The 44,876-nt window shown below is 29.1% G+C and carries 45 protein-coding genes; 17 read left to right on the top strand and 28 right to left on the bottom strand.

The features are described 5' to 3' along the window. Nucleotides 1–85 precede the first annotated feature (85 nt). From CAMP18497_RS06300 to CAMP18497_RS06275, 6 genes are all read right to left on the bottom strand, one after another. A complete protein-coding gene (locus CAMP18497_RS06300; protein WP_337213232.1) occupies nucleotides 86–2,194 on the bottom strand; it encodes a polyribonucleotide nucleotidyltransferase in 2,109 nt (702 codons plus the stop codon). Nucleotides 2,195–2,327: 133 nt separating this feature from the next. Next, nucleotides 2,328–2,984, bottom strand: a complete 657-nt coding sequence (locus CAMP18497_RS06295; protein ID WP_263675368.1) for a phosphoribosyltransferase family protein — start codon at nucleotides 2,982–2,984, stop codon at nucleotides 2,328–2,330. After that, entirely contained in the window at nucleotides 2,984–5,020 is a 2,037-nt protein-coding gene (locus CAMP18497_RS06290) for an LPS-assembly protein LptD (RefSeq protein WP_337213236.1), read from the bottom strand. Before CAMP18497_RS06290 ends, CAMP18497_RS06295 begins: the two co-directional genes overlap by 1 nt. Next, entirely contained in the window at nucleotides 5,010–5,468 is a 459-nt protein-coding gene (locus CAMP18497_RS06285; RefSeq protein WP_039617840.1) for an RDD family protein, read from the bottom strand. Before CAMP18497_RS06285 ends, CAMP18497_RS06290 begins: the two co-directional genes overlap by 11 nt. Next, complete coding sequence (purD, locus tag CAMP18497_RS06280; protein WP_337213228.1) at nucleotides 5,465–6,715, bottom strand: phosphoribosylamine--glycine ligase; 1,251 nt, start codon at nucleotides 6,713–6,715, stop codon at nucleotides 5,465–5,467. The genes CAMP18497_RS06285 and purD overlap by 4 nt, the downstream gene beginning before the upstream one ends. A gap of 263 nt (nucleotides 6,716–6,978) precedes the next feature. Then, a complete protein-coding gene (locus CAMP18497_RS06275) occupies nucleotides 6,979–8,418 on the bottom strand; it encodes a hypothetical protein (RefSeq protein ID WP_337213226.1) in 1,440 nt (479 codons plus the stop codon). Between the two features lie 112 nt (nucleotides 8,419–8,530). Here CAMP18497_RS06275 and CAMP18497_RS06270 point away from each other — a divergent pair, with 112 nt between their 5' ends. Further along, complete coding sequence (locus tag CAMP18497_RS06270) at nucleotides 8,531–9,082, top strand: class I SAM-dependent methyltransferase (RefSeq protein WP_039617837.1); 552 nt, start codon at nucleotides 8,531–8,533, stop codon at nucleotides 9,080–9,082. Here the strand turns inward: CAMP18497_RS06270 and guaA are convergent, their stop codons facing one another. Then, complete coding sequence (guaA, locus tag CAMP18497_RS06265) at nucleotides 9,083–10,618, bottom strand: glutamine-hydrolyzing GMP synthase (RefSeq protein WP_337213223.1); 1,536 nt, start codon at nucleotides 10,616–10,618, stop codon at nucleotides 9,083–9,085. It abuts the gene before it with no gap. A gap of 9 nt (nucleotides 10,619–10,627) precedes the next feature. Beyond that, nucleotides 10,628–11,986: a sodium:proton antiporter NhaD gene (nhaD, locus tag CAMP18497_RS06260; RefSeq protein ID WP_337213221.1), complete on the bottom strand. Its 1,359-nt coding sequence runs from the start codon at nucleotides 11,984–11,986 to the stop codon at nucleotides 10,628–10,630. 134 nt (nucleotides 11,987–12,120) lie between these two features. On the opposite strand from nhaD, the gene CAMP18497_RS06255 reads away from it, so the two are divergent. From CAMP18497_RS06255 to CAMP18497_RS06245, 3 genes are read left to right on the top strand one after another with little or no spacing between them, the layout of a single operon-like run. After that, nucleotides 12,121–12,594: a hypothetical protein gene (locus tag CAMP18497_RS06255; RefSeq protein ID WP_337213218.1), complete on the top strand. Its 474-nt coding sequence runs from the start codon at nucleotides 12,121–12,123 to the stop codon at nucleotides 12,592–12,594. Beyond that, on the top strand, nucleotides 12,587–14,380 hold the full coding sequence (gene uvrC / locus CAMP18497_RS06250) for an excinuclease ABC subunit UvrC (RefSeq protein WP_337213216.1): 1,794 nt from the start codon (nucleotides 12,587–12,589) through the stop codon (nucleotides 14,378–14,380). Before CAMP18497_RS06255 ends, uvrC begins: the two co-directional genes overlap by 8 nt. Next, complete coding sequence (locus CAMP18497_RS06245; protein WP_337213214.1) at nucleotides 14,377–15,399, top strand: hypothetical protein; 1,023 nt, start codon at nucleotides 14,377–14,379, stop codon at nucleotides 15,397–15,399. The genes uvrC and CAMP18497_RS06245 overlap by 4 nt, the downstream gene beginning before the upstream one ends. On the opposite strand, the gene recR is transcribed toward CAMP18497_RS06245, so the two are convergent. From recR to CAMP18497_RS06230, 3 genes are read right to left on the bottom strand one after another with little or no spacing between them, the layout of a single operon-like run. Then, nucleotides 15,386–15,961 carry a recombination mediator RecR gene (gene recR / locus CAMP18497_RS06240; protein ID WP_337213234.1) on the bottom strand — a complete coding sequence of 192 codons (576 nt, stop codon included), beginning with the start codon at nucleotides 15,959–15,961 and terminating at the stop codon, nucleotides 15,386–15,388. The genes CAMP18497_RS06245 and recR overlap by 14 nt on opposite strands. Further along, nucleotides 15,961–17,193 carry an ArsS family sensor histidine kinase gene (locus CAMP18497_RS06235; protein ID WP_337213212.1) on the bottom strand — a complete coding sequence of 411 codons (1,233 nt, stop codon included), beginning with the start codon at nucleotides 17,191–17,193 and terminating at the stop codon, nucleotides 15,961–15,963. Before CAMP18497_RS06235 ends, recR begins: the two co-directional genes overlap by 1 nt. Continuing rightward, nucleotides 17,190–17,861: a response regulator transcription factor gene (locus tag CAMP18497_RS06230; protein WP_039617824.1), complete on the bottom strand. Its 672-nt coding sequence runs from the start codon at nucleotides 17,859–17,861 to the stop codon at nucleotides 17,190–17,192. Before CAMP18497_RS06230 ends, CAMP18497_RS06235 begins: the two co-directional genes overlap by 4 nt. Nucleotides 17,862–17,974: 113 nt before the next feature. On the opposite strand from CAMP18497_RS06230, the gene dnaJ reads away from it, so the two are divergent. Then, entirely contained in the window at nucleotides 17,975–19,096 is a 1,122-nt protein-coding gene (gene dnaJ / locus CAMP18497_RS06225) for a molecular chaperone DnaJ (RefSeq protein WP_263677898.1), read from the top strand. Here dnaJ and CAMP18497_RS06220 read toward each other — a convergent pair. Genes CAMP18497_RS06220 through gatC form a run of 8 tightly spaced genes read right to left on the bottom strand, consistent with a single transcriptional unit; the run spans nucleotide 19,093 to nucleotide 25,320 of the window. Continuing rightward, nucleotides 19,093–19,875 carry a shikimate dehydrogenase gene (locus CAMP18497_RS06220; RefSeq protein ID WP_263677897.1) on the bottom strand — a complete coding sequence of 261 codons (783 nt, stop codon included), beginning with the start codon at nucleotides 19,873–19,875 and terminating at the stop codon, nucleotides 19,093–19,095. The two genes, dnaJ and CAMP18497_RS06220, sit on opposite strands and share 4 nt — an antisense overlap. Beyond that, nucleotides 19,872–20,678: an SPOR domain-containing protein gene (locus tag CAMP18497_RS06215; protein ID WP_263677896.1), complete on the bottom strand. Its 807-nt coding sequence runs from the start codon at nucleotides 20,676–20,678 to the stop codon at nucleotides 19,872–19,874. The genes CAMP18497_RS06220 and CAMP18497_RS06215 overlap by 4 nt, the downstream gene beginning before the upstream one ends. 20 nt (nucleotides 20,679–20,698) lie before the next feature. Then, entirely contained in the window at nucleotides 20,699–21,244 is a 546-nt protein-coding gene (locus CAMP18497_RS06210; RefSeq protein WP_263675352.1) for a DUF1882 domain-containing protein, read from the bottom strand. After that, on the bottom strand, nucleotides 21,241–22,482 hold the full coding sequence (locus tag CAMP18497_RS06205; RefSeq protein WP_257397119.1) for a serine hydroxymethyltransferase: 1,242 nt from the start codon (nucleotides 22,480–22,482) through the stop codon (nucleotides 21,241–21,243). Before CAMP18497_RS06205 ends, CAMP18497_RS06210 begins: the two co-directional genes overlap by 4 nt. Further along, complete coding sequence (gene lysS, locus CAMP18497_RS06200) at nucleotides 22,483–23,985, bottom strand: lysine--tRNA ligase (protein WP_337213208.1); 1,503 nt, start codon at nucleotides 23,983–23,985, stop codon at nucleotides 22,483–22,485. Nucleotides 23,986–23,996: 11 nt separating this feature from the next. Beyond that, entirely contained in the window at nucleotides 23,997–24,452 is a 456-nt protein-coding gene (locus CAMP18497_RS06195) for a Fur family transcriptional regulator (RefSeq protein WP_043019516.1), read from the bottom strand. After that, the gene (locus tag CAMP18497_RS06190; protein WP_263724476.1) at nucleotides 24,442–25,011 is read right to left on the bottom strand and encodes a CvpA family protein; all 570 of its coding nucleotides are present in this window, start codon (nucleotides 25,009–25,011) and stop codon (nucleotides 24,442–24,444) included. The genes CAMP18497_RS06195 and CAMP18497_RS06190 overlap by 11 nt, the downstream gene beginning before the upstream one ends. A gap of 21 nt (nucleotides 25,012–25,032) precedes the next feature. Next, nucleotides 25,033–25,320 (bottom strand): Asp-tRNA(Asn)/Glu-tRNA(Gln) amidotransferase subunit GatC, encoded by a 288-nt coding sequence (gene gatC / locus CAMP18497_RS06185; protein ID WP_039625566.1) that lies wholly within the window; start codon nucleotides 25,318–25,320, stop codon nucleotides 25,033–25,035. Between the two features lie 151 nt (nucleotides 25,321–25,471). On the opposite strand from gatC, the gene CAMP18497_RS06180 reads away from it, so the two are divergent. The 6 genes from CAMP18497_RS06180 to pyk all read left to right on the top strand — a co-directional run bounded on the left by CAMP18497_RS06180 (nucleotide 25,472) and on the right by pyk (nucleotide 30,873). Next, nucleotides 25,472–26,017, top strand: coding sequence for a hypothetical protein (locus CAMP18497_RS06180; RefSeq protein WP_263727318.1), 546 nt, complete (start codon nucleotides 25,472–25,474; stop codon nucleotides 26,015–26,017). Next, nucleotides 26,014–27,009 (top strand): hypothetical protein, encoded by a 996-nt coding sequence (locus tag CAMP18497_RS06175; protein WP_337213203.1) that lies wholly within the window; start codon nucleotides 26,014–26,016, stop codon nucleotides 27,007–27,009. The genes CAMP18497_RS06180 and CAMP18497_RS06175 overlap by 4 nt, the downstream gene beginning before the upstream one ends. 1 nt (nucleotide 27,010) lies before the next feature. Beyond that, a complete protein-coding gene (locus CAMP18497_RS06170; RefSeq protein ID WP_087700103.1) occupies nucleotides 27,011–27,343 on the top strand; it encodes a hypothetical protein in 333 nt (110 codons plus the stop codon). Further along, on the top strand, nucleotides 27,330–27,953 hold the full coding sequence (locus CAMP18497_RS06165; protein ID WP_087700105.1) for a type III pantothenate kinase: 624 nt from the start codon (nucleotides 27,330–27,332) through the stop codon (nucleotides 27,951–27,953). The genes CAMP18497_RS06170 and CAMP18497_RS06165 overlap by 14 nt, the downstream gene beginning before the upstream one ends. A 109-nt stretch (nucleotides 27,954–28,062) precedes the next feature. Further along, the gene (locus tag CAMP18497_RS06160; protein WP_337213200.1) at nucleotides 28,063–29,409 is read left to right on the top strand and encodes an FAD-dependent oxidoreductase; all 1,347 of its coding nucleotides are present in this window, start codon (nucleotides 28,063–28,065) and stop codon (nucleotides 29,407–29,409) included. Nucleotides 29,410–29,421: 12 nt separating this feature from the next. After that, nucleotides 29,422–30,873: a pyruvate kinase gene (gene pyk / locus CAMP18497_RS06155; RefSeq protein WP_337213198.1), complete on the top strand. Its 1,452-nt coding sequence runs from the start codon at nucleotides 29,422–29,424 to the stop codon at nucleotides 30,871–30,873. Nucleotides 30,874–30,880: 7 nt separating this feature from the next. On the opposite strand, the gene gmhA is transcribed toward pyk, so the two are convergent. Genes gmhA through CAMP18497_RS06135 form a run of 4 tightly spaced genes read right to left on the bottom strand, consistent with a single transcriptional unit; the run spans nucleotide 30,881 to nucleotide 34,262 of the window. Further along, a complete protein-coding gene (gene gmhA, locus CAMP18497_RS06150) occupies nucleotides 30,881–31,441 on the bottom strand; it encodes a D-sedoheptulose 7-phosphate isomerase (RefSeq protein WP_337213196.1) in 561 nt (186 codons plus the stop codon). Continuing rightward, on the bottom strand, nucleotides 31,431–32,804 hold the full coding sequence (gene rfaE1, locus CAMP18497_RS06145; RefSeq protein ID WP_337213194.1) for a D-glycero-beta-D-manno-heptose-7-phosphate kinase: 1,374 nt from the start codon (nucleotides 32,802–32,804) through the stop codon (nucleotides 31,431–31,433). Before rfaE1 ends, gmhA begins: the two co-directional genes overlap by 11 nt. Continuing rightward, the gene (gene rfaD, locus CAMP18497_RS06140) at nucleotides 32,797–33,750 is read right to left on the bottom strand and encodes an ADP-glyceromanno-heptose 6-epimerase (RefSeq protein WP_337213192.1); all 954 of its coding nucleotides are present in this window, start codon (nucleotides 33,748–33,750) and stop codon (nucleotides 32,797–32,799) included. Before rfaD ends, rfaE1 begins: the two co-directional genes overlap by 8 nt. Continuing rightward, nucleotides 33,747–34,262 carry a D-glycero-alpha-D-manno-heptose-1,7-bisphosphate 7-phosphatase gene (locus tag CAMP18497_RS06135; protein ID WP_337213190.1) on the bottom strand — a complete coding sequence of 172 codons (516 nt, stop codon included), beginning with the start codon at nucleotides 34,260–34,262 and terminating at the stop codon, nucleotides 33,747–33,749. Before CAMP18497_RS06135 ends, rfaD begins: the two co-directional genes overlap by 4 nt. A 129-nt stretch (nucleotides 34,263–34,391) precedes the next feature. Here CAMP18497_RS06135 and CAMP18497_RS06130 point away from each other — a divergent pair, with 129 nt between their 5' ends. Further along, nucleotides 34,392–34,697, top strand: a complete 306-nt coding sequence (locus CAMP18497_RS06130) for a c-type cytochrome (RefSeq protein ID WP_087700117.1) — start codon at nucleotides 34,392–34,394, stop codon at nucleotides 34,695–34,697. Between the two features lie 11 nt (nucleotides 34,698–34,708). Here the strand turns inward: CAMP18497_RS06130 and ccoS are convergent, their stop codons facing one another. Together ccoS and CAMP18497_RS06120 are read right to left on the bottom strand one after the other, a co-directional pair. Beyond that, nucleotides 34,709–34,918 carry a cbb3-type cytochrome oxidase assembly protein CcoS gene (ccoS, locus tag CAMP18497_RS06125; protein WP_214099529.1) on the bottom strand — a complete coding sequence of 70 codons (210 nt, stop codon included), beginning with the start codon at nucleotides 34,916–34,918 and terminating at the stop codon, nucleotides 34,709–34,711. After that, on the bottom strand, nucleotides 34,915–37,260 hold the full coding sequence (locus CAMP18497_RS06120) for a heavy metal translocating P-type ATPase (protein ID WP_337213188.1): 2,346 nt from the start codon (nucleotides 37,258–37,260) through the stop codon (nucleotides 34,915–34,917). Before CAMP18497_RS06120 ends, ccoS begins: the two co-directional genes overlap by 4 nt. Before the next feature lie 175 nt (nucleotides 37,261–37,435). On the opposite strand from CAMP18497_RS06120, the gene rho reads away from it, so the two are divergent. Both rho and CAMP18497_RS06110 read left to right on the top strand, forming a co-directional pair. Further along, nucleotides 37,436–38,740, top strand: a complete 1,305-nt coding sequence (gene rho / locus CAMP18497_RS06115; protein ID WP_039617780.1) for a transcription termination factor Rho — start codon at nucleotides 37,436–37,438, stop codon at nucleotides 38,738–38,740. 2 nt (nucleotides 38,741–38,742) lie between these two features. Further along, on the top strand, nucleotides 38,743–40,275 hold the full coding sequence (locus CAMP18497_RS06110; RefSeq protein WP_337213185.1) for a DNA polymerase III subunit gamma/tau: 1,533 nt from the start codon (nucleotides 38,743–38,745) through the stop codon (nucleotides 40,273–40,275). Here the strand turns inward: CAMP18497_RS06110 and cfrA are convergent. Next, a complete protein-coding gene (cfrA, locus tag CAMP18497_RS06105; protein ID WP_337213183.1) occupies nucleotides 40,272–42,365 on the bottom strand; it encodes a TonB-dependent ferric enterobactin receptor CfrA in 2,094 nt (697 codons plus the stop codon). The genes CAMP18497_RS06110 and cfrA overlap by 4 nt on opposite strands. A 160-nt stretch (nucleotides 42,366–42,525) precedes the next feature. Here cfrA and exbB point away from each other — a divergent pair, with 160 nt between their 5' ends. Genes exbB through CAMP18497_RS06090 form a run of 3 tightly spaced genes read left to right on the top strand, consistent with a single transcriptional unit; the run spans nucleotide 42,526 to nucleotide 43,989 of the window. Then, the gene (exbB, locus tag CAMP18497_RS06100) at nucleotides 42,526–42,957 is read left to right on the top strand and encodes a TonB-system energizer ExbB (protein ID WP_149062773.1); all 432 of its coding nucleotides are present in this window, start codon (nucleotides 42,526–42,528) and stop codon (nucleotides 42,955–42,957) included. After that, nucleotides 42,950–43,339, top strand: coding sequence for a TonB system transport protein ExbD (gene exbD, locus CAMP18497_RS06095; protein ID WP_337213181.1), 390 nt, complete (start codon nucleotides 42,950–42,952; stop codon nucleotides 43,337–43,339). The genes exbB and exbD overlap by 8 nt, the downstream gene beginning before the upstream one ends. Further along, nucleotides 43,336–43,989, top strand: coding sequence for an energy transducer TonB family protein (locus CAMP18497_RS06090; protein ID WP_337213179.1), 654 nt, complete (start codon nucleotides 43,336–43,338; stop codon nucleotides 43,987–43,989). Before exbD ends, CAMP18497_RS06090 begins: the two co-directional genes overlap by 4 nt. A gap of 10 nt (nucleotides 43,990–43,999) precedes the next feature. Here CAMP18497_RS06090 and CAMP18497_RS06085 read toward each other — a convergent pair whose 3' ends face one another. Together CAMP18497_RS06085 and CAMP18497_RS06080 are read right to left on the bottom strand one after the other, a co-directional pair. After that, nucleotides 44,000–44,452 carry a DUF411 domain-containing protein gene (locus CAMP18497_RS06085; RefSeq protein ID WP_337213177.1) on the bottom strand — a complete coding sequence of 151 codons (453 nt, stop codon included), beginning with the start codon at nucleotides 44,450–44,452 and terminating at the stop codon, nucleotides 44,000–44,002. 212 nt (nucleotides 44,453–44,664) lie between these two features. Continuing rightward, the coding region (locus CAMP18497_RS06080) for a hypothetical protein (protein WP_337213175.1) at nucleotides 44,665–44,876 on the bottom strand (212 nt) is incomplete at its 5' end.

Genomic DNA, 44,876 nt, shown 5'->3' with positions numbered 1-44,876 from the left:
CAAAAAATGAAATTATGCCAAAAGAATATTCTTTTGTCAAGATATAATATAAAATTTTGAGCATATTTTTTAATATGCTCAAAATTTAGGCTAAATCTAAAGAAACTTTTCCATTTTTAATTTCTGCAACTTTAACTTTAATTTCATTGCCTACTTCTAACTTTTCTTTAATCTTAGAATTATGCAATAAACCATCCACGCCTTCTTTAAGTTCTACAAAAACTCCAAATTCTACAACTTTTTGAACTTTTCCTATAAATTCTTCTCCGATATCAAATTTAGGCATTTCTTTTCTATCGCGTTTTTTATTAGAACCCTTAGAATGGAGTAAATTTAATATATATTCTTTGCTTTGAGAAATTAAATCATGATTAATTCCTGCTATCTTAACTTCGCCTTTATCTCTATCTAAGTCGATATTAACTTCAAATTTTTCGATGATTTCTTTTATAGTTTTACCGCCTTGACCTATAATATCAGGGATTTTGTTTGGATCTACATTAAAGATCTCAATCTTTGGTAAAATAGCCTCATTAACAATGATATTTCTATCAGCTTCTTCCATTAGTTTTAAAATATACTCTCTAGCTTCTTTTGCTTGATACAAAGCTTCTTTTAAAACCTGTTGCTCTATACCACCAAGTTTTATATCCATCTGCAAAGCAGTGATTCCATCATAACTTCCTGCTACTTTAAAATCCATATCTCCATCGTGATCTTCAAGCCCCATGATATCGGTTAAAATAGCATATTTTTCATCTTCAAAAACAAGCCCCATTGCCACACCTGCTACTAGTTTTTCACTTTTTACTCCTGCAGCTCTTAAAGCCAAAGCACCACCACAAACAGTAGCCATAGAACTAGAACCATTACTTTCTAAAATTTCAGATACCAAACGAATAGTATGAGCATAATCTACATCTACGCTAGGATGTAAAGCTCGTTTTGCTAAATTTCCATGCCCTAGCTCTCTTCTACCAGGAGCTTTTATAGGGCTAGCCTCACCTACAGAAAACCCCGGAAAATTATAATTAACCATAAATTTTTCACAAATTGGATTTTTTTCTGTTAGCAAATCTGACATTTGCGCATCATTATCATTTCCTAAAGTTGCAACAACTAAGGCTTGGGTTTGTCCTCTAGTAAAAAGACAAGATCCATGAGCACTTGGTAAAATATTTGTTTCTATATCTATTTTCCTAACATCTTTCAAACCTCTACCATCTGCTCGTTTATTTTCATTAATAATTTGACTTCTAATAAGTTCTCTTTTACATACATGCAAAGCTTTTTCAATATCTTCAAATTTCCATTCATTTTCAATAGCTATTGCTTCGCTTTCAATTTCTTTTGCAATTTGTAAAATTTCGCTTGCCCTTTCACTTTTCGCCATTTGATTAATAGCAATTTTAAGTTTTGTCATATAAGTATTTTTTATATAGTCAATAATTTGAGCATTATCTAGTTCTATTTTAAACTCAAGTTTGGAATTTTTTCTATAAGCAGCAAATGTTTTTTCATATTCATTAGAGCCACGTAAAATTGCATTACCTGCAAAATCTAAAGCTTTTAAAGTATCATCTTCACTTAACTCATTCATACAATGTTTATTGTTTTGCTTATTTGCCAAAGCTCTCATTTCTATCATTAAAAGCTCATCTTTAACACCTGCTACATAAAGATCTAGGGTACTATTTTTTAGCTCACTGTTACTTGGATTTAAAACAAATTCATTATTTATACGACCTATTCTTACACCACAAACTGGCGCTTTAATAGGAATATCACTTAAATATAAAGCAACACTTGCAGCATTTAAGCTCATTACTTGTAAATCTACTTCAGGATCGGCAGAAAGAACCATAACTACAATTTGGGTTGGATAAGCATAGCCTTTTGGAAAAAGAGGTCTTAAACTTCTATCTATAATCCTTGCACTTAAAGTTTCATTATCACCTGGTTTAGTTTCTCTTTTTACATAGCCACCTGGAATTTTACCTGCTGCATAAGCTTTTTCTATATATTGCACCGTAAGAGGTAAAAAATCCTCTTCTACCATTTTTTCTTCTCTTGCTACAGTTGCTAAGACTACTGCATTTTTTTCTTGCATTAAAACTGCACCTGCTGCTTGTTTTGCCACTTTATCGGTATCAAATATTTCAAGATGATTATTGATATTTATTTCATGTCGCATGATTTTTCCTTTAAATTTTTATCATAGACAAAACCAAATAAGCTTTTTAAATTTTAAAAATTAAAACTTAAAAAGCCTGTTTTTATTTTGCCTATAAATTTATATCTAAACAACAAATTGTTTAGATATAAATTTACTTTTTTAAAGGAAGATAATACTTACTTTCTTCTAAAATATCTAAAATTTCATAGGCTTGCAAAATCGTTTTATTTTTAAAATAGAACTCAATATTCACAAAATGATCAATCTTTTGCACACAATAAACCTCATCTACAAAAACACTAATATAATCATACACATCACTTGGCATTAAGGCAGTGGCATAAATAATACTATTTACTTCTTCCTTTAGCAAACTTTTAATACATGAAGAAGCAGTAATTCCACTTTCACAGCCCTCATGTAACATTAAAATATTTTTTCCTTTTAAGTCTTTTAAAAGATTTCCTTTTCTGTAACGATATACATTTTTTAAAATTTTTTCTTCATAAGTCCTGTTTGCCTCACCATAAATATAATCTAAGCTTATATCAAAAGCTTTAACTAAAGCCTCATTATAAACAAGCTCCTTTGTCTCACTAATCATAGCTATTTGACACTCATCATTATTAGGAGCTTTAATTTGTTCTGTAAATAAAAAATCATACGGAATTTCTAATTTTTGTGCTAGCGCATCAACAAAAATTATAGATTTTAAAGAAGGTGTAATAATAATATAATCTTTTAATTTATTTAGTGGTAATATATCATACAATCTAGCAAGCGCATCTTTTTCATCTTCAAAAAGCATTATATAGACCTTTCATTTTCTTCCAAAGAAAAATCATAAGAAACTCCGCCCAACGGATAAAAATTAAACATAAAATATACACCGCTTTGATCTTTAGCGCTAATCCCTCCACTAGTAAGCTTAGGTAAAATATCCTTACGATACATCAAAGAATAATTCCAACATTTTCTTTGATAGGTATAACCTACTTCCCATTTTTCAGGATCTTTATTTAAATCAAACCACAAACCACCAAATATTTGATAGTTAGTATTTATATCATACTGAGCTTTAGTTCCTAAAAAATTATATTTTTCATTTTCATAAATTCTATAAGCATGGTTTAGACTAACTTTCCACTCACCATAATCAAACAAAGCCTCACTAAATACTTTATCAAAGCGATTATCCACCCCTGAATACTCTGCTTCATTTCTCAAGCTTATATAATCATTATAAAAATATTCTATAACATTATCAAAACCGCCAAAACTACCTTCCTTGGTGAAATATTTAGCCTTTAAACTATGGTATAGCTTTTTTTTACCTAAAGTATTGTAAAAATACTGATACATTGAAAAATTAAACTGCTCAGGATCATTTTTTAATTCTATAAAATCTTCAGTAATTTTACCTGATTTGGCTCCAGGTATAAAATAATTAGCACCTAAATATAAAGTGTGATAAAAATTTTCATATGGCTTAGAAAGATCTGTATATAAAGAAAAATTATGTGAATTTTGAAACAAATGTTCTTGATTTTTAGCATCTGTATTAGAATAATTAACAAAATTTGCATATACTCTTTCAGTAAAAGTAAAATTTAAAAAATCATCCATAAAACTCGTATGATAGATTAAAGGCAGATCAAAATCTAATGTTTTAGCATAAATACCTGTATGTCTATAATACCTATGAAAAGAAGCGTCTAAACTATATTGTATATAATTATCAAAAAAACCATTTAAATATCTATGATATTGAAAAGATGGATATTCTTGCATGGTATCTTTATTGCTAATTTTAGAAGTATCTATATAATACTTTGCATAAGCACCATAATAATTATCATCATCAGATAAAAAATAATTTATTTTTGAGGTAACTAAAGAAGCTTCAGTTTTTGCACTAGAACTTAAATTCATATAATCCACATCATTTAAATAAGTAGCATCAACCCACAAGCCTTCTTGAAACTCATCGCTCAAAAGACTTTTAAACAAAGCTTCACTTGAATATTTGATTTCTAAACCATAATGTTCTTTGTTTTTTAAATTTTCCTCTCTTTTGTAGCTTGATTTTTCTCCAAAAATACCACCGCTAATTTCACCTTGAGAATAAGGACTGCCAATAAATCTTAAGGTTGAGTATAATCCATAACCTCTTTTTGTTCTAATTTGAGGCTCAAATTGAATATCTGCATTATCATCAATAACATAATAAATTGGTTGGTTGTAATACAGCCCCTCACTTTGCTTTAAAACCACCTGAGGGATTAACAAACCACTTTTTCTTTTAGTATCTACACTAAAACCAAAATAAGGTAAATACATCACAGGGGTATTTTTAACATACAATCTTGCATTATAAAGATGTAAAAAATTACTTTCTTTATTTAATTTTCCTTCATCAAAACGAATTTCCCAATCAGGATTTTCTACATTACAACTAGAAACAACTGACTTTTTAGTTATAACAAATTTATCATTTAAATCAGCTTGATGACATTGCAACCAAACCTCTAAATCGTTATTTGAAAAAAATAAATTTTTAAAAGCTGTTGTGTTATCTTTAAGATTAATTTTAGTATAAGTAGAATTAGTTCTTTCTTTTTGCCCTCGTAAGATATTTACATCACCAAATAATTCTAAATCTTTAGTTGTTTCATTAAATTTAGCCTCACTTGCGGTGATTAAATACAAATCAGAAACTACAACTACATTATTTTTTGCTTCTATAATATCATTTTTTTTTACAACATCTAAAGCATAAATATCTACCTTAGAAGCATATAAACTTCCTATACAAGCTAAAGAAAGTAATATTTTACGCAAGATCTATCACCACTGTTTTTGCTGCATAGTCATGCCAAGTTTTTAAAACAATATTACTCAAAGCCCAAGCAAAACCTAAACCATACAACATATCGCTAATTTGTCTTACACCTGCCCTTAAAGCACTTTGGGTAAAATTTGGCTTATCTAGTAATTCTTGGTCAATCACCATAATTTTCAAAAGCATTTTCCCTAAAGTTGCACCGTATAAATAAGTAAATAAACTATGATACGCAAACTGTAAAATCAAAATTCCACCAGCAAAGCGCATTAAAAGATTATGAATTTCATCATAAGTTTGCATAGAATTAATTTTATCAAGCAAAATAATACTTACAATAGCTAAAATTACAAAACTATCAATAATATAAGCTAAAAATCTTTTTTTAAAACTTGCTATTTTTAGCTCTTCTTTTTCTAGTTTATCAAATAATTCTTGATTTGCACTCATTTAAGAACCTGAAAAGCAATATCTTTTCTATATTGTTTTCCTTTAAAATGAACATTTTCACAAAGCATATAAGCATTTTTTTGAGCTTCCTCAATGCTTTTTCCAGTTCCCACACAAACTAATACACGACCACCACTAGCATACAATTTATCATCTTCCAAACTTACACCAGCATAAGAAATATGAGAATTTTGCGGGACATTATCTATCTCAATCAAGGCTTTTGGTGAGTCCTTGTAAGGATAATTTTTACTTGCGCAAACCACACCCACAGCAAATTCATTTTTAATTTTTATATGAGTATTAGCAAGATTTTTGTTCACACATGCTAAAAATAAATCCAAAGGATTTTCTATCAAAGGCATCAAAACCTCACACTCAGGATCGCCAAAACGCACATTATACTCTAAAACATAAGGTTTATTATTTACAACCATTAAACCTATAAACAACACTCCAACAAATTCAACACCTTCTTCTTTCATACCTTTAAGAGTTGGTGCCACTATATCTTTTTTCACCTGCTCTAACAAATTCTCACTTGCTAAAGCACTTGGGGCATAAGCTCCCATGCCACCTGTATTAGGTCCTTTATCATTATCTAATAATCTTTTATGATCTTGTGCAGCAGGCAATAATATAAAATCATTTCCATCACAAACTGCAAATACACTTAACTCAAAGCCATCAAGATATTCTTCAATCACAACAATCTTTCCAGCCTCCCCAAAGCTTTCTCCACTTAGCATATTTTTAGTAGCTTCTAAAGCTTCCTCATGACTTTGCGCGATAATCACCCCTTTACCCGCACATAAGCCATCTGCTTTTACCACTATAGGAGGTGTTAAGGATGTAATAAATTTCTTAGCTTTTTCATAATCTGTTGTATTTAAAAATTTAGCTGTTTTAATTTTATATTTTTTTAAAAAACTCTTCATATAAGATTTTGAAGCCTCTAGCATAGCAGCAGCTTTAGTAGGCCCAAAAATAGCAATATTGTTTTCTTTAAAAAGATCTACTATACCCTCTGCTAAAAAATTTTCGCTCCCAACTATACAAAGATCAATTTCAGATGCTTTTGCATAAGCTGTAATCACCTTAGGATCTTTCATATTAAGATTAGTTCCTATTTTAGCAGTAGCACCATTTCCTGGAGCAAAATAAAATTCTAAATTATCATTTGTTTTTTGAAGAGCCAAAGCGATAGAATACTCTCTTGCACCGCTTCCTAATATTAAAATTTTCATTATTTTCCTTAAAAGTGTTGCAAAAACCCAAATGGCCGGAGTATAAGTGTCTGACCCTCAAAAAGTCAAAGTATGCCATTAGGTGATTTTTAAAGGCTGCAGCTTCTCGCTTTTCTCAAAACTCAAACGAAGTCACAGAACACGGTAAATCACACATCACAGCTTATAATTAATGTGTTGGATCCTCTTTAATACCATATCGAACCATTTAGGCAATATAATTATAACTAAGAAAACTTAAAAATAGGGTTTAAAAAGGATTTTTATAAAATTTTAAATTTAGTTTTAGAATCTTTTTTTAAGAAATATTTCCCTTCTAAGATAACATCAGCAACAGGCGCCCATATAGTCTTTTCATCTACATAAACTATATCAAATTCAGTATTTTTCATTAATCCTTGATAATTTACTTTTTTAGGTGCATGCTTAACTACATAATAAGGATTCATTGCAAAAATTTGAATCTTCATGCTAACATACAAATCAGGATTAGAAGTAACTACTAAAAAACTCTTTTCACATTCTTTTCGAACCTTTTTAACATAGGAAAGTAATAATTGATCATTTGGGTTTAATGCATGTTTATTTAGTCTATTTAAATAAAGCTCAGCAAAAGAAAGCGTGCAAAAAGAAATTTCACTTGCTGTTTTAAAATAAGAGTTTTTAATACTTGTTGATTTTAAAGATTTTTTCCAAATTTCTATATCTAGTTTTGTAGCACAAATATTCAAGCCTTGCTTAATTTTTTCAAAAAGTTTTTCTCTTGCCATATTAAAACTATTACTAAAAATAGTAAGATTTTTTTCATAAAAAGACTTTTTCATTGCTTCTAGTTTTTCTATGCTTTTTGTAAAATAATCTACTTCATTTTTTATTTCAACAAGCTTTTGTTTTTTACTTTGTATCATTTCTTCAAATTCTTGTCGTTTTTTGCCATTTTCAGATTCTAATCTTGCTTGTTTTGATTTTATATCCGTAATTAAAGTACTCATCTGGCGATCTAGTGCTAATTTTCTATTTTTCCTATTATCAATCGAAGCTAAAAGTGCTTGATAATGACATTGATGAGATAAAAACACCTCATCATACAAACGCTCCATATTGATATGTTTTTGTTTATCTTTCATATCTTTATACGCCATTTCAAGGTGTACTATGATATTTTTCATTGCAGAAAAATCAGCTTGATTGATAGTATTATCCGAAAATAATAAAGTATCTAAAGCCTTATACAAAAAACGCTTCATAGCAAAAAAATCAATAATATATGGCACCTCATCTGTGTTAATGTCTTTTACTGCATTAATTGACAAGGTTTCATTATAAAAATATCTTTGAATAGCTTGTGGGATAGTTAAATTTAATGTGATTTTATCAAGATTATCATAATCAGTTTCTCTATAAAGCTCTTGAACATAGGCATCACGTCTTGTTAGTCTTAAATCTTCTAACTCATCATCACTATCTGTTTTCCAAAAATCTCTTTCTTTAATAAAATCATTATCTGTAAATTCTTGAAATTTAGAAGGACGTAAATCAGTAATATGCTTTCCATCGGATCTAAATTCAACAAACATACCAACTGTTGGCATACTTCTTTTATCATGCCATGCATGTTTATTAAATTCAAAAAATGTTTTTGCTAGATTGATTACTGTTCCTCTTCCAGTAGCATCCACATAAACCATTATTTTTCCGTGCATATCCAAATCCTTGATCTAAAGAAAAATTCAATTCTTATTTTAACTTTGTTTTCATAAATTTACAATTATATTTTAAAATTTCACAAAATAAACATCTTTAGGTATTTTATTTATGTTTTTATATCAATATTTTAAAAACCCAAAACAAACAGGTGCATTTTGTGCAAGCTCTAAAAAATTAAGCAAACTTATAACTTCTCATGTCCAACATGCAAAAAATATCGTTGAAATAGGGCCTGGTACAGGGAGTTTTACAAAGTATATTCTCAAACAAAAAAGTCATAATGCAAGATTTTTTGCCGTTGAAATCAACCCTCACATGGCAAAAAAATTAAAGCAAAATATAAAAAATATAGATATAGAAGTTAATTCAGCAGAATTTTTACCAAATATGCTAGAAAAAAGAGCGATCAATAGTGTTGATTTGATCATCTCAGGAATTCCTTGGGCTTTATTAAATTCCAAAGAGCAAGATTTATTATTAAAATCTATTCATGATGCTTTAGAGGAAAACGGTTGTTTTGCAACATTTGCTTATATACTCCCAACACCAAAAGGAAGGGCTTTTAAGAAAAAACTTTTTGCTACTTTTAGCAAGGTAGAAATTTCACCTATCATTTGGCAAAATCTCCCCCCTGCTTTTGTATATTTTTGTACTAAATAATCATTCCCATTCAATCGTTGCTGGTGGCTTACTAGAAATATCATACACCACGCGATTGATTCCTTCTACTTCATTAATAATACGGCGTGAAATATTTTCTAATAATTCATAAGGTAAATGAGAAAAAGTTGCAGTCATACCATCGCTTGCATTAACAACACGCACGCAAACTGCGTTATCATAGGTTCTATTATCTCCCATTACACCAACACTTTGCACGTTTAAAAGCACACAAAAAGCTTGCCATGTCTTATCATACCAGCCACTGCTTTTTAATTCTTCAATCAAAATAACATCTGCTTTTCTTAAAAGCTCCAAACTAGGCTCATTCACCTCGCCCATTATACGTATAGCAAGACCTGGTCCTGGGAAAGGATGACGATAAACTACATCTTTACTTAAACCAAGCTCCATTCCTAAAGCTCTTACCTCATCTTTAAAAATTTCCTTTAAAGGCTCGATAAGTTTTAAATTCATCTTTTCAGGCAAGCCGCCCACATTATGATGAGATTTTATAGTCTTACTAGCTCCTACAACCGAACTTTCGATAATATCTGTATACAAAGTCCCTTGTGCTAGATATTTTACATCTTTATGTTTTTTAGCTTCTTCTTCAAAAACCTCTATGAAAGTATTTCCTATGATTTTTCTCTTTTGTTCAGGATCTCTTACCTCCGCTAAACGACTTAAGAAAATCTCTCTAGCATCAATACTGATTAAATCAATGCCCAAGGTGTGTCTAAACATATACTCAACTTGTTCTTTTTCACCACTTCTTAAAAGACCATTATCAACAAAAACAACCACCACTTGATCTTTTATCGCACTTGCTAGCAATGCAGCCACCACGCTACTATCAACCCCACCGCTTACTGCACAAAGTACTTTATCATTTCCTACTTCTTCTTTAATTTTTTGTGCTTGAGTTTTTGCAAAAGATCCCATATTCCATACACTATCACAATTACATGCGTATTTTGCGAAATTTTTCAAGATGCTTTTTCCAAATTCACTATGTTGAACTTCAGGGTGAAATTGTAAAGCAAAAAATTTACGCTTCTCATCTCCAAATACACAAAAAGGACTATTTTCGCTAGTTGCTAAAACCTCAAAACCTTGTGGTAAATTCTCAACCTTATCAGAATGGCTCATCCATACTGTTTGCTTTTTAGGTAGATTTTTAAACAAGTCACTATCATTTTGAATATCTATAGTTGCTTTACCATATTCTTTATGACCTGCTGGGGCAACATTTGCTCCAAAATGATGTGCCATAAGTTGCATACCATAGCATATTCCTAAAACTGGTATATTTAAATCAAAAACACCCTTATCACAAAAATAAGCATCATTTGCATATACACTAGCTGGCCCACCACTTAAAATAATACCTTTAGGCTCTTTAGCTTTAATCTCATCCAAGCTCACATTAAAAGGTAAAATTTCTGCATACACACCTTGCTCTCTTAATCTTCTAGCAATGAGTTGCGTATATTGTGAACCAAAGTCCAAAACTAAAATATCTGCTTTTTTCATCTAACTCCTTTATAAATTTAACAATTGAAATTGTACATACCAAACTATAATAGATATTATATAACCAACCAAAATCGTCCATGCATATTTTAAATGAGCGTTAAAAGTATAAATTCCTTTCATTTTACCCATTACTCCCACTCCAGCAGCTGAACCAAAACTAATCAAAGATCCCCCTATTCCCGCTGTAAGAGTTACCAAAAGCCATTGAGTATCATCCATACTTGGGTTTGCTTTTAATACCGCACTCATAACCGGAACATTATCTACAATAGCAGATAAAAATCCTACTCCTATATTAATACTAGTAGCTCCAAATTTTGCATAAAGATCAGAAGCATATGCAAGCCAACCAACAAAATGCAAGGCGCCCACAGCAGATAAAATACCAAAGAAAAATAATAAAGTATCCATTTCAATACGCGTCATATAATGAAAAATATTTAAATCTTTTTTACCTTGTTTTCTATTGAAAAAATACATATATAAACTAAGCAATGAAAGACCAAAAATCATACCCCACATTGCAGGTAAATCGCAAATACTATGAATAAATACTGCTAAAGCTATAGTTAAAAAACCAAGTACAATAAAAACTTTACCACCTGGTTTAATTCCTACTTTTTCTAAATTATCTTTGTGAAAATTTGGCTTAATATCAGGCACATAACGCGATAATAAATAAGCAGTAAGTAACCAACCAATAAAAGAAGCAGGAAAAAGAGCAAAAAATTCAAAAAACGTGGCTTTTTTTGCTGTCCAAACCATCAAAGTAGTAATATCACCAAAAGGCGACCAAGCTCCACCAGCATTAGCTGCAACGACAATATTTATAGCACCTGGGATTAAAAATTCTTTATTATGTTTATCTATGGTTAAAAGCACAGTAGATAAAATCAAAGCGGTTGTAAGATTGTCTGCAATTGGAGAAATAAAAAAAGCTAAAATACCTGTGAGCCAAAATAACTTTCTATAGGTATAACCCTTGCTTACAAGTTTGTATTTTAAAGTTTCAAAAACTGATCTTTCTATCAATGCTTCTATAAAAGTCATAGCAGCTATTAAGAAAAAAACAATTTGTGCAATTTCTAAAATAAGATGATTAACACTTTCTTCAAGTATTTGCGTATCTAAATCATTCATTACCATATATATACCTATGATAACAAAAGATAAAGTACCTATAAACAAAGCAGGCTTTGTTTTGTTAATATGATATTTTTCTTCTGCTGCGATGAAATAATAACCTAATATAAAAATTATTAAAACACCTATACCCAAAGCACTAAAAGCCAAATTTAACTCATGAGTTTGACCTGCCAATAAAAAGCTAATACTAAAACAAAGCAAAAAAAGTATTCTACTCATATTTCACTCTCCAAAGATTGGAATTTTTTTATTTCCTTTACGCTGCCATTATTATCTTTCATTTCATAAAATGGAGCGGCTTTATAACCACATGCACTTAAAAATATTAATAAAAAAAATGTTACAATAATTAAATGGAAGTTAAAAATGATATTAAAACAAGTCGTGATATTATTAATATATTTGTTAATTCTGAAAAATATAAACATTATAGACCTTTAAAAGCGCTTTTGCAATATAAAGAGTTTTTAAATTTGTTTAATCATAATCATCAACAAATGATTACTAAACTCTTTATAAAAAATAATACTTTGATTATTTTAGTTAAACACCACATTGCGTATATGGAGCTTAATCACGATAATACCAAAAAAATGATTAAAAGTCTCATAAAAAACTATACTTTAGCTAAACCAATGAGTAATTTTGCAAAGGTAGAAAATATAAAAATACTTAGCGATAAAAACTTTATATCTAAAAATAGTATTTTTGCTGATCGTAAAAAAACTCATCTAGAGCTTTCTAATGGAAATTTTAAAAACCATTTTGAAAATCCTATTTTATATAATAAATTTGAAGAACTACGAAAGCTTATAAAAAATGCTTGAAAATGAACTTAAAACCTTACCTAATTTACCAGGTGTGTATCAGTATTTTGATATTCAAGGTAAGCTTTTATATGTAGGTAAGGCCAAGAATTTAAAAAACCGCGTTAGAAGTTATTTTAACTTCACTCCAAAACTTAGCCCTAATCCTAACAATAGCTTAAGAATTCAAAAAATGATTAGCCAAACACATCATTTAGAATTTATCACCACAAAAAGTGAGGCCGATGCTTTAATACTAGAAAATTCTTTTATAAAGCAACTTCATCCAAAATATAATATATTATTAAGAGATGATAAAACCTACCCTTATATTTATATAGATTTAAATGAAGATTTTCCTAGATTTGAAATTACAAGAAAAATTATCAAAAAAAATAAAATAAAATATTTTGGTCCATTTTTTAAAGGAGCAAAAGAGCTTTTAAATGCTTTGTATTTATCGTTTGAACTAAGACAAAAAAAATCTTGTAAAGAACTTTGTCTTTTTTATCAAATCAAGCGTTGTAAAGGTCCATGTGAGCAAAAAATTTCCAAACAAGATTATGAAAAAATTGTCCAAAAGGCTACCCAAGCCCTTTTAAACCCCTTATCTTTAACAAAAAATTTAGAAAATAAAATGCTTGAATATGCAAAAAATGAAAACTACGAAGAAGCAGCTATTATAAGGGATCAAATCAAAACAATAGAAGATTTAAGCGTAAAAATACAAATAGACCTTGCAAAATTAGAAGATTTTGATGTTTTTGCCATATACCATGAAGTAAATATACTCTCTATGGTGCGTTTTGTTATAAATAATGGTAGAATAATTAGCTCAAACCATAAAGTGCTAACCCTAAATCATCAAGATGAATTTGACCTAAATGCAGTATATAAACAATACATATTAGAAAATTACACCCAAGATAGCCCAATAAATTCAACCCGAATTTATACGCATGAAGAATTTGAAGATATGAACCTTTTGCAAAATTTACTTAGTGAGAGATTTTCTAGAAAATTTCACCTTAAGACTCCAAAACTTGGTGAAAAAAAAGCTTTGTGCGAACTTGCATTAGAAAATGCAAAAATAAACATACAAAAACACTTAAAAAGTGATGATTATTTATTTTTGAAAGAATTAAAAGAATTTTTTAACCTACAAAATTATCCTAATTGTATAGAAATTTTTGACAATTCCCATATGCAAGGTGAAGCGAATGTCGGTGCTTTGGTAGCCTATAAAGATGGAAAATTTGATAAAAGTTCTTATAGACACTACCATTTATCCTATAAAAATGATTATGATCAAATGCTTCAAACTCTTAGTAAAAGAGCTATGTCATTTGATAAAAATCCTCCGCCTGATTTATGGTTAATTGATGGGGGAGATGCTTTATTAAAGCTAGCAAATGATATCATCAAAAGTTCTGGGGCAAATGTAGATATTTTAGCTATTTCTAAAGAAAAAATAGACGCAAAAGCTTATAGAGCAAAAGGAAGCGCAAAAGATAAAATTTATACCCAAGAAGGTAAAATTCAACTTTCAACTGATGATAAAAAATTACAATTTTTGCAAAAATTACGTGATGAAGCACATCGCTTTGCAATTAGTTTTCATCAAAAAACAAAAAGAAAACAAGATTTGCAAAGTTCTAGGTTAATACAACTTGGAATTTCCCAAGGATATATTAAAAAATTTTTAGATTATTATGGTAGTTTTGATGAGATTAGCAAAGCTAGTTTTGATGAATTAAAATCACTTTCCAATGCAAAGATAGCTAAATTAATCAAGGAAAATTTATGATATTATTTATTAGTCTTTTGACTTTAATTTTATATTTTTTAAATTATTATTTTTTATACCCTATCGATCAAAAACTATTCTTCATTTATACTTTTATAAGTATTTTGATTTTTATCATTGCATGTGTTTATATAATCTTAAAAAATCAAAAAATCAAAAAAAATAAAATTTTAACTCAAGAAATTGAAAAATATTTTTCCTTACCAAAATCAAACTCTTTAGAAGAATTAAAAGAAAATTTAAAACTATCGTTTGATTTAATCAACAAGCAACTACAAGATCAAAAACTACAAAATCAACTTACACAAAAAGATTTTCAATGTCTTATTCAAGGTTTAAATTACCTACAAACAGATAGTTTATGCACACTAAAACCAATTTTACAACAATATCACCACAATAAAATTCCCATAAATGATTGTTTTGAAAATATACATGTAGGTATCATAAACGACAATGTTATTGAAAATTTTCTTTTACAATGTATATTATCAAATATAGGAATTAGCAGTGAAATTGCAAAGGATTATAAAGAAAAGAAATTTAGCCTTATTATCTCGAAAGAAAAAGTTGATGATATTTTAAATTTTACTTTTACTAAAATTTGCGCTGAAGATATTATTAATTTTTTAAATGCCAATTTCACACAAGAAACTTACAAAAAAAGAAATTCCTATAATGTTTTGATTTTTAAATCTACTAGTTTTGAAAACGATCTTATTTTAAATATAACCAATCAATTTTGCCAAAACAACCAAGCTGTAAATAATTTAAGTGATTTTAAAAAAACTTTACAATTAAATTTCAAATTGATTTTAATAGATTATGAAGTTATAAAATTTGATCTTGCATGTATTAGTCAAATTTTGCAAGAATATAAAATAAAAAATCCACAAAATACCATTTTACTTTTTTCCAAAGATAGGGTTAAAAACTGTGATTTTACCAATATAATCTTAAATGATATTAACAAAAATGAATGGTTGGCATTATTAAAAAAATATATTAATCAAGCTTAGTTCTATGATTTATAGCTTTATGTAAAGATATAAAATCAACATTTTCCAAACTCACACCACTTGGGATACCTTGAGCTATTTGCGAAAAACTTAAATTTAAATCTTTTAATTTTTCCTCAATAAAAAAAACAATAGCATCAGAATTTAAGCCTTGCGTGAAAGCAAAAAATATTTCTGTAGTTTTATTATACTCAATCATACTTCTTAATTTTGCAATATTTTCCTCGCTTGTGTCATCAAGTACAAAATAAAGCCCATCATAACTTCTGCTATCTTCTAAAACCAAGACATCTTTAGAATCTTGAACTATACAGATAATATTACGATTTCTTTCTATATTAGAACAAACTTCACATAATTCATTTTCACTTAAAGCGCCACATTGTGTGCATTTTTTTATCATTCTTATGGATTCTTCAATATGATAAGCAAGTTTAGAACCTAACAAAGGATCTTTTATACAAACATGATATGCAAGTCTTAAAGCAGATTTCTTTCCTATGGTAGGCAATGCAGAAAAAGCAGCTACTAACTCATTAAATTTTTCTAAGCCCTTCAAAATTATTTCAACCTTGAAAAAACAATTTTAAAAGTATGATAACCATCTTCATAACTATAGGTTAGATTATAACCATGAAGATTGCAAATATTATTAATAATATAAAGTCCTAACCCCATTCCTTCTACTTGGGTATTATGCTCTCTTACAAAAGGTTTTAAGTAATAATCAAAAGTTTTTTTAAGTTGAATTCCCTTGTTTCTAACAATAATATAATCTCCAGAACATATAATCTCGCAAGCTTTATCAACTGAGTATTTAATAGCATTATCAATTAAATTTTTAAGCATTAAAGAAAAGAGTTCTAGATCAGCAACTATCATAGTATCCTCTTTATAAGTAATCTTTACTTTTTGATAAAAATCATCTCTCATTAAATAATCTTCAGCCTGCTCTAAAATCAAACTCAAATGATAAGTTTGCAAATTAAGCTGACAATTTCTTGATAAAACTTTTTCAATTTTTCCAAATTCATCTATTAACAATTCAAGTCTTTCAAAAATCGCTACCAAACGATCTTTTTGCTTTTGATTATCTAGCATTTCACAAACTATTCTACCTTTTCCAATAGGTGTTTTAAGCTCGTGCATAATCATTCTTAAGAAAAACTGTCTTGATTTTACAAGTTCTTGAATTTTATTAATAGCATGGTCAAATTCAAAAGAAATTTCAGAAATTTCATCATTGATCTGAGAGTATTCAGATAAAGGTTCAATTTTACCTGCGCTAATATTTTTAATTTTCTTTTTTAAAATTTTTAAAGGCATTAAAGATCTTAATACTGAAAAATATAAAAATATAATCAAAATCAAGCTAAAAAAGAAACTCAATAAAAATAAATACTCAAGACGCGCAGAAGCGTTTAACTCATAAAGATGTTTTGTATTAAGTTGCTCTACATAGAAAAAAATTTGGTTATGATAAATAATAGAAGAAAAGTTTCCATACAAGGAATTAACCCTAAGTACTTTTTCACCTTTAGCAACAATATGTTTTATATTACGCTCATTTTCAACTAATTTAAAAGATTTAGAAAGAAGATACTCATGTATTGAAAAACCTTCTTTTCTTTCTAAATTATATATTATTTTTTCTACAATTTCTTTTTGTCTGCTTTGCTCATTAGTTAAATAAGAATCTATCTGAACCTTACCTAAAAGCACAAATAAGGCACAAACAAATAAAAAAGCTGTTGCAAAAAGGACTGTAATCTTAAGATTAATAGTTACTTTCATCCTATTAATTTATATCCTATTCCTCTGACTGAGAAAATGTGTTTTGGTGCTTTTGAACTATCGCCAATCTTAGTTCTAAGTCTACCAATAATTACATCTAAACTCTTAGAATCTTTATCTTTTAAACTCTTACAGTGATATACAAGTTGCTCTCTACTAACTGAAAATCCATGTTGTCTTATCATATAACTTAAAATTTCATACTCAGCAGGTGTTAAAACTAAAACTTCATCATTGTAACTAATCTCATGTCTTTTTTCATCAATTTTAAATGCTGAATTGATAATTTTCTCAGGAGTTTCATTTACGCGTTTTGAACGACGAATCAAACTCATAATTCTTGCATGCATTTCTTTTGGATCGTAAGGTTTTGGTAGATAATCATCCGCACCTATTTGAAGTCCTACAATTTTATCACTCAAATCACTTCTAGCTGAAGAAATAATAATAGGAATACTATATTTTTCCCTTATTTCACGACAAACTTCAAGACCATCAAGTCCAGGTAAAGTTAAATCAAGAATTAAACAATCATAGTTTTTTATACCAGCACTCATTCCTAAATACGGATCTTCATAATTAGTAACTTTTATATTAAACTGGGCCAAATATTCTGCCAAAAACTCTGCAAAATCTGGATCATCTTCGATCATTAAAACATTAATCATCTCTACCCCTTTAGTGAAAATATGTTACAAACTTAATATTATAACACATAATTTAACTATTCATTTATTTTTTTGCTAAAATTACAATATTAATTTTTCAAGAGAGGAAAAAAGTGGAACTTAACTATTATGAAATACTAGAAATTTCTCAAACATCAGACAAAGAAACCATAAAAAAAGCTTATAGAAAAATGGCATTAAAATATCATCCTGATAGAAACCAAGGAGATAAAGAAGCTGAAGAAAAATTTAAACTTGTCAACGAAGCTTATGAAGTTCTTAGCAATGATGAAAAAAGAAGCATATATGATAGATATGGAAAAGAAGGGCTTAAAGGACAAACAGGCGGATTTAATGGCTTTGGTGATGTTGATTTAGGAGATATATTTTCAAGCTTTTTTGGAGATAATTTTGGTTTTGGCAGCTCAGCACGCAAAAAGGAAAAAGGAAATAAATATCCTCATGATTTAAAAATAGCGACGAAAATTAGCTTTAAAGAAGCTGTTTTTGGTTGCAAAAAAACAATCGATTTTACCTATAAAAGCTTTTGTAAGTCCTGCAAAGGAAGTGGCTCAGAAAATGGAAAATTAGATACTTGTCCTCATTGTGGAGGAAAAGGACAAGTTGGTGTTAGACAAGGTTTTATGACCTTTGTGCAAACTTGTGATCATTGTAAAGGTAGCGGTCAGATTATCAAAGATAAATGTAAAACATGCCATGGTAATGGTTATGAAGAAATTAAAGATCGTATAGAGCTTGATATACCAGAGGGTATAGATAGCGGCATGAGCCTTAGAGTGCAAAACAAAGCCAATGAGCTTCCAAATTCTTCTCAAAGAGGTGATTTGTATATCAAAATCATCGTAGAAGATGATGATAAATTTATCAGACATGATGATGATATCTATACCATAGTACCTGTATTTTTTACCCAAGCTGCTCTAGGAAAGACTATTAAAGTTTCTACCATAAGAGGAGAGGCTGATCTTAAGCTTCCAGTAGGTGCAAAAGATAAACAAAAATTTGAATTAGCTAACGAAGGTGTTAAAAATATTCATAATGGAAAATTAGGCTCGCATATTGTACAAATTGAAATAAAGTTTCCAAAAACACTTACTGACGAACAAAAAAATCTACTATTACAACTTGAAAAAAGCTTTGGTTTAGCAGATGAAGAAGCTTTTATAGAACAAGAAAGCTTGTTTGATAAAATTAAATCTTGGTTTAGTCACTAAGGAAGTTTTAAAGCCATCTCCATGGCTTTATAAATTTCTTCTGTTTTTTGACACTCTAAAAATAACTCAAAAGCAAAAACACCTTGCCATAAAAGCATTTGTACGCCATCTTTTATTGTCAAGCCATTTTCTCTTGCTAATTTTAAAAAAGGTGTATTTTTGCCATAAATCACATCAAAAGCATATTTGGCTTGTTGAAAAAAACCTTTTAAAATCTCTTCTTGACAAGGTAATTTTTCATCATTTAAACCTACGCTAGTTGTATTAATAATCAAATCAAATTTCTTACTTAAATCAAGTTGGGCATATAAAAAACATGGATAATCGGTTAAATTTACAAATCTAGCACTAGAGCGATTTGTTATTGTAACTTCAATATTTCTAGATCTTAAAGCATAAGCTAAAGCTTTAGCCGTACCCCCAGCACCCAAAATCAAAGCATTTTTGATAAGAGTAAAATCTTCAATCGCTTTTAAAAATCCTAGATAATCTGTATTATAAGCATAAATTTTGTTATTTTTATTTAACAAAGTATTAGCAGAACCTATATGCATAACACTTTCATCTTTAAAATCAGCTATTTCACAAGCTACTTCTTTAAAAGGTATGGTGATATTAGCACCATCTAATTTTTGAACAATTTCTTTTAATTTTGTTTTATCTTTTAGATGATATCTTGTATAAGCTGCATCTTTTTTGAGAGCTTGCAAGGCATTATTATGCATTCTTGGAGATTTAGAATGCATAATAGGATCGCCTATAACTGCAAAAGTTTTCATTTTACTCTAAATGTAAAAGCACCTTTTGCTATTTTAGAACGTACTTTTTCTAATTCAGCCTTTAATTCACTTTCTTTATAAGGCCCAACTAAAACTTTTGTTAATTCTTTGCCATTTACTGTTGTTTTGTAAATTTTATAATCATATCCATTTTCTTTAAGTATATTTAATTCTTTTGATTTAGGGTCTAAACTATTTAAAGAAAAAACCTGAATATAAGCACCTGCAGGAAGTTGCGTTTGAACACTTGGAGTTTTTATACTCTCAAACAATTCATTTGTATTGCTTTGCTCTGGAACTTTTGGTTTTTCAACTACATTATTTTTTGGTTTTTCAGAAGGTTTTTGAATTGGTTTTTCTATGGATTTTTCTACAGGCTTAATCTCTTCTTGTTTTTCTTCCACCTTAGCAGGCTCTTCTTTTGATTCTACTGTAGCAATTTGATCTAACACACTATTACTTGGAACTTCTTGCTTTTCCTCTATAGTAGTATTTGTATCATTCAAAGAGCTTTCTTCTTTTAATTTTCTAGCTAAAGCTTCAAATTCATCTTCTTCTTTAGTACTATCTGTAATAGGTAAAGAATTAAAGTTATTTTCATAAGTAGCTTGCTCTTGCGGCTCTGATGGCATTTGTAATGTTTTTTCTTCACCTGGATCATTGATTAATTTCATTGCTATCATAACAACTAAAAATACAATGATTAAAATAATTGATCTAAGCAAAATTTTTTTAAGCTTTTCGCTTTTATTGTTTTTTTGCAAAATAATATCATCAAATTCATTTTTGTTATTTTCTTCCATTTTTTCATCCTTTCAAGAAATTACATGTGTTTAGACCAAGAGGCACCACGTTCTTTTTGATAAACTTCATAAGGCAGGGTTAATATATTAAATTCTCTAGGTATATCCATACTAGGAAAAACCTTCCACTCTACTGGCATCTTTTGAGAAAAAAGTAAAGATAATTTTGAGCCCAAAGAGCAAGCCTCGTTAAAGGTTGTATGTCCTTTATGAATATACAAATGCAAGTGATTATTAGTTCTTGTTCTATAAGCGGTAAAATTAATAAAACCCTCTTCTCTTAAAACAAGTTGCGCTCTATGCCAAAAACGCTCCGCATTGAAACCATTATAATCAAATACAATATTTTCAACCTTATCAAAACTATTAATCAAAGAATGCGCCACGATTATCTTTTTTTCCATATGCTCTTGTATAACACTAGCAGTTAATGGAGCATTGATTTTCTCAAATTTATCAAAGAAAATCCTACCCTTGTATTCATATTTATTCACTATAGTATCACGCTTTATATAATAATGGCTTGTAACCATTTTAATTAAAGCTAAATCCATTGTTGTAATCAAAATAAAGCCCTTTCATAAATAATAAAATTACTTGCTAAATCCTTTAGTTTAACCTTGATTTCCTCTTGTAGTTTAGTATTTTGTATATCATCTAAAATATCAGCTATATAATTTGCAACAATAGTAATTTGCTCTTCTTTAAAACCTCTAGCTGTTAAAGCTGCTGTTCCAAGTCTTAAACCACTCGTTACAAAGGGGCTTCTAGTTTCACCTGGAACAGTATTTTTATTAGCTGTAATACCTGCTCTCTCTAGCGCTAAATCTGCATCTTTACCACTAAATTCTTTATTTAAAAAGCTTAATAAAATCAAATGATTATCAGTACCACCACTGACTAAATCATATTTTCTATCTATTAAAACTTGTGCCAAAGTAGCGGTATTTTTAATGATTTGCTTAGCATAAATTTTCCACTCATCACTCAAATTATATTTAAATCCAACTGCCTTAGCAGCAATTACATGCATTAATGGACCACCTTGAATACCTGGGAAAATTGCGGAATTGATTTTTTTGGCAATTTCTTCATCATTACACATAATAATCCCGCCTCTTGGACCTCTTAAAGTTTTATGTGTAGTAGAACTTACAACATGAGCATAAGGGAATGGACTAGGATGTTCACCTGCTACAACCAAACCTGCAATATGCGCAATATCAGCAAATAAGTATGCGCCAACCTCATCTGCTATTTCTCTAAATTTAGCAAAATCAATCACTCTAGGATAAGCACTAGCACCACAAACAATAAGTTTTGGCTTAACTTCTTTTGCTATCTCTCTAACTTTATCATAATTAATTCTTCCATCAAGCTCAACTCCATAAAAAAAGCTTTCATAAACTTTTCCAGAAGAACTTACTTTAGAACCATGAGTTAAGTGTCCTCCATGGCTTAAATCCATACCCAAAATTCTATCACCAGGATTTAATAATGCCATATACACACCTTGATTTGCTTGTGAACCTGAACTAGGTTGTACATTGGCAAAATTACAATTAAAAAGTTTTTTACATCTTTCTATAGCAATCGTCTCAATCTCATCTACAAATTCACATCCACCATAATATCTTTTACCAGGATAGCCTTCTGCATATTTATTTGTTAAAATGCTACCCATTACCTCCATAACTTCTGGTATGGTAAAATTTTCACTTGCTATCATTTCAAGACCATCACATTGTCTTGCTAACTCTTTTTGGGTTAAATCAAAAATTTCTTTATCAAAATTTTCCAACATTTACTCTCCTTTTATCTCATTTTTAAGTGGTCTCATGGCTGGGAAAAGCACTACATCGCGAATTGATTTTTTATTAATTAAAAGCATAACTAATCTATCTATTCCTATACCTTGACCTGCGGTTGGCGCCATAGCATAACCTAGCGCATTAACAAAATCTTCATCCATTTCACATGCTTCTTCATCGCCTGCATTTTTTGCTTCAATTTGCTTTAAAAATCTCTCATATTGATCTAGTGGATCATTAAGCTCATTAAATCCATTAGCAATTTCTCTACCTGCGATAAACAACTCAAATCTTTCAGCAATATCTTTATCTTTATCACTTCTTCTAGATAAAGGACTTATAGAAATAGGAAAATCTATCACAAAAGTAGGATCAATCAATTTATCTTCAACATAATTATCAAAAAGTTCAGCTTGTAAATGACCTAATTCTAATTTTTCATTAGCTTCAAAGCCGTCTTTTTTTAGCTTTTCTAAGATTAATTCTTTATTATTAATAAGTTCATCATCTAAACCACCATATTTTTTTAACGCATCTTTATAAGTAATTCTTTCAAATGGCTTAGAAAAATCAATTATTTTTTCATCAAATTCAAGTTTTTTGTCTAATTTTAATTTATCCAAAAGCATAGCAAAAAGCTCTTCTGTTAAATCCATCAAATCATGATAATTATGATAAGCCCAATAAAACTCAATTGTAGTAAATTCAGGATTGTGCGTTAAATCCATCCCTTCATTTCTAAAACATCTATTAATCTCATAAACTGCCTCAAAACCACCTACAATCAAACGTTTTAGATATAATTCTGGAGCTATTCTTAAAAATCTTTCCACACCCAAAGCATTGTGATAAGTCACAAAAGGCTTTGCATTTGCTCCTCCTGCAATAGGATGCATCATTGGTGTTTCAACTTCCAAAAATCCTTTATTGTCAAAAAAAGATCTAATATAAGAAACAATTTTAGAACGTAAAATAAAATCTTTTCTCACTTCACTATTCATAATCATATCAAGGTATCTTTTTCTATATCTTTGCTCGATGTCAGTAAGCCCATGATATTTTTCCGGTAAAGGCACTATGGCTTTTGTAGCTATTTGAATTTGCTCCACATGAAGACTAAATTCTCCTGTTTTAGTCATAAAAGGAAAACCTTTAGCCAAAACAATATCTCCTACTTCAAGATATTTTTTTAAAATAGCAAAGTATTCTTCCCCTAAAATATTTTGATTAAAATAAATTTGTAAATTATCTTGCTCATCTTCTATATTAGCAAATACTGATTTACCAGCTATCCTAAGAAGCTTTAATCTTCCTGCTAACACCCCATGAGCATTTTCATCGCGCTGATTTTCCATATCTTTAATGTAAGCAAATTTACTTTTATATTCATTTATGCTCATTTCTTTTTTTAAAAAATGTGGATAAGGGTTGATTCCTAGTTCTTTTAATTCTTGTGCTTTTTGAATTTTTTGTTGTTCTAAAATATTATCAAACATTAAATATACCTTTATTTTTTACTACATTGTGGACATAAGCCATAAAGCTGCATTAAATGTCCTGTTAATTTAAAATTATATTCTTTTGCTATTAACATTTGTTGTTGTTCAATAATAGAATTTTCAAATTCCACAATCTCTCCACAACTTTTACAAATCAGATGATCATGATGAGGCTTATTTGCAAGTTCAAATTTCTTTCCTGAAGCACCAAAAGATATAGAAGTAGCCATACCTGATTCTTCTAATAAATTTAAAGTTCTATAAACTGTCGCAATACCTACATTTAGCTCAGGATTTTTTTGCTTAATTTCCACATATAAACTTTCTGGAGTATAATGCATATCACTATTATATAAGGTTTTTAAAAGCACTTCTCTTTGTTTAGTATATTTTAGACCATTATCTTTAAGTGTTTTTTTAAAACGCTCAAGTAAAACATCATATTCTATATTTTCAATTTGCATTATTTACCTCCGAATTTAGACTTAAATTAGAATCTATAATTTGTTCTTGTATTTTATCTAAACCATTTTGAGTAAAATCCGTATTCATTATAAAATCACCTGTTTGTCTAAGTAATTCTAATGTATAGCTATTTTTAGCATATTTTTCCAAGCTTGAATTTAAAAATTCTATATTATTAACACAAGCTACCAAAATAGCAAAAATCAAAAATATTTTAGCACTACCAAACAAAAATCCACCAATACGATCTATAAAACCAAGACCACTCATACTAAACATTTTTGATAGTATATTTCCCAAAGCCATACAAGCTATCCATATCACGATCAATAAAACTAAAAATCCCGCAAAAATTGCAAGATTTTCATTTTCAATTGCATAAAAATTATTATTAATAATTTCTGCTACTTCTTTAGCATATCTTGAAGCAAGTAAAACTCCACCAACTATACCTAACAAGCCAAAAATTTCTTTAAATAAACCACTTACTAAACCTTTCAAGCCTAAAATCACAGTTAAGCCCAAAACAAATACATCAAACCACGAAAAATTTTCCATCTACACTAAACTCCAAATATTTTATTCAATTATTTTAGGAACTATAAAAAATCCATCTTGAGAATTTGGAGCATGCTTGCTAATTACATCAAATACTTCAGATTTTATACTTTCATCTAGTCTAAATGGCGTTCCACCTTTTGTAGTGCTTGTCATAGCTTCCACATCATCAAGTTTTAATTCATCTAATTTTTCTACAAAATTAACAATTTGACTTAATTGCTCTTCTAATTCTTGTCTTTTCTCATCAGCAATTTTTAAAGCACTTAGCTTTTCAAGTTTAGTCAATAATTTATCATCAATTTGCATGATTTACCTTAATTTTAATTTATATCCAAGAAAACTCTTTTTTTTAGATTAAAAATTATAACATAAAATCATTTATTTTTTCATTTTTATATGTTACAATTATAGACTTAAAACAATAAATAATGTTTATTCTTGCTAAAAAAGGGAAAATATGGCTTTAAAAGAAAACTTAAAAGCAGTCCAAGAAGAATTAAGCTCTCAAGAGCAAATGATGGAAAATTTTATTAAATCTGAGCGCTTTATAAAAAAATACAAATACTATTTCATTACAATTATCGTGCTTTTGGTTGCATATTTTGGTGGAAGTTATTTTTATAATCTAAAACAAGAAAGTAATATTCAAGAAAGTAATATAATTTTTAATAATTTGTTAAAAAATCCTTCAGATCAAAAATTACTTGAAGAATTAAAACAAAAAAATGCAAATTTATACACCATATTCATCATGGGGCAAAACAATCAAGATCTTAATCAAACTTTAAGTCTTAATATAGATCCTTTGTTGAAACAAATAGTACTTGCTCAAAATAATCAAAAGTCAGAATTTTTAAAAGATTATAATACCCTACTAGCAGGTTTTGAATTTCTAAAACAAAATGATTTTAAAAATGCAGATATAGAATTTAATAAAATACCTATAAATTCTCCTTTATGGCAGATTATTACAAGCTTAAAACATTATCAAGGAATAAAATGAAACACTTTTATTTATTTATTATAACTTTAATATTTTTTAGCGCTTGTGGCACAAAAAGGGAGTATTATCAACCAACACAAACAGAACAACTTCCTTATAGCTCACATAATATTAATGGTAAGATTATAAATTTCAATAACAATATAGCACAATTAAATAGTAATTCCTTTATAGATTCCACGGGGAATATTATTAATTTTAAACTAGATAAAAATTATCATATTTTAAATATGCAACAAGAAGAAGTTCTTATTGGCGATGATAATGGAAATTTTAAGATTTTAAATTTACAAGGAGATGAATTATTTTCTCATAAATTTAATGAAAGCGTAGTAAGTGCAAGTATAGATGGAGATGATATAGCCTTGGTTTTAGCTAGCAATACCTTAGTATATGCAAATAAAAATCTTGGTATTAAAATGCTTCAAAATCTTGGTACAGCTTATGCTCAAGATAGTCGTTATGCTAATCCTTATTTTTTAAATACTATTATCATATATCCTATGCTTAATGGAAAATTAGCCATACTCAATAAAAGTACATTAAAAGTTAGTAAAGAAATTTTGGTAAGTAGTGAAGAATTTTTTAACAATATCATCTACCTTCATGTAAAAAATGATACAATGGTTGCTGCAACTGCACAAAAAATCATCGTTGTTACTCCAAATAGAACCTTATATTTAAACGAAAACATCAAAGAAGTAAATACCAATGATAATGAAATTTTCATACTTACAAAAGATGGAAGAATTCTTAAAAATGACTATAATCTTAGAAAAATCGATGAAGTAAAATTTCAATTTGCTCTATTTTCCAAAAGCACCTTATACAACAACTCTTTATATATTTTTGAAAAAACAGGTTATTTAATCAAATTAAACACCAATTTAAAAGATTATACAGTATATAAACTAAGTGAAGCTGTTGATAAAAAAAGTTTTATGGCAAATGGTAAATTTTTCTTTCAAAACAAATTTTTACAATTAAACTAAAATGAATCAAGAACTTAGTGATATTCTTATAAAACATGGAATTATTTTAAAAAACACTAAGTCTTTAGATATTCATGTTTTTAGCAAAAAGAAAAAAACAATTTGCATTTATGGAGAAAATACAAGTAAGCAATACTGCTTAATTTTATTTTCTTTTGCGAAAAGTAAAATTTTAACAAAAGAATGTCTAGAATTTGAAAGTATTTTTCAAAATATAAACCAAACTTTAAATTTAAATTTCAAAAATTATTTTATTTTTCATCAAGCTTTAATTTGTTCAAAAGCAAAAGAATATTTAGCTACCAAAGGAATTAAAAGTTATGCTTTTATGTGATATTGGCAATACAACCGCAAGTTTTTTAAACGAGCAAAAATTTCATTCTATGAGTATAGAACAGTTTTTACAATATGAACCAACACAGAAAGTATTTTATATCAATGTTAATCCAAATTTAGAGCAAAGATTGAAACAAAATCCCTTATTTATCAATCTTGCTCCATATTTTAACTTTGATACTATTTATGATAATTTAGGGGTCGATAGAATAGCAGCTTGCTATACTATAGAAGATGGTGTCGTAGTTGATGCAGGCTCTGCAATCACTGTAGATATTATCTCTAATTCTATTCATCTTGGTGGATTTATTCTTCCTGGTATTGAAAGCTATAAAAAATCTTTTTCTAATATTTCATCACGTTTAAAATATGAACTTAACACTCAAATAAATTTTGATGCTTTTCCCCAAAGAACTGTTGATGCTTTAAGTTATGGTGTGTTTAAAAGCATATATTTACTCATAAAAGATAGTGCATATGGTAAAAAATTATATTTTACCGGCGGCGATGGACAATTTCTTGCAAATTTTTTCGACTATGCAATTTATGATAAATTTTTAATTTTTAGAGGCATGAAAAAAGCTGTTTGTGAAAATTTTATACTTTAAAATTTATTTCTACGCCCCTACTCTTAAAATTATAAGCTTTATTTAAACTCAAAACAACTATATTTTGATATCATTAGCAAAAGTAAATATACAAAAGGAATTGATAACAATGGATCAAAAACATTTTGATACCGTAGTAATTGGCGGTGGGATTTCTGGTGCTGCGGCATTTTATGAGCTTGCTAGATATACAAATATTCAAAATATTGCTTTATTAGAAAAATATAATAATGCCGCAACTTTAAATAGTCATAGCACAAGCAATTCACAAACTATCCACTGTGGCGATATAGAAACAAACTATACCTTAGAAAAAGCAAAAAAAGTCAAAAAAACTGCAGATATGATTGTTAAATATGGTCTTTTGCAAAACGCACAAAATAAATTTATGCACTCACATCAAAAACTTGCACTTGCGGTTGGAGACAAAGAATGCGAGTATATGAAAAATAGATATGAAGAATTTAAAGAATTATATCCTTATATTAAATTTTATACCAAAAATGATATTAAACAAATAGAACCTAATGTTGTCTTAGGTGAAGATGGTATCAATGATAGAGCAGATAATATAGTAGCTATGGGCGTAGAAGAAGGTGAAATTTATACCACAGTAGATTTTGGATTAATGAGTCAAAATCTTATAGAACAAGCTTGCAAACAAGGTAAAAATACCCATGTAGCTTATAATCAAGAAGTTGTTTTTATAGAAAAAAAAGATGATATTTTTTATATAAAAACAAGAGATTTTAAAGAATATAGTGCAAAATCAATTATAGTAAATGCGGGTGCGCATTCTTTATTTTTAGCACATAAAATGGGTATAGGATTAGATAAATCTTGCTTTCCTGTTGCAGGAAGTTTTTACATGGCAAAAAGAAAAATTTTAAATGGTAAAGTTTATATGGTACAAAACCCAAAACTCCCATTTGCTGCGCTACATGGTGATCCTGATTTATTAACTAATATGAATACGCGCTTTGGTCCCACTGCCTTGGTTATCCCTATGTTAGAAAGATATCATGGTTTTAAATCGTTACCTGAATTTTTCAAAACATTAAATTTAGATATGAATGTAGTTAAAATTTGTTTTAATCTTTTTAAAGATTCTACTATTAGAAATTATATTCTTTATAATTATTTGTTTGAAATTCCTTATATTAACAAAAGACTTTTTGTAAAAGATGCCAAAAAAATAGTTCCTAGTTTAAAAACAGATGATATTTACTATGCTAAAAACTTTGGCGGAGTGCGCCCTCAAGTGCTTGATAAAAAGGCAGGAGAATTAATGCTTGGTGAAGCAAGTATCACTGAAATTCCAGGTATAATTTTCAATATGACACCAAGTCCAGGCGCTACAAGCTGTCTTGGTAATGGCTATAGAGATGCAAAACTTATTTGTCAATACTTAGGTGCTAATTTTAATGAGGATTTATTTACTAGCGAACTACTATAAAAAGGATAAGAAATGTTAAAAAAAACAAAAATAGTTGCAACGATCGGACCAGCAAGCGAAAATGAAGCTACAATAAGACAAATGATTATTAATGGGGTAAATGTTTTTCGTTTAAACTTTTCACATGGAACCCATGAGTATCATAGTCAAAATCTAGCTACCATTAGAAAAGTAGCAGCTGAACTTAATGCAAGAATTGGAATTTTACAAGATATTAGTGGACCAAAAATTAGAACCTTAAAGATTCCAGAAGCTTTTGAATTAAAAAATGGAGATAGACTAGACTTTTACAAGGATACTTTTGAAGGAGAAAAACTTTCTAATGAACATTATAAAGTCTGTATTAATCACCCTGAAATTCTTTCAATGCTAAAGGTAGGAGAATACATCTATCTTTGCGATGGTTCCATCAAAACCAAAGTAGTGCAAGTTGAAAAAGATTTTATCCAAACCCAAGTAGAAAATAGCGGGGTGCTTAGTTCAAACAAGGGAATTAATTTTCCAAATACAAAAATCAATATCGATGTTATCACCCAAAAAGATAAAGACGATCTTGCATGGGGCATTAAGAACGATGTTGATTTTTTAGCCATATCTTTTGTACAAAATGCTCATGATATTGATGAAGTTAAAAAAATACTTGATGAAAATAATGCTAAAATTGCTATTTTTGCAAAAATAGAAAAATTTGATGCTGTTGAAAATATCGATGAAATCATAAATTGCAGCGATGGTATAATGGTAGCAAGAGGAGATTTAGGCATTGAAGTGCCTTATTATAAAGTGCCAAATATACAAAAACTCATCATTAAAAAAGCCAACGAGGCTAATAAACCTGTCATCACTGCTACTCAAATGCTTTTTTCACTTGCAAAATCCAAAACTGCCACAAGAGCTGAAATTTCAGATGTTGCTAATGCTGTGCTTGATGGCACTGATGCAGTTATGCTTAGCGAAGAAAGTGCAGTGGGGATTGATCCGGCAAATGCGGTTGATATTATGACTCAAACTATCATTGAAACAGAAAAAAACTATCCTTATGAAAAATTTGAAAACTTTAAATGTTTCAATGAAACCGATATCATTGCTAAATCAAGCACACAACTAGCAACTAATTTAAATGCAAATGCAATTTTTACCATTACAAGCAGTGGTGCTTCTGCAGTTAAAACAGCAAGATATCGTCCAAAAATGGATATCATAGCTATTACTCATTCTAAAAAAGCCTTAAATTTTTTAAGTATAGTTTGGGGAGTTCAACCTGCTATATTGATAGAAAAACATGAAAATTTAACAGAACTTTTAAGCAATTCTATAAAACTTGGAGTTGAAAAAGGCCTTATGAAAAAAGATGGGGTTTACACTCTTACCGCAGGATTTCCAGTAGGTGTTGCAGGAAGTACAAATTTAATTAGAATTTTACAAAAAGATCAAATTGAATATTATTTAAGTTTGGGAAAATAACCCAAACTTAATATTCTTCTTCTATCAAATCACATAAGCAGTGTATGATTAAAATATGCATTTCTTGAATTCTAGCCGTATCATCGCTTGGAATGACTATATTATACTCACATAATGCATTCATCGCTCCACCACCTTTTCCGCTAAGCCCTATACATTTAGTACCAATTTCTCTAGCTTTTTCAAAAGCTTTGATCACATTTGGACTTTTTCCACTAGTAGAAATTCCAATCAATACATCATTATCACCAGCTAAAGCTTCAACTTGTCTTGAAAAAACAAATTCAAAACCATAATCATTTCCTATAGCACTTAAAGCAGAAGTATCAGTGCTTAGGGCAATAGCAGCTAAAGCCTTTCTTTCTTTTTTATATCTTCCACTAAGTTCAGCCGCAAAATGTTGGCTATCTGCAGCACTTCCACCATTTCCACAAATTAAAATTTTCCCTCCATTTTTCAAACATACTTTTAACTCTTGAACAACCGTAGCAATTTGCTCTTTTAAATTCAAACTTTGCTCCAAGGTTTTTTGATGCTGAATAAATTCCTTTTCAATTTTATTTATCATTTGCAATCCTATTAATTATATTAGTAGTGCTAAATCCATCTTCAAAGTCAATCAATTCTACTTTTTTCACTAAATTTGAACCCACTACTTCTTTGCCTTTATAATCAGCTCCTTTAACTAGCACATCAGGTTTTAAGAACTCTATTAATTCATAAGGAGTATCCTCATCAAAAATCACTACATAATCTACAAAATACATACTTGCAAGCATACATGCACGTTGGAACTCTAAATTTATAGGTCTTGAGTTTCCTTTTAGTCTTTTTACACCTTCATCTGAATTTAAACCTACAACTAAGATATCTCCTAATTTTTTAGCTTTTTCAAGATATTTTATATGGCCATAATGCATAATATCAAAACATCCGTTGGTAAAAACTACTTTTTGATTTTGTATTAACTTTACAAGTTCTTCTTTGCTTTTAATTTTATCTTCAAAAGAAGCTTTTTTGAGGTTTTTGATCTCTTCTAAGCTTACACTCACACTTCCTACTTTTGCTACCACAACAGCCGCTGCATCATTTGCTAGCTCGCACGCTTTTACAATATCAACTTTTAAAGCCAAAGCATAAGCAAGCATAGCTATAACACTATCTCCAGCTCCTGTTACATCATAAACTTCCAAGGCTTTTGCAGGAATAATATACAATTTTTCATCAAAAAGCGCTATTCCTTCTTCAGATAAAGTTATAATAGAATAAGTTAGATTTAAATCATCTTTTAATTTTTTTAAAGCTTTTTCTAAATTATCAATTTTTTCTACACCCAAAGCTTGAATAGCTTCTTTTTTATTTGGAGTTAGTAAGGTTGCATTTTGATATTTACTAAAATCACTTCCTTTTGGGTCAATCAAAATAGGTAAATTTAAAGTATTTGCATGCTCTATCAAAGCTTTTGTAACTTTTGAAGTTAAAGCTCCTTTAGCATAATCGCTCAAAATAATCGCATCATAATCTTTTACGATTTTTTTATACTCTTTGATAATTTCATCTTCTAATTTAGTGTTAAAATCATTCTCATCATCAAGTCTTAGAACTTGCTGAGAATGCGATAAAACCCTGCTCTTAAGAGGGGTTTTTCTATCTTTTTCTACTAATAACTTTGCATTTAAATTCTCTTTTAAAAACCTCCCACTCTCATCATCACCCACAAGCCCTAGAGCAAAAACCTCAGCGCCAAGACTTTTTAAATTTGCATACACATTACCAGCCCCACCTAATCTTTTATCTTCTTTTTGTGACTTCATCACCATTACAGGAGCTTCTGGAGAAATTCTAGTACAATCACACCATATATAATGATCCACCATAAAATCCCCAACAACTAAAATTTTTGGCTTTTTAGAACTTAAAAAATCAAGCATTTACTTCCTTTTCATAAAGCCTTTTAATTTCATCTAAATAATCTTTTACTCCCTCTTCAAGACTAAATTTAGCTTTATATGAAAAACTCTCATCTAATTTTGCTTGAGTATGAAATTGATAAGCGTTTTTATAAGGATTAGGAATATACTCACAAGGATAATTAGTATCTAATTCTTTTTGTAAAATATCTACTATATCTTGAAAAGTTCTTGCCTTGCCTGTAGCTACATTATAAATTCCACTTTTTGCTTCTAAAGCTTGCAAATTTGCGCTCACAACATCTTTAATATATACAAAATCACGATAAATTTGATCGCTTCCTTCAAACAAACGCGGACTTTTACCCGCTAAAATTTGATGTCCAAATTGCAAAATCATAGAAGCAGTGCTATTTTTAAAAAATTCTCCCTTGCCATATACATTAAAATATCTAAGCCCGACTATATGCATTTTATCAAAGTATTTTTTTGCTAATTTATCCATCATTAATTTTGAAAATGCGTAAGGATTTTTAGGAGCTTCACTTAAATTTACAGTTTGTGGGCTTGGTGCATCTCCATAAACTGAAGCTGAGCTTGCATAGATTAATTTTGCATTAAGCTCTAAAGCAAGTTCTATAAATTCCTTAAAAGTATTTAAATTAGTCTTTAAAACTTTATTTTGATCATAAACAGTTGTATCTGAAATTGCGGCCTTATGAAAGATCACATCAGGTTTAAAAGCTTTTATAATTTTTAAAGTTTTTTCATCATTAATATCACCTACATAAAGCTCACCTTCAAAATCTAAAATATTCTTAAAATGACCAAAACTTTCTAAATTTCCATTTTCAAAAGTAGCACTTGATCGCATTTTATCTACAATCAAAACCTCATGTTTATCCTGAAGTTCTAAAGCAAGAGCAGAACCTATAAAACCTGCTCCACCCGTTATTACTATTTTCATTTTTTATCCTTTAAATAATGCAAAAGTTCTTTTAAATTTTTAAAGATCTTATAGTTTTCATCATCATTATAATTTTCACTAATCAAAAATAGATTTTTTATACCAGCATTGATTCCAGCTTGCATATCACTTAAATTATCCCCTATAAAAAAAGATTGTGAAAAATCTATATTAAATTCTTTTTGTGCTTTTAAAAGCATGCCAGGTTTTGGCTTACGGCATTCACAATTTTCTAAATGCGGGCAGTGATAAATTTTTTCTATTCTAATGTTTCTTTTCAAAAACTCACCTAGCATATATAAGCTTAAAATTTCAAAATCTTTTTCACTATAATAAGCCCTTGCAATGCCTGATTGATTAGTAGCTACAAAAATTAAAAAATTTTGCTTTTGAAAAAATTCACAAAATTCAAAAATACCATCACAAAATTCAAAATCGCTAATCTTATGAACGTATTTTTTATCTATATTAATAATCCCATCTCTATCTAAAAATAACGCCTTTGTTTTCATGAAAAAATTATAATGAATTTTTTTTAAGATTTTATAATTTATCAAGTAAAAAAGTTTTTTAAGCGACTTTAAATAAAAAAAGCTTATAATTAAACACATTTTATTTTCAATTTATATAGGAGTGATACAATGAAAAAGCTACTTGTTTTATCAGCTTTAGCATGTCTTGGTGTTTCAGCTTTTGCTGCAGATGGTGCTACACTTTATAAAAAATGTGCAGTATGTCATGGTGCTAAAGCAGATAAAGTTTACCTTAACAAAGTTCCTGCTTTAAATACTTTAACTGCAGCTGAAAGATTACAATACATGAAAGACTATGCAGCAGGTAAAAGAAATGCTTATGGTCAAGGAGCGATCATGAAAATTAACCTTAAAGGTTTAACAGAAGCAGATTTCAAAGCAATTGAAGATTATATTGAAAGCTTAAAAAAATAATTTAACAGCCTTTATGGCTGTTTTTTGTTCTTTTCTAAAGCTTCTTTTTTTCTTTTTTCTAAAATCACCGCATCGTTTAACGCATCTTCACTATCATTTAAAGTAGTAAATTTATAATCATCATCAAATTGTTTATTCTTTATACCCCAAAGCAAAGCACAAATTGCTAAAAATAAAGCAACCAAAGAAACACCTATCATCATCATTAAAACACCGTTCATTTTTTAATCCTTAAAGCATTTAAAATTACTATTATACTACTAAAAGACATTGATAAAGCCGCAATTAAAGGATTAATCAAACCAAAAAAAGCTAAAGGCATGCTCAAGGCATTATAAAATAAAGAAAAAGCTAAATTTTGTTTAATAATTTGATAAGTTTTTTTAGCTATTTGCGTGGCTTTTTGTAAGCTTTTTAGGTCATTTTTTAACAATATAATATCACTATTTTCCATAGCAAGCTCAGAACCTTCTTTTAAAGAAACCCCAACACCTGCATAAGAAAGCGCTAGAGCATCATTTACCCCATCTCCTACCATTAAAACCTTACCTGTTTGATTTAAGTTAGCTATTATTTGCATTTTATCTTCTGGCATGCACGAGGCTTTGAAATTATTTATTTTTAATTTTTCAGCTACCTTACTCACAGCAGATAAATTATCACCACTTAACATATAAATTTGCATTTTGCATTCTTTCATAAATTCAATCAACTCTTCAGAGCTTTCTCTCATACTATCTTCTAACTCAAAAACTGCTAATATAGTTTTATTTTTAGCAAATATAAAATGCGTAGTTTGAAATTCTTGTACTTGTATATGATTTTCTTTGAAAAATTTCTCATTTCCTCCCAAAAATTCATCTTTACCCAAAAAGGCTTTATAACCTCTTGCTTGAAAATTTTGAATTTTTTCAAATTCTATTCTACTATCGATTTTTTCATCTAAAAATTTCAAAATGCTTTTAGCCACTGGGTGATTAGTTAGGTGTAAGAAATTTAATAACTCATTTTTATCTAACCTTTCATCTAAAAAGCTTTTTTTAACTTCTAAACTAGCCTTTGTTAAAACCCCTGTTTTATCAAACACAGCCACATTACACTTGCTCAAATCCTCCACAACACCTGCTTCTTTAAATAAAATTTTTTCTTTCAAACCAGCACTAATTGCTACTAAAGAACTCACCGGAGTAGCCAAAGCTAAAGCACATGGGCAAGCTATAATTAACACAGAAACCATGCGTATCATAGCTTCTTCAAAACCTAAATTTAATACAAAAAAAGTAAAAGTAAAGCAAAGTAAAGCACAAGTTAAAATAATAGGTGAAAAATACTTACTTACTTGCTGTACCATTTTTTCTATTTTGGCTTTTTTAGTACTTGAGTTTTCGAGTAAATTAATAATCCTAGCTAATTTAGAATCCTTATAAAGTGCATTTGCCTTATATAAAGCATTCCCACTTAAAACCAAAGAAGCAGAATAAATCATATCATCTTTTTGCACATCAAGCGGTAAACTCTCTCCGCTTAAACTAGACATATCCAAGCTAATATTACCACTAACACATACTCCATCTATTAAAACCCTATCGCCTTCTTTTAATTCTATGATATCTCCTACTTGCACTTCTTCTACATCGATATTTTCTATTTTGTCATTTTTTAAAACTCTTACTTCATTGCTTAAAAACGATCGTAAATGATCAAGCGTATCAAGAGCTTTTTTCTTGCTTAAAAGCTCTAAGTACTTTCCTATAAAAACAAAACAAATAATCATTGCCACAGAATCAAAATACACTTGCGAAGCTCTTGAAAACATTGCCCACACTGAATATATATAAGCTAAACTTGCTCCACTAATTACCAAAGTGTCCATATTAACACTTTTAAATTTCAAAGCATAATAGGCATTTTTATAAAAGATCGAGCCTGTGTAAAAAAGCACAGGAGTACAAAGTAAAAACTCAGCAAAATGCAAAATATCCTTAGTATCAGCTTCCATGCCACTAAAAAACCCAGCATACTTGGCTACAGATATCCACATGATATTCATCACACAAGCTATGGCAACTATTAATTTTGCATAAAAATCTCTTTTGGTTTGAGTTGCTCTTTGTTCATTTTTTGTAGGCAAATACACACTAGCTTTATAACCAATACTTTCTATACTTTGGATAATTTTTGCTAAATTTATGCTTTTTTCATCAAAAACAATTCTAGCTTTATGGGTAATAGAATTAATATCAACTTCTATCACCCCTTCACTTTTAATGAGAATTTTTTCATTAAGCCAAACACAGGCAGCACAATGAATTTCTTCTATAAGTAAAAAAATCTCACTAAAACCCTCTTTGGTTTTTTGTATGTATTTTTCATAATCTTTAACATTATGTTCTATTATCGCAGGAGTTAGAGTTTGATTGCCAAGTTTTTCATAAAATTCTTCCAAATTATTTTCTTGTAAAATCTCATAAACACTCTCACAACCCTTACAGCAAAAATAATTTCCATTTTTTTCTATCATTTGATCTTGTCTAAAGCTTAATTGGCAGTGTTTGCATTTCATCTTATACTTTCTTTGATAATTTTTTACAATATTTTATCATTTTTTTAAAATCACTATTTTAAAAATTATTTACAAAGCTATATTATAATTTTAAAAATTTGACAAAGAAGCATTTTTTTGAATAAAATCTCTTATTCATTATTAAATACTACATTTTCTACATTTTAGAGGATATATGGAAAATACAAAAGAAAAAAAACAACATCAAAGAACACACATTCCAGTGGAAGGTTATAAGATAGAAGACTTAAAGTTGCTTGATCTAGAAAGCTTAGTTAAAATTGCCAATGAAGCAGAAATAGAAAACCCAAGAGAATTTAGAAGACAAGATCTTATTTTTGAAATTCTAAAAGCACAAACCAAAAAAGGTGGTTTTATACTCTTTACAGGGATTTTAGAAATTTCACCTGAAGGCTATGGCTTTTTGCGTGGAATGGATTCAAATTTAAGCGATAGCGTAAATGATGCTTATGTATCAAACTCACAAATTCGCAAATTTGCTCTACGTGTTGGGGATATAGTTACCGGTCAAGTTAGAGAACCAAAAGACCAAGAAAAATACTATGCTTTATTAAAAATTGAAGCGATTAATTATCTTCCATTAAAAGAAGCTAGAGAAAGACCTTTATTTGACAATCTTACTCCAATTTTTCCAACTGAAAAAATCAAATTAGAATACGATCCTTTAAAACTAACAGGTAGAATGCTTGACTTATTTGCCCCTATAGGAAAAGGCCAAAGAAGCTTAATTGTGGCACCTCCAAGAACTGGTAAAACTGAGTTAATGAAAGAATTAGCTACTGCTATTGCTAAAAATCACCCAGAGGCTCATTTGATTGTACTTTTGGTAGATGAGCGCCCTGAAGAAGTTACAGATATGCAAAGATGTGTTAAAGGTGAGGTTTTTAGCTCAACTTTTGACTTACCTGCTTATAATCATGTTAGAGTAGCTGAGCTTGTTATAGAAAAAGCAAAAAGGATGGTAGAAACAGGTAAAGATGTCATTATTCTGCTTGATTCTATTACAAGATTAGCAAGAGCTTATAATACTGCTACGCCAAGTAGTGGTAAGGTTTTAAGCGGTGGAGTTGATGCAAATGCCTTGCATAAACCAAAACGCTTTTTTGGTGCAGCTAGAAATATAGAGCATGGTGGCTCATTAACCATTATAGCAACTGCTTTGATAGAAACAGGCTCAAGAATGGATGAAGTAATTTTTGAAGAATTTAAAGGAACAGGAAACAGCGAAATCGTTCTTGATAGAAATATTTCAGATAGAAGAATTTACCCTGCAATTAACATCATAAAATCAGGCACTAGAAAAGAAGAATTACTCCAAGGTGTCGAAAAACTTCAAAAAATTTGGGCAATTAGATCAGCTATTTCACAAATGGATGACATAGAGGCTTTAAAATTCTTATACTCTAAAATGCTAAAAACTAAAAGCAATGAAGAGTTATTATCTATCATGAATGAGTAGTAATGCTTCAAGCTCTTGCTGTTAAATACAGACCAAAAAATTTCAATGAACTTGTAGGGCAAAATACTGTTTCTACAAGCTTAAAATATGCTCTTGAAAATAATCGCTTAGCACATGCTTATTTGTTTTCAGGACTACGTGGAAGCGGAAAGACTTCAAGTGCAAGAATTTTTTCAAGAGCTCTAGTATGCGAAAAGGGACCAAGTGCTAACCCTTGTGGAGAATGCTCTCAATGTTTATCTTCACTCAGTGGCTCTAATATAGACATTATAGAAATGGATGCTGCAAGCCATAGAAGCTTAGAAGATATACAAGAGCTTATCGAGCAAGTCAAATACGCTCCATCTTTAGCTAGGTTTAAAATTTTTATTATCGATGAAGTGCATATGCTCACCCCACAAGCAGCGAATGCCTTGCTTAAGACCTTAGAAGAGCCACCAAGTTATGTTAAATTTATACTAGCAACAACCGATCCTTTAAAACTTCCTGCTACGGTTCTTTCAAGAACACAACATTTTAGATTTAAGCAAATTTCTACCCATGATATCTTAAATCATCTTGAATGGATTTTGGAAAAAGAAAATATTAGTTATGAAAAAGAAGCTTTAAAACTCATTGCAAGAAGCGGAAATGGTTCTTTAAGAGATACCCTAACCTTGCTAGATCAAGCCATAGTATATTGTCAAAATGATATACAAACACAAAAAATCACTGCTATGCTAGGCTTTTTAGATCCAGCTAAAATTGAAGAATTTTATCAAGCCATTTTAGCCAATGATAAAGATAAAGTTCTTGAGTTTTTAAAAGAATTTGAAGATTATGAGGCAAGTAATGTCATTGATGAGATGATATTTTTTTTAAAAGAAGCATTTTTTGCCAAAAATAATCTTTTTTCTATGCTAATTTATGAAAGATTTTTTAGAATTCTTTCACGCGCTAAGACTATGTTAAATTCTAGTGATGATGATAGCTTTGTACTTTGCGTTATGGCTTTCATGCTTATAGAAGCAACTTATCTAAAAAGCATTGATGAGGCTATTAAAGGTTCAAAGCAAGATAGCATGCCAAATCCAAAACAACAAGAAATTCCTTCTATTCAACAAACCTCTAAAGAAGAAAAACTTAGTCCTTATGAAAATCTCTTAAAAGCAATATATAAAAGAGATTATGACTTAGCTGAAGTTTTTAAAAAAACCACTCAATTTATTTCTTTTGAAGATGACATTTTAAGCATTAGCTCACATGCTAAAGATGATGATAGAATGGTTTTAAATAACGGTTTTAAATTAATCAAAACATTACTTCATGAGCTTTTTGGAGAAAAAGCACAAATTAAAATCCAAAAAATAGAAACCATAGATACTCAAAAACTACAAGATATATTCAAAACTCCCATAAAACAAGAAGTAAAAAACACACCAAATTTAAATGAGCATTTTGAAAATTTTAAAAAAGACGCTAAAAAATACGATCCTAAAGACGAAACCAAAGAGGCTCTTAATAAGCTCTTTGGTTCTCCGACAATACAAAATTAAAAACTACCATTGATTGAAATATAAATTCTTCTTCCCTCTTCTATACGGTTATAAGTATTTACCCAAACATCTTTGTCACCACTCTTATAAGAATCCCAATCACTTGTAAAACTTTTATCAAAAAGATTATAAATTGCTGCATTGATGTTCCAATTTTTATTGATATCATAACGCACACCCATAGAAGCTAAAAAGACATCTTGATAATATTCTCTATTAATATTTGTATCGCCCATATAACGATCTATTTGCCACTCACCTTTTATCCATGGAGTGAATTTATTAAAGATATTATAACTTGCTTTTAACATGATATTGTGTTTTAAACTATCAATTTCTGGCTTTCCTATCACAGCCTTATCTTGTGCATCTTTTACTTCGCTATCAAGATAAGTGTAAGCTAAATCTAAATTTAAATGGTCTATAGGAGTAATCCCTGCTCCAAGCTCTATGCCTTTGTATTCAACCTTGCCATGATTAATCGCTTGATAACAAGACTCAGCTTCACATTTTCCAATACCCGAAATCATACTGCCATTGCTAAATTTTTGACTAGAAATTTTATCTTTAAAATTTGTCAAAAACCCAGTAGCTGAAATATAAAATAAGTCATTATTATAAACAGCGGCTAATTCATAATTAAGCGATATTTCTTCTTTTAGATTTGGATTTCCATACATAGGGTACTTACCCTGTCCACTATAATTATAAGCACCAGCTATCAATCTATTAGCATATGGAGTTCTAAAGCCCGTTGAAACACCACCCTTTAAAGTAAGCTCACTAGTAGGATTATAAACTAAATAAGCTCTTGGTGAAATATTATTTCCAAAAATTTCATGATAATTGTACCTTGCACCAAAAGTAAATCTTAAATCATCTCTTATACTATACTCATCTTCTGCAAAAAGAGCTAATAAATATTGATCAAAATTTGTAGGATTAGCGATTTTATCTTGCATTTTTTCAAGTCTATATTCACCACCCACGCTTAAAATATGACTTTGGCCTAAAGGAATAACTGATCTTGTATCTACGATAATATCTTCAGCAACTATATCTCTATTTTGCCCTAAAAATGGCTGATTTGCTTGGCCAACCACCTCACGTCCATCGTTACTTACACGGTTATACTGCAAGGTAGAAGTAATCGAAAAATCTTCATACACACCCTCATGGCTTAAATAAGTTACCAACTTATCCACTTGCATAGTGTCTGTATAACCACCTGTTAAAGAGCCATCATTTTTATCTGTTGGTTTTGTTAATGTGCCTAGTTGGCCTTTTTTGTTATCATAATGATTTCTTGAAAAATCAATGTCAAATATCAAAGTATTATAATCATCTACTAAGTAATTTAACCTAGTTCCTAAACTAAAATTATTAGCTTTTGTAGGGCTTTGTGCTTGATCACCTTGCACTCTTTGTCCACTTCCATTGCTAAATTCAACATTAGATTGTTCCCTATAAAACTCTCTAAAACGTAAGGTTAATCCTAGGCGATCATTCATCAACGGGCCGCTTGAATATATACTTGTGCCATAAGTATTACCCCATTCTTTATGTGCATTAAAAATACTATCTAGACTAACTGATGTTTCCCATTTATCACTTACTTTTTTTGTGATGATATTTACAACACCACCTAAAGCTTCAGATCCATATAAAGTACTCATTGGCCCTTTGATTACTTCTATTCTTTCTATGCTAGAAATTGGAGGTAGGAATGAATTTGAAATTTCATTAAAACCATTAGGTCCTACTTCTCCGCCTATCCCTTGACGGCGCCCATCAATTAAAATTAAAGTATATCCAGTAATACCTCTCATGGTAATGTTATAAGATCCAGTTTTTCCTTTGCTAGCAAATAAATCCACACCAGGAATATCAGCAATAGCTTCGGCAACATCTCTATAAGGCTTACTTTCCAAATCTTTTTTGCTAATCACATTTATAGTGGCAGGGGCTTCTTTAATATCTTGAGAAAAACCAGAAGCACTTACTATGGAGCTATCTAATAAAACTTCTTGTGATAAAGCATTACAGACCAAAAAACTAGCAACACAAAACGATAAACAATGTTTTTTCATTATTTCCTTTCTTAAACAAACAAAAATTTTAAAAATTGGCATATTATGATAATAATTATTAATTTAAAATAAATTTATTGTATCAATTATGATAATTGTTATTAATAAAAAATTTAATTTTTAGTAATATAATCACAAAAATTTTTAAAATGAGGGTATAATGGAATTTTTAAAAACTTACATTGACTTAATTATATTTATTGTTTTAGGAATAATGGCATTTATTGCTATATGGTGTACTATAGAACGTATCTTGTTTTTTAGAAAAATTAAGCTAAACGACTATCAATGTCAAGAAAAATTTGATGATGCAATTAGTGAAAATCTTACTATGCTTTATATCATTTACACTAATGCTCCTTATGTAGGGCTTTTAGGAACTGTAGTAGGGATTATGATTACATTTTACGACATGGGAGCAAGTGGGAATATTGATGTTAAATCTATTGTTATTGGCTTATCGCTAGCTTTAAAGGCTACAGCATTGGGAATTTTAGTTGCTATTCCTTCTTTGATGGCTTATAATGGATTGCTTAGAAAAATATCAACCTTGAGTAATGCATATCGTATTTTTAAGGATAAAAATGCTTAAATTGCCAAAAAATGAGGGTTTAAACATCATTCCTTTTATAGACATAATGCTTGTTTTACTAGCCATTGTTTTAAGCATATCCACTTTTATCGCGCATGGTGAAATTAAAATCAATCTACCTCAAAGTGAAAATTCAAATTCTATAAATGAAAATAAAGACAAAGTGAGTATTTTAATCAATAAAGAAAATGAATTTTATATCGATGGAAAAACAGCTTCCTTAGAAGAAATAAAAGCAAAATTTGACACTATAGGTTCTAAAACATTAGTAGAGTTAAAAAGTGATAAAGAAGCAAAATTTGAAAGTTTTGTAAAAATTATTGATATTTTAAAAAATAAAAATCATGAAAATTTTCAAATTTTAACAGAGCAAAAAAGATGAAAACATTCATAAACAATCATAAAAATCAATCCTTTTTTATCACTTTATTTCTCTTTTCGCCTTTATTTTTTGTTTTTATTTATACTAATAATTTTTTACATATACAACATAGTGTTTCAAAAGAAGAAAAATTTAATATAGCTATAAAACAATTTTTGCAAGATTCCCCTAAAGCAAAAACCGAACAGCCTAAACAAGAAAAAATAAAAGAGCTAAAACAAACAAAAGAAAAAGCTATTATGCAACCTAAAAAAGTAAATACTTTAGCTAATACCAAGATAACAAATCAATCAAATGAAGAAATAAAATCTCAAAAAACTTTAACCCAAGAAAAAAACACTCCAACAACTTCTCAAGAAAGCATATCTTTAACTAATAATAATGAGCTTTTAAAAGAAGTCAAACAAGCTATAGATGAAGCTTTAATCTATCCTAGACAAGCCAAAAAAATGCGAATGAGTGGCGAAATTTTAGTAGAATTCACATGGACTAAAGATAAAAATCTATTAAACTTAAAAATATTAAAACCATCAAAATATAAATTATTGAACAATAGTGCCTTAGAAACTATACATATAGCGTCTAAGAATTTTCCACAGTATGAAAAAACTTTTCATATAAGAATACCATTAATATATAAAATAAACTAAGCAAAATTGCTTAGTTTGTCGTGATTAAATTATGCCCTTTATAAATTCCATAAATTTTATAATCTCCATTTTTAAGCATTAAAACTACAGGATATTCTTCTTCATAACCTTGCTCCATTCCAGGACTTCCCTGAGGCATACCAGGAGCAGAAATACCTATAACATCTTCAGGTTTATTTTTCAAAAGCCAAGCAACTGCATCTTCAGGCACATGCCCTTCTATAGCATAACCATCAATTACGCCAGTATGGCAACTTTGATACATAGGCTGAATATTCATTTTTTCTTTTATTTTTAAAAAATTCTCACTTTTGTGTATTTGCACTTTATAACCTTTATCTTTCATATAATTAGCCCAAAGATCACAGCATCCACAAGTAGGACTTTCATAAATATTCAATAATTTTTCATTAGCCAATAAAGTTGTAAAACCCAACGATAAAGTTAAAAATAATTTTTTCATATATCCTCCAAAAATAAAAAAGATAAAATACATTATAAAAATTAATACTTTTTATAAAACCAATAATTTTTATTTTAAAATATACTAATTATACTCCTATTTCACTCACAAATACTTATTACAAATATTAACTTTGCAAAAACCTAAAAAACAAATTCACCAAATTTACTATAAGCAATTTAAAATTGAAAAAATTAAAACAGTCAAGCCAATTAAATTACTAAAGATATAGAAATAAAAACATAAATCAACCAAGTCAAATATCCAACCATCCAAAAAACAAAAGATAAATCACTAAAGCTCATAATAACTAAACCACTAATTAAAAACCATAAAAATAAAATAACAAACCCACCAAAGAAGTCATTAAAACAATTCAACAACCAACAACACAAATCTAAGCCATAAGAAACAACACATAAAA

This window comes from Campylobacter sp. W0066.1, assembly GCF_024723635.1.
Lineage (GTDB): Bacteria > Campylobacterota > Campylobacteria > Campylobacterales > Campylobacteraceae > Campylobacter_D > Campylobacter_D lari_C.
The sequence above is the reverse complement of the archived record's forward strand: the minus strand, read 5'-3'. Positions and strand labels throughout refer to the sequence as shown.

What these genes read in the sequence shown, in the direction of transcription:
- CAMP18497_RS06300 (WP_337213232.1), bottom strand. Translation starts at nt 2,194, where the DNA reads ATGCGACATGAAATAAATATCAATAATCATCTTGAAATATTTGATACC.
- CAMP18497_RS06295 (WP_263675368.1), bottom strand. Translation starts at nt 2,984, where the DNA reads ATGCTTTTTGAAGATGAAAAAGATGCGCTTGCTAGATTGTATGATATA.
- CAMP18497_RS06285 (WP_039617840.1), bottom strand. Translation starts at nt 5,468, where the DNA reads ATGAGTGCAAATCAAGAATTATTTGATAAACTAGAAAAAGAAGAGCTA.
- purD (WP_337213228.1), bottom strand. Translation starts at nt 6,715, where the DNA reads ATGAAAATTTTAATATTAGGAAGCGGTGCAAGAGAGTATTCTATCGCT.
- CAMP18497_RS06275 (WP_337213226.1), bottom strand. Translation starts at nt 8,418, where the DNA reads ATGCACGGAAAAATAATGGTTTATGTGGATGCTACTGGAAGAGGAACA.
- CAMP18497_RS06270 (WP_039617837.1), top strand. Translation starts at nt 8,531, where the DNA reads ATGTTTTTATATCAATATTTTAAAAACCCAAAACAAACAGGTGCATTT.
- guaA (WP_337213223.1), bottom strand. Translation starts at nt 10,618, where the DNA reads ATGAAAAAAGCAGATATTTTAGTTTTGGACTTTGGTTCACAATATACG.
- nhaD (WP_337213221.1), bottom strand. Translation starts at nt 11,986, where the DNA reads ATGAGTAGAATACTTTTTTTGCTTTGTTTTAGTATTAGCTTTTTATTG.
- CAMP18497_RS06255 (WP_337213218.1), top strand. Translation starts at nt 12,121, where the DNA reads ATGGAAGTTAAAAATGATATTAAAACAAGTCGTGATATTATTAATATA.
- uvrC (WP_337213216.1), top strand. Translation starts at nt 12,587, where the DNA reads ATGCTTGAAAATGAACTTAAAACCTTACCTAATTTACCAGGTGTGTAT.
- CAMP18497_RS06245 (WP_337213214.1), top strand. Translation starts at nt 14,377, where the DNA reads ATGATATTATTTATTAGTCTTTTGACTTTAATTTTATATTTTTTAAAT.
- CAMP18497_RS06235 (WP_337213212.1), bottom strand. Translation starts at nt 17,193, where the DNA reads ATGAAAGTAACTATTAATCTTAAGATTACAGTCCTTTTTGCAACAGCT.
- CAMP18497_RS06230 (WP_039617824.1), bottom strand. Translation starts at nt 17,861, where the DNA reads ATGATTAATGTTTTAATGATCGAAGATGATCCAGATTTTGCAGAGTTT.
- CAMP18497_RS06220 (WP_263677897.1), bottom strand. Translation starts at nt 19,875, where the DNA reads ATGAAAACTTTTGCAGTTATAGGCGATCCTATTATGCATTCTAAATCT.
- CAMP18497_RS06215 (WP_263677896.1), bottom strand. Translation starts at nt 20,678, where the DNA reads ATGGAAGAAAATAACAAAAATGAATTTGATGATATTATTTTGCAAAAA.
- CAMP18497_RS06205 (WP_257397119.1), bottom strand. Translation starts at nt 22,482, where the DNA reads ATGTTGGAAAATTTTGATAAAGAAATTTTTGATTTAACCCAAAAAGAG.
- lysS (WP_337213208.1), bottom strand. Translation starts at nt 23,985, where the DNA reads ATGTTTGATAATATTTTAGAACAACAAAAAATTCAAAAAGCACAAGAA.
- CAMP18497_RS06195 (WP_043019516.1), bottom strand. Translation starts at nt 24,452, where the DNA reads ATGCAAATTGAAAATATAGAATATGATGTTTTACTTGAGCGTTTTAAA.
- CAMP18497_RS06190 (WP_263724476.1), bottom strand. Translation starts at nt 25,011, where the DNA reads ATGGAAAATTTTTCGTGGTTTGATGTATTTGTTTTGGGCTTAACTGTG.
- gatC (WP_039625566.1), bottom strand. Translation starts at nt 25,320, where the DNA reads ATGCAAATTGATGATAAATTATTGACTAAACTTGAAAAGCTAAGTGCT.
- CAMP18497_RS06180 (WP_263727318.1), top strand. Translation starts at nt 25,472, where the DNA reads ATGGCTTTAAAAGAAAACTTAAAAGCAGTCCAAGAAGAATTAAGCTCT.
- CAMP18497_RS06175 (WP_337213203.1), top strand. Translation starts at nt 26,014, where the DNA reads ATGAAACACTTTTATTTATTTATTATAACTTTAATATTTTTTAGCGCT.
- CAMP18497_RS06170 (WP_087700103.1), top strand. Translation starts at nt 27,011, where the DNA reads ATGAATCAAGAACTTAGTGATATTCTTATAAAACATGGAATTATTTTA.
- CAMP18497_RS06165 (WP_087700105.1), top strand. Translation starts at nt 27,330, where the DNA reads ATGCTTTTATGTGATATTGGCAATACAACCGCAAGTTTTTTAAACGAG.
- CAMP18497_RS06160 (WP_337213200.1), top strand. Translation starts at nt 28,063, where the DNA reads ATGGATCAAAAACATTTTGATACCGTAGTAATTGGCGGTGGGATTTCT.
- pyk (WP_337213198.1), top strand. Translation starts at nt 29,422, where the DNA reads ATGTTAAAAAAAACAAAAATAGTTGCAACGATCGGACCAGCAAGCGAA.
- gmhA (WP_337213196.1), bottom strand. Translation starts at nt 31,441, where the DNA reads ATGATAAATAAAATTGAAAAGGAATTTATTCAGCATCAAAAAACCTTG.
- rfaE1 (WP_337213194.1), bottom strand. Translation starts at nt 32,804, where the DNA reads ATGCTTGATTTTTTAAGTTCTAAAAAGCCAAAAATTTTAGTTGTTGGG.
- rfaD (WP_337213192.1), bottom strand. Translation starts at nt 33,750, where the DNA reads ATGAAAATAGTAATAACGGGTGGAGCAGGTTTTATAGGTTCTGCTCTT.
- CAMP18497_RS06135 (WP_337213190.1), bottom strand. Translation starts at nt 34,262, where the DNA reads ATGAAAACAAAGGCGTTATTTTTAGATAGAGATGGGATTATTAATATA.
- CAMP18497_RS06130 (WP_087700117.1), top strand. Translation starts at nt 34,392, where the DNA reads ATGAAAAAGCTACTTGTTTTATCAGCTTTAGCATGTCTTGGTGTTTCA.
- ccoS (WP_214099529.1), bottom strand. Translation starts at nt 34,918, where the DNA reads ATGAACGGTGTTTTAATGATGATGATAGGTGTTTCTTTGGTTGCTTTA.
- CAMP18497_RS06120 (WP_337213188.1), bottom strand. Translation starts at nt 37,260, where the DNA reads ATGAAATGCAAACACTGCCAATTAAGCTTTAGACAAGATCAAATGATA.
- rho (WP_039617780.1), top strand. Translation starts at nt 37,436, where the DNA reads ATGGAAAATACAAAAGAAAAAAAACAACATCAAAGAACACACATTCCA.
- CAMP18497_RS06110 (WP_337213185.1), top strand. Translation starts at nt 38,743, where the DNA reads ATGCTTCAAGCTCTTGCTGTTAAATACAGACCAAAAAATTTCAATGAA.
- cfrA (WP_337213183.1), bottom strand. Translation starts at nt 42,365, where the DNA reads ATGAAAAAACATTGTTTATCGTTTTGTGTTGCTAGTTTTTTGGTCTGT.
- exbB (WP_149062773.1), top strand. Translation starts at nt 42,526, where the DNA reads ATGGAATTTTTAAAAACTTACATTGACTTAATTATATTTATTGTTTTA.
- exbD (WP_337213181.1), top strand. Translation starts at nt 42,950, where the DNA reads ATGCTTAAATTGCCAAAAAATGAGGGTTTAAACATCATTCCTTTTATA.
- CAMP18497_RS06090 (WP_337213179.1), top strand. Translation starts at nt 43,336, where the DNA reads ATGAAAACATTCATAAACAATCATAAAAATCAATCCTTTTTTATCACT.
- CAMP18497_RS06085 (WP_337213177.1), bottom strand. Translation starts at nt 44,452, where the DNA reads ATGAAAAAATTATTTTTAACTTTATCGTTGGGTTTTACAACTTTATTG.